Genomic DNA, 55886 nt, shown 5'->3' with positions numbered 1-55886 from the left:
GCACCCGCAGCAGCGGTGCCGTGGGATCGACGGGAGTCCCGTCGGTGCGGACGAGCGTGTCAGTTGCTGCCATTGCGACTCCTCGTCAGGGCGCGGCGCACACCGTCGCCGAGATAGGTGAACGCCAACACGGTCAGGAAGATCATCACGCCGGGCGGCCACACCAGGTACGGAGCGAGCTGCATGTTCGACGCGGCGGTGCTGAGCATCGATCCCCAGCTCGCGGCCGGCGGCTTGGCGCCGAGCCCGAGGAAGCTCAGGCTCGCCTCCGCGGCGACCGCGGTGCCCAGTGAAACGGAGATCACCAGGACGATCGGCGGCATCACGTTCGGCAGGATGTGCCGCACGATCGTCCGGGACATCGTGCACCCCAACGCCACCGACGCCTCGATGTAGGTGTCCCCACGCACGTCCATCGTCGACGCCCGCGCGACGCGGTAGAAGCGAGGTGCCATCACCAGACCGACCGCGAGCATCGCGTTCGTGATCCCCGAACCGAGAACCGCAACGATCGTGATCGCGAGTACCAGGGACGGTGCGCTCATGAGCGCGTCCATGATCCGGGTCAGCACCGTGTCGACCCAGCCACCGAGGTAACCGGCGATCACACCGAAGGGCAACCCCAGCACCAGTGCCAGCGCAACCGCCTGCAACGACGCCTGGAGCGAGATCCGCGCACCGTAGATCAACCGGCTGAGCACATCCCGGCCGTAGTCGTCGGTGCCCAGCCAGTGCACCGACGACGGCGGCTGCAGTCGGTTCACCACCTCCTGCGCGTACGGATCGTACGGTGCCAGCAGCGGCGCGAAGACCGCCATCACCACCAACAGCAGCACGAACGTACCGGCGATCACCGCAGCCGGACGCCGTCGCGCGAAGCCCCACACCCGCCCAGCGGTGCCGGGAATGCGCTCCGGCGCGGTGTCGGAAGGCAAAGTCGTTGTCATGCGCGCACCTTCGGATTGAAGTAGCCGTACGAGATGTCGACCAGCAGATTGACGATCACGACCACACAGGTGGTGAACAGCACGAACCCGAGCAGCACCGGAACGTCATGGTTCTGAACGCTGTTGACGGCAAGCGAACCCATCCCCGGCATGCTGTAGATGATCTCGATCGTCACCGCACCGCCGAGGACCTCGGCGACCCGGAAGCCGAGGACCGTCACCACCGGGATGCAGGCGTTCTTCAGGCCGTGCTTGAGGATCACGCTCGCCTGCCCCAGCCCGCGGGCCTTGGCGTTGAGGATGTAGTCGCTGCCCATCACCTGTCCGAGGGCCGAACGCAACTGCAGCGTCACCTCCGCCGCCGGCAGCAACGCCAGCGCGACACCCGGCAGCACCAGGTGCTGGAACCACGGCACCACACCGTCCGAGAGCGGGACGTACCCGAACGCCGGGAAGATCTGATTCGACACCGCGAACAGCGACACCAGCACCAGGCCGAACCAGAAGGCCGGGATCGCGATCGCGATCGACGCGATCACGTTGATCCCGCGATCGACCACCCCGCCCGGACGCAGGGATCCCAGCACACCGAGCACGACACCGATCACCACTGCGAGCACCATCGCGAACCCGACCAGCGACAGCGTCGTCGCCATGCGCCGGAACAGCAACTCGGCCACCGACTGATCCGACAGCAGCGAGACCCCGAGGTCACCCCGGAGCACCCCGCCCACCCAGTCCAGATACCGCACGAACACGTTCTGATCCAGATGCAGTGTGGCGCGCAACTGCTCGAGTCGCTCGGGCGACGGGTCCTCCCCCGCGAGGATCACCGCGGGATCCCCGGGCGCGAAATCGATCAACAGGAATATCAACAACGGCACGATCAACAGCAGCGGAATCGCCGCCAGCAACCGTCGGCCGGCATAACGCAGCATCGTCAGCCCCTAGAGTCTCGGCAGGTGTCGGTCTCCGGACGGAACTACTTGGTCATCCCCACGTGCCGGACGTCGAAGATCCCCAGATTGACCCACGGCATGTCCTCGGTGCCCACGACCTTCGCGGTGGAGACGGTGGCGTTGGTCTGGTTGCAGATCGGCACGAACATCGCCTCCTTCAGCGTCAGGTCCCAGATCTGGTTGTAGAGCGGCGCCCGATCCTCCTCCGGCAGAGTCGGATCGGCGGCCTTCGCGGCGAGTTCCTTGATCTGCGGGTTGCCGTTGGCCAGGTCGTAGGAGCCGGTCAGGAAGTAGTTGACCGTCTCGGCCGGGTCGACCTTGGGGCTGAAGCTGTTCGCGACCATCGACTGGAAGTCACCGGCGATGTAGCGGGGCTCGTTCTGCGTGTTGGGGACCGGGTTGAGTTCCGCGTCGATCCCAGCCTGCGACAACGTGGACTGGATGACGTTCGCCGGCTTCTCCGTGTTGGTACCCGCCGCGAAGGTCAGCGTGACCTTCGCACCGCCCGCGGCCTGCACGAGGCTCTTCGCCTTCTCGAGGTCGAACTGGTAGGGGTACTGGTACGACTCGTCCGCCGACCAACTTCCGGCCGGGTACAGCTGACGGTTCGGCGTGCAGGTGTCGGAGAACAGCGCGCCGATCGCGGCCGGGTCGATGGCCGACGCCACCGCCTGCCGCACCTCGGGCTTGGCGAGATCGCCCTGAGGACGCATGTAGAGGCCGAGTACGTTCCGGAAGGGGACCTCGGTGACGTCGAGCGTGCCACTCTTGGAGAGCGATCCCGCCTCGACGACCTCGTTGGCCGAGCTCACCCAGCTCAGATCGGTGGCTCCGGTCTTGATCCCGTTCAGGCGAGTGCTCGCGTCCGCGACCCACTTGAACTCGATACCCGCGACCTTACCGGCCTCCGGATCCCAGTTCGTGCCCTCGGCGCGCGCGAGCGTGACCGACTCCTCCGGGACGTAGGCGGTGACCACATACGCGCCCGAACCGGCCTGTCCCGGATTGTTGCGCAGGTCTGCACCTGCGGCAATAGCTGTGGGGCTGACCATCATTCCGACGTTGGAGCTGAAGACACCGGGCAGTTCCACACCGGTACCGGGTGCCAGCCGCAGGCGCACGGTGTGGTCGTCCACGACCTCGACGTTCGTGATGTTCTTCAGCGCGGCCACGACCGTGCTGCCCTCCATCGTCTTGCCTCGCTGGATGTTCGCGGCCACCGCAGCGGCATCGAACGGCGCACCGTCGTGGAACACGACGCCGCGACGCAGCTTCAGCTCGAGATACGAACCGTCCGGTGCGAACTCCCACGACTCGGCGAGTCCGGGCTGGAGGTTCCCCTCCCCGTCCACGACGGTCAACCGATCGAACACCGGTGTGAGATAACCCCATCCGCCGTAGCTGGTCTGCAGGTACGGATCCAGGTTGCGAGTCGGCGCGCTCGCGGTGACACGCAGGACGGCCGTCGGGTCGAGCTCACCGGAGGCGCCCGACGGCGTCGACGAAGACGCACCACCACCGCACGCCGCCAGTACTGCCGCGGCCGCCGCCAACGCCGCGAGATTCCTCGACCCGCGGATCCACTTCTCCCTCATTGATGTCCTCCTGCATGTCCACGACGAACCGAGCTGTGCCGATCGGGGGTAGACGGTGTGTGCTTGTCGGGGGTCACGCTGTCCGCAGCGAACGGGACAGCTCTCCACTGCGGTACAGACGTCGGGCACGGCCGCCCGACACGCTGTGGCTGCTTGATGGCACGAGGGACGTCGACGATGCGATCTCCCGCCGTGGCGGATCAGACCATATCAGCTCGTCGCCGAAGATGTGTGGCGTATTTCACTGCCGTATAGGCGTTTTCGGTAAACTGCCCTGCTAGCGGACGGTGGTTCGCAGGCACGCCGCGGAGGGCGCTGCACCGGCAGCACCCTCTGCGGGACGGAACGAATCCTGCGACTACTCGGCCGAGAGCACCACCTCTTGCCGCTTGACCTTTCCGGTCGCGTTTCTCGGGAGTTCGGTCGTCGTGAGCGTCCATCGCGTCGGAACCTTGTACCGCGCAATACGTTCGACCATGAATGCCTCCAGGTCCGGGGCGGTGACCGCGTCGCCCTCCGCGACCACGGCGACCGCGCACACCTCCTCGCCGAGGTCCGGATGCTCGACGCCCAGCACGATGCACTCGCGCACCGCGGGATGCTCGGCGAGGACGTTCTCGACCTCGACGGGGTAGACGTTCTCGCCACCACGAAGTATGAGATCGGAACGACGACTGCTGATCCGGAGGTGTCCGTCCTCCAGTATCCCCAGATCGCCCGTCTGCATCCAGCCCGCGTCGTCGATCGCCGCCGCGGTCGCCTCGGGGTTGTTCCAATACCCGAGCATCACCAGGGGGCCTCGGACACAGATCTCGCCCTCCACACCGTCCGGCACCCGCGCGCCGTGCTCGTCCCGGATCTCGACACTCATGGTCGGCACGGCGGTCCCGACCGTATCTGGACGCTCGGCCAGGTCGGCTGCGGTGGCAATGGTTGCCGCCGAAGATGATTCCGTCAATCCGTAGGTGGTACCGAGGGAGCGGCCCGCCACCGGCAGCGTCTGGCGCAGCCGCTCCTTGAGAGCGGCCGACGACGGCGCCGAACTGACCGAGATCGTCTGCAACGACGACAGGTCGTAACCCGAGAGGTCACCGTGTTCGACGATCCGGCTCACCATGGTGGGGACGGCGCCCCAGTTCGTCACGCGCTCGCGTTCGATCAGCCGCAACACCCGGTCGATGTCGAATCGGCCGGTGGTGATCACCGCGGTGTCACCGAACGCGAGGCGCGGTACGGCGAGATTGTGCAGCGCCGCGATGTGGAAGAGCGGTGTCGCCAACAGGAATCGTCGACCACCCGGTGCCCTGCCGAGTTCGGTTGCCAATGCGTCGTTGAACCGGTGGAAGTCCACCGCGGCCACCATGTTCCGCTGCGAGTGGGTCGCTCCCTTGGGCCGGCCGGTGGTCCCACTGGTGAAGAGGATGACCGCCGGGTCCTCCTCGTCCACATCGGGTACCGGCAGCTCCGCGCCCGGGTGGGCCGTCGACATCGCCGGGATGTCGTGCTCGACGGTCAGGACAGGCATGTCCACCGTGCCGAGCAGTTCCCGGCGCGGGGCGTCGGCCACGATCAGGCTGGGCTCGGAAAGCTCCACGCCGTACTCGATCTCGCGGGCCGACCACAGCGAGTTCATGCCGACCGTGACGGCGCCGAGCGCGGTGGCCGCCCAGAACGTCATGATCCACTCGGCGTTGTTGGCGGACAGGATCGCAACCCGGTCACCCTTGCCGATGCCGTATCGGGACCGCAGTTCCTGCGCGAGCGAGGCAACCCGATCGAGGTGCTCGGTGAAGGTGAGCCGTAGGTCATCGCACACGAGATACTCGGCATCACCGTAGCGAGCCGACTCGACCAGCAACCGGTGCAGGGATCTGTACCGGTTGCGGAACACCGGCATCGCCGCGCCCCGCACCGGCTCCTCCACGATCTCGAAGGCCGCACCCGGCGCCGTCAGCCGCGCAACGGCTTCCGCGCGCGCATCCGGTACTCGACGAAGCTCGGACATCACAACACCTCTCCGGGGAAGGATCGTTCGGGGCCGGGTGACCGGCCCGGATCAGCGGATCGTCAACTGGCCACCGTCGACGTTCCAGGATTGGCCGCTCACCCAGGCAGCCTGGTCGCTGCCCAGAAAGACTGCGGCCCAGGCCACCTCACGCGGATTGCCGGCCCGCTGCAGCGGGATGTTGGCCTCCACGTATTTCTGCCAGACATCCGCGGGCCAGTCGTCGAGTCGGCTCGTGGAGGTGACCCCCGGGCACAGGGCGTTCACCCGGATCCCCGACGGCCCCAGTTCCTTGGCCATCGACGACGTCAACGACTGGACTGCGGCCTTCGATGCGGCGTACGCGGCAGTGTTGGCGCCGCCCGTCTTCCCGCCGATCGAGGAGATGTTGACGATGCACCCGCCCGCGCCCCGCTCGACCATCGCCCGTGCGAAGGCCCGGCTCATCAGGAAGGTGCCCCGCAGGTTGACTCGGAGAACCCGGTCCCAGACGTCGACGTCGAGTTCGGTCACCGGCACGCGATCGCCGCCGCGGGACGCGGCGGCGTTGTTGACGAGGACGTCCACCCCGCCGAACTCCTCCTGCACCCGGGCGCACAGTGCGTTCACCGAGTCCTCGTCGGCGACGTCGGCGACCACGGCGGTCGCCTTCCGACCCAGCGCGCGAATCTCGTCGGCAACGGATTCGATGTCGCGCCAGCCGGCGGCCTTCTCCTCATCGGTGTAGCGGTCCGGCGTGCGTCCCGTGCCGGTGACGACGACATCGCAACCGGCACGGGCGAGTTCGACCGCGGTCTCCCGGCCGATCGAACGCATCCGCCCGGCGCCGGTGACGACCGCGACCTTCCCGTCGAGTCCCGTGAGCTGGGCGGGCATCAGATGCGCTCGATGATCGCCCCGGTCGCCATCGCGCCGCCGGCGCACACCGCGACGAGTGCGCGTTCGCCGTCGCGGCGCTCGAGTTCGTCGATCACCGCACCGATCAACCGGACACCGGACGAGCCCACCGGGTGGCCCAGCGCGATCGCCCCGCCGCCCACGTTGAGCCGGTCCTCGTCGATGCCGTGCACGCGGGCCATCGACATCGGGACCGCCGCGAACGCCTCGTTGACCTCGAAGAGGTCGATGTCCCCGACGGTCAGGCCGGTGCGCCCGAGCAGGTACTCGGTGGCCTGCACCGGGCCGTCGAGCAGGAAGTGCGTCTCCGCACCGATCAGGCACTGGGCGACGATCCGGGCCCGCGGGCGCAGGCCCAGTCCCCGCGCCACCGCCTCGTCCATCAGCACCGCCGCGGCCGCCCCGTCCGAGATCTGTGACGACGTGCCCGCGGTGTGCAGGCCCCCGTCGAGGACGGGCTTCAGGCGGGCGAGGGCCTCCATCGACGTCTCCCGCAGCCCCTGGTCGCGGGACACCTCGGCGGGTGCGCCGCCGTCCGCGCCGGGCGCCTTGACCGGGATGATCGCCCGATCGAAGCGGCCGTCCGCCCACGCCTGCGCCGCCCGCTGCTGCGACCGCAGCCCGAACGCGTCGAGGTCCTCGCGGGTGAATCCGCGGCGCCGGGCGATGCGGTCGGCGCCCTCGAACTGGGCCGGGATGTCCACGGTCCAGTCCGCCGGCTTGGGGCTGCCGACATCGCCCTTGATGTTCGACAGCAGCGGCACCCGGGACATCGCCTCGACGCCGCACGCCAGGCCGGCGTCGATGACGCCGGCGGCGATCTGCGCCGCGATCAACTGCACCGACTGCTGCCCGGACCCGCACTGCGCGTCGATGGTCGTCACACCCGTGCGCTCCGGCAGGCCCGCGTGCAGCCACGCGTTGCGGCTCACGTTCGACGCCTGCTCGCCCGCCTGCGTGACGCAGCCACCGATCACCTGCTCGATGAGCGCCGGATCGAGGTCGAGACGCTCGAGGATCCCGGACTGCACGGCACCGAGCAGTTCCGCGGCGTGCAGTCCGGACAGCCAGCCACCACGCCGACCGATCGGAGACCTCGCCACATCCACGATCACCGGGTTACCCATTGCAGTCCTCCTCGAGCAGGCATCTGTGTGGAACGGGATTCTTGATACCGATGAATTCGTCTCCGTTGTGGCGCGAGTCTCACTGGGTGGTAATCGCCTGCACAGAAACCGCGTTCTGATCGCCGGGCACAGCCGGGCGCACGTGCGAGCGGTTCAGATCCCGGACGTCCCGGACCCCCAGCAGCGTCAGGCCTCGCTCGATCTCCCCGCGCAGGAGCGTGAGCACGTGCTCGACACCGCGGTCACCGGCCACCGCCATCCCGTAGAGCGCCGGCCGGCCGATCAGCACCGCGTCCGCGCCGAGAGCGAGCGCCTTGATCACGTCCGTCCCCCGCCGGATCCCGCCGTCGAGCAGCACCTCGGCCCGCCCGGCGACGGCGTCGGCCACCGCCGGCAAGGCCGTCACCGACGGCATGCAGCCGTCCAGCTGGCGGCCACCGTGATTCGACACGACGACACCGTCGAGGCCGAGATCGACCGCCCGCGCCGCGTCCTCGGGCCGCAGCACCCCCTTGAGGTGGAGGGTGCCCTGCCAGTTGTCCCGCATCCAGGCCAGGTCGTCCCAGTTCAACCGGGACTGCACGAGGTGGCGCTCCTGGACCTCGATCGATGCGAGGGCGGCGGTCACGCCGTCCCCGGACGCGAGGTTGCGGCCGCCGATCCGTCGATGACGGACGACGTCGTACGCCCATCTCGGGTGCCGCGAGACGTCGAGCAGTCGACGCGGCGTCAGGACGGGAGGCACCCCCATCCCCGCCCGCTTCTCACCCTCCCGGTTCCCGACGGTCGGGACGTCGACCGTCACGAACAGCGATCGGAATCCGGCAGCCCAGGCGCGGCGCATGAGCGCCGCGGCCACCCCACCCGCGCCCGGGTACAGCTGGAAGGCGTGCTGCGCGGCGGCCGCGTCCGCGATCTCCTCGACCGACCACGTCGACGCCGTGCTCACGACGCAGCGGGTTCCCACGCGTTCCGCCGCCCGGATCGCGTCGAGGTCGCCGCTCCACCGGGTGAGCCCGTTGAAGCCCGTGGGCGCGGTGAGGACCGGCATCGAGATCGGCAGCCCTGCAACCTCGGTGGCGAGGCCGTGGGTGTCGTGGCCGGCGAGCGCACTCGGCACCAGCCACCAGTCGTCGAAGGCCGACCGCTTGCCCGCGACGGTCCGCAGATCGTCGGCACCGCCTTCGATGTACGACCACACCATCCGCGGCACCTTTCGGCCCGCGGCACGGCGGTAGTCCTCGATGCTGAGCGGCTCGCCGGACGCCCGCCACTGCCAGTCGAACCCGAATGCCCTCACAGCGACACCTCCGCACCGGCCCCGACGTACGCCGCGACCTTGCGCGCGACCGCAGCCCAACACCGGTCGAGCACGTCGTCGGTGATCCCCGCGGCGTGCGGCGTCACGACCACCCCCGGCGCGGTCCACAGCGGATGGTCGGCGGGAAGCGGTTCGGGATCGGTGACGTCGAGGATCGCGTGGATACGGCCTGTGCGAGCGGCGTCGAGGAGTGCCCGCGTGTCGACGAGACCACCCCGGCCGGCGTTCACCAGGACCGCGTCGTCCCGCATCGCCGCCAGAAAGCCGGCGTCCACGAGGTGCGCCGTCGAATCGCTCAGCGGCACAGCGAGAACCACGACATCCTGCTCGCCGAGTCGGTCCATCGCGGCCCCGACGTCCACCACCCCGTCGCGGGTCGTCCGGCCGACCAGGGTGACTACGCATCCGAACGGCTCGAGCATCCGGCGAACGTTCTCGCCGATGTCGCCGGCACCGAACACCAGCACCCGCTTCCGCGCGAGCGTGCCGGTACGGTGCGTGTCCCACCGCTTTTCCGACTGCTTCACCCGATACGCGGCGAGATCCCGGAAATGGCACAGCAATTGCGCGACAACCCATTCCGCGACGGTGCGGCCGTGGGCATGGTCCGCGTTCGACACCCGGACCCCGTCGGGCACGGCGTTCTCCCAACGTTCGACCCCGGAACTGAACAGCTGAACCATCCGCAGCCCCGGCAACTGCGCCAACAGCGGGCCCGAGCCGGCGGGATCGAGGCGCTGCACCACCAGCACCTCCGCGGCACCGGCGTCGTCCGGCAACCGCGGCACGTCCGGGTCGTACACGACGGCCCGGACGTTCGGAATCCCGGCGAGCGCCGGCACACCGCGCTCGTCCGGGACGAGGACCACCGTCGCACTCATCGGGCTACCTGCTCGCCGGCCACACGGCGGGCCGCCACCCAGGTCAGGATGTCCGCCGGCCAGATCGGGCGGGAGTGCCGACGATAGTGGTCCCACGTCGCCTCGAGCACCTCGCCCTCCGTGCAGCCGCCCAGCAGTTCCGCCCAGTAGTACTCGTCGAGCCGTTCGCCCGGCGGGCGCCGCTCGATCCCGGAGATGATCCGGATGACCTCACGGCACGTGAAGATGTCCGCGGCGCGTTCCGCGGAAGCGGGACGGGCCTCGGCCGGTCCCGCCTCCACGGGTGTCGATGTCACGGTCATCGCGGCCGGGACAGAATCTTTTGCGCGAGCGCCGGTTCGGCGCGCAACGCCGCGCGCACCGCCGCCTCCCAGAAGCCGTGGTAGCCGTTGCCGTCGTTCTTCAGCTGCCGGTCGAGCCACCAGTCCGGGAGCGACGTCTTGTCCGGTCCGCCCGCGACACGCACCATCCACGCGTTCTTGCATCGCTGTTCGAGCGCCACCGCGCGGAGGTAGACCGCCCGCGCGGTGTCCGCGATGACGAAGACGCCGTGTCCGCCCAGCAGCGCCCGATCCGCGTCACCGATCGCCCGGACCGCCTTCTCCGCGGCCTCCATGCTGTTGACGGCACCGTCGTACTCGTCGACCAGGACCAGCTCGCCGCCGCCGAGGCTCGAGCTCTGGTCGTACGCGGGCGGTACCTCCTTGATGTCGCCCCACACCGTGCCGTACTCGGAATGGTTGTGCAGCGCCCACACCACGTCGGGGCGTGCGTTGTGCAGCGCCAGGTGCAACGGGATCCCGAGCGGCACCGGCCAGTCGCCGTCGATCAGGTTGCCCTGCAAATCGATTCGCAGCACGTCCTCCGGACACATCTCCTCCCACGTGAGCAACCACGGGTTGCACAGCAGCGTGCCGTCGCCCAGGTTGTAGGTGATGTGGCCGGCCAGGTGGTCGCGGTAGCCCTCGTTCCACAGCGTGCGGCCGAGCAGGACGATCTCTTCGCGCGGATCGAGTTCCGGAATCAACCGGTCCGCGGTGGGGGTGAAACTCATCGACGGATTCCTCTCAGCCTCGGGGCAGGACGATCTCGGGCAGCGGGTGGCGGTAGAGCTTGGCGGCGTTCTCGCTGCACATCTTCCGCATCTCGTCGGCGGGGATGTCGCCCCAGTAGTTCTCGAGGACGCTCTGGGTGTGCGGCCACGTGCCGTCGCCGTGCGGGTAATCCGTCTCCAGCATGATGTTCTCGACACCGATGACGTGACGCAGCGCGATGGTGGACGGGTCGTCGAGCGTGCAGAACCAGAAGTTGCGGCGCAGAACGTCGGACGGGCGCTCCGCCCAGCCCAGGCCGTACCCGGACCGGTCGATGATGTTGTCGAGGCGGTCGATCAGCATCGGCACCCAGCCGATGCCGCCCTCGCTCATCGCGATCTTCAGCGTCGGGTGCTCCTTGGGGTAGCCCGACCACAGCCACTCGCTGCACGCGGCCAGGGACAGCTGGCCGAACATGGTGGCGCCCAGCTGAAGTCCCGGTGCGCCCTGCGGGTACTGGTACATGCCCGAGCTGCCGACGTGCAGCGAGATCACCGTGTCGGTGTCGACGCAGGCCTGGATGATCGGATCCCAGTGATCGCGATCCCACAGCGAGGGAAGGCCGATCGCGTGCGGACGCTCCGGGAAGGTGACCGACGTGAAGCCGCGCGCGGCGTTGCGCTCGATCTCCTTGACCGCCTCGACCGGATCGGTGAGATAGGTGATGCCACCGGGGATCACGCGCGTCGGGTACTCGAGGTACCACTCGTTGTAGAGCCAGTCGTTCCACGCCCGCACCGCGGCGATGCCGACCTCCTTGTCGGACGCATGCGCGAAGACACGACCGCAGAAGCCGGTGATCTGGGACGGGAAGTTGAGCATCGCCCAGATGCCGCCGAGGTCCATGTCCTTGACGCGGGCGTGAATGTCGTAGCAGCCGGGACGCATCTGGTCGAAACGGAAGGGCTCGTACTTCACCGACTCCTTGCGGCGGCCCGCGACGGCGTTCATGCCGACCTGGGAGTAGATGTTGCCGTCGAACTCCCAGACCTGCGAGCCGTCCTCGCCCTCGAGGATCCGCGGTGCGCGGTCCCTGAGGGCTGCGGGCATCCATGTCTCGAACAGGTGCGCCGGCTCGACCACATGGTCGTCCACGGAGATGACCGTGTACTTGACCTCGGCCGGTTCGGGCTCGGGGTTGAAGAGTTCGGGGTCGAGTTCCTGATTGACAGCCGTCACGACACGCTCCTTCGGGAGATCACGTGGGGCCCACTTCGTGGGGGCCTTGCCATGTGATGTATCACTATGTGATAGTAAGTATCATTTGCAGATACACATTAGGAGTGATCCAGATCGCAGTCAAGACTTTGGGCACCCTCGCGCGCGGCCTCCGTGTCATCGAGGCGATCGCCGCCCACCAACCGATCGGGCTGACCGAGCTCTCACGCGTGCTCGACGAGGACAAGAGCGCACTCCAGCGCACGCTCGCCACCCTGCACGACGCGGGATGGCTTCACCCCCTGCCGGATTCACCGCCACGATGGGAGGTTTCCATGAGACCACTCACCGTGGCGGGCAAGGCCCTCGCGTCGTCGACACTCCCCACCCGCGCTCGGCCACTTCTCGGATCCCTTCGCGACGCGACGGGCGAGACCGCACATCTAGCGCTCGTCGACGAATCGGTGATCGTGGTCGTGGACGTCGCCGAGGGAAAGCAGATCGTGCGCACCGCACTCCAGGTCGGTCAGATCCACCCGCCGGAGACCAGTGCGGCAGGGCGCGCGATCTGCTCACGACTCTCCCCGGAGGCGCGGGAAGGACTCACCACACACCCCGAATCACTGCTCGACGACGCCGCGTACGCCGAGATCGTCACCCGCGGCTGGTCACTGTGCGAGGGCGCCGTCCAACCGGGTTCGACGAGCATCGCCGCCGCCATCCTGGACGCGACCGGAACGCCGATCGGCGCCGTCGTCGTCAGCGGTCCGGACAGCCGCCTGACGCCCGATCGCTACGCCGAGGTCGGGGCGTTGGTCCGCGACGTGGCCGCCGAACTGGGAGGAAGTCGGCAGCACTGACCGGCCGCGCAGACCCCGTCTCCCCATTGCCATTGTGACAATGGTCATTGTATGGTTCAGCTAACAGTTACCTGCAGTCACACACAGATGGCTCGCCGCGACAGCGGCCGTGACCGAACGAGGGGAAGTCATGACCACTGCGACTCCGTCGACTCGCACAGCTCCGCCGGTGTCGGACCGGGAGGAGACCGCGCGGCGATTGCTGGCCTCCTCGGCGCGCAAGTCGTACGACCCGATGGTCGAGGTCGACTGGGAGGCACCGCTGCCCACCGACAAGTTCGGCCTCACGCCCGAGTGGAGCACGCTGTACGGCACGCCGCTGTGGGACGAGATGACGGACGAGCAGAAGATCGAGCTCACCAAGCACGAGGCCGCGAGCGTCTCGAGCGTGGGCCTGTGGTTCGAGATCCTGCTCATGCAGATGCTGCTGCGCGACGTCTACGGTCGCGACAAGCATTCGCGCCACGTGCAGTTCGCGCTCACCGAGGTCGCCGACGAGTGCCGTCACTCGGTGATGTTCGCGCGGGCCGGCGAGAAGTTCGGGATGCCCGACTACGGCCCGATCACGTTCATCCACAGGGCCGGCCGCCTGTGGGGTGGTCTCTTCCGTGGCGCCAACGCGTATGCGAGCGTCATGGCGGCCGAGGAGATCCTCGACATGATGCAGCGCGACTTCATGAAGGACGAGCGGGTCCAGCCGATCACCCGCACCGTCAGCAAGATCCACGTCCTCGAGGAGGCGCGGCACATCCGCTTCGCCCGCGAAGAGGTCACGCGCCGGTTGCAGGGCGCTTCCCGTGCCCGGAGGGCATTCGAGCGGGTCAGCACCGCTGCCACCGTCTACTTCGTCATGAAGAGCATGATCCACCCCGACGTGTACGCGAACGCCGGTCTCGACAAGGAACGCGCGCTCGAGGTCGCGCGCACCAACAAGCATCATCACGACAGGATCCGCACGTCGGGTTCGAAGCTCATGAGCTTCCTCGACAGTGTCGGCCTGGTCGGCGGCCCGTCGAAGGTGCTCTACAAGAGGGTCCACCTGCTCTGACGGCAGGATCACGGCGCGAGTGCGCGGTGTGCGAGCAGGTCTCGCGCACCGCGCATTTCGCGCTTCCCGGGATCCGGCAGCCGTGCATCGTCGCGTGGCACCCCGACAAATGGCTGTGCTCCGGACTCTTTCGTCCGGAGCACAACGACGCCTGTGGAGCGTCGAACGCTATGCCGGCGGATTCACCGGGCTGCCGCCCGACCCGCTGATGCCGAAGCCGGACGAGCCCGCAGAGAATGCCAGGTTGAGAATGATGGTGAAAAGATCGTTCGTGCTGATCACTGCGACACCCCTTGCCGGTCGGTAGAACAGGAACCGATTGGTACGGTTCGAACGCTATCAGCCGGCAGCAGAGACCGCTCGGCGCCGACCGGGACCGAGCCTCGACGGCCGCACCGCCACGGCCGGCAACCGTTCGTGAACAAGGACATTCCGGTTCATCCACCGGACCGATGGTGGTGCTCACTCGTGCCATTCCCATCGATACTCGGCTCCTCTCAACGGGTTCGCCGGACCCGTGTCACCGAGACCTGGAGCCGCCATGACGACCGACAGCCCACCCCTCACGCAGTGCGTGGACGTGACCGTCTCGAACGGCGTCGCCACCGTCAGGATCGATCGGCCGCCGGCCAACGCGTTCGATCCGGCCCTGATCGCCGAACTGCTCACCGCGCTGCCCCCGCTGGCCGCGGACCCCGACGTCCGGTGCATCGTCGTGCGCGGGACCGGAAGGTTCTTCGTCGCCGGCGCCGACATCCGGGTCATGCGTGAGCTCACCGAGGAGACGCAGCGCGCGATGCGGCCGTGGGTCGACGTGCAGAAACTGCTGGAGGCCGCGCCGAAACCCGTTGTCGCAGCCCTGAACGGCCACGCCCTCGGCGGCGGCGCGGAACTCTCCCTCGCCTGCGACGTCCGGGTGATGACGGAGTCCGCGACGATCGGGTTCCCCGAGATGGGGCTCGGACTCTTCCCCGGAGCGGGGGGCAGTCAGCGACTCCCGCGACTCCTCGGGGCCCATCGCGCGAAGCTGCTGATGATCCACGGGGCCCGGCTGTCGGCCGCGGAAGCCCTGCGCATCGGCCTGGTCGACGAGGTCGTACCCGACGACCGATTCGATTCCCGTACAGACGAACTCGCGGCCGACCTGGCAGCGAAGCCGACGCGCACCATCGGCCTGCTCAAGCGGATCGTCGAGGACGGGCGCGCGCTGCCGCTCGACGAGGCACTCGATCTCGAGTTCGCCGCCGTCCTCGAACTGATCCGCACCCGCGACACCGCCGAGGGGCTGCAGGCCTTCCTCGACAAGCGGGCACCGCACTTCACCGGCCGCTGAGTCCGCGCGCCGCCCACCCCACTCCGCACGAAGGACACCCCATGACCTCCAGATTCCGGCGCCGCGCACTGGCCGCCGTCGCGGCACTGGCCGCGGTCACCGTCGCCACCACCGCGTGTTCGCGTCCCGCGTCCGAGTCGGCCGCCTCGTCACCCGACGGACTCGTCCGCATCTCGGTCGGCGTCGACCCTTCCTACGCACCGTTCTTCGTCGCCGAGAAGGAGGGCCTGTTCGAGGCGGCGGGCCTGAACGTACAGATCATCCAGACCGAGGGCGGCGCCGCCAGCGCACAGAACGTCGTGGCCGGCACCTCCGAGATGTCCGGCAACGCCGACTCGACTGCCCTCACGGTGATGGCCGCCAATCCGAGCCTGCGCGCGCTCGGCGTCTACGAGGAGTCCGACCGCTACTTCCAGGTGGTGCTCCGGCCGGGCGTCACCCCGCAGTCGATCAAGACGATGGGGGTGTTCCCCGGGATCGGCCTGTACTTCACGGACGCGTACCTGCGCAGCCTCGGTCTCGACCCGGCCGCGGTGAAACTGGTGAGCACCAGCCCACCCGAGCAGCCCGCGCTGCTCGCCCGCGGCGACATCGACGGCTTCATCTCGTTCGACCCGTGGGTCGCGCAGGCCGTCGCCACCGGCGGACGCGTCGTCGGCACCAGCGGCGACTTCGGTGCCCGCTACTCGCAGTGGCTGCTCACCTCGGAGTCGTGGCTGGCCGCGAACGAGGACCTGGCGGCCCGGGTCTTCGCCGTCGTCGCCGACGCGGCCGCGATCGTGAACGCCGATCCCGACCGCGCGGCCACCGCGATCGCGTCGGCGATCCAGATGGATCCCGCGGAGGCGAGGCGCACGGTGACCCAGATCGACTTCGTCGGACGCGACTTCACCGCCGACGACACGGCCCGCGCCGACGACCTGGTCACGTTCTTCCGGGACCAGGGCAAGATCACCGGATCCGTCGACACCGACACGGTGATGCTGCACGGCTGGGTGACCGAGCACGCGAACGGCGATTGATCGCCCCGTTCTGCCGGCCGGATCGCGCCCGGTTCGGTCAGCAGAACGGAATCGTTTCCCGGGACGCGCTGCCGCCATAGTGTCGGCGCACTCACCGAACAACCCGCGTCACCGATCGGAGCAGCCGTGGTCGAATCCGCAATCCGGGTGGTCGAACTGTCGAGCCCCTTCACCCGCTTCGCCGGACGGGTCCTCGTCGGCCTCGGCTACGACGTCGTCCTCGTCGAACCGGTCGGCGGCGATCCCAGCCGGCACGAGTTCGGCGGGCACGCCTACGCCCACTGGCATGCCGGGAAGAAGTCCGTCGTAGTCGATCTCGACGCGGAAGCCGGCCGCGACGACCTCGCGCGGCTGGTCGCCGCGTCCGACATCTTCCTCGACGGCAGCGCCCCGGGCGCCGAACCGGTTGCGGTGCAGTGCGGTTCGACCGTCCACGTCCGGGTGTCCCCGTTCGGCGTCGACGGTCCGCGCAGCGGGTGGGCCGCAACGGATCTCACCGTCGCCGCCCTCGGCGGCATGCTGGCACAGGTCGGCGACCCGGACGGTCCGCCCCTGCTGCTCCCCCAGGGTCAGGCCGAACAGTTGGCCGGAGTCAACGCCGCGATCGCGGCGCTCCTGGGTCTGCGGGCCCGCCGGCGGGGACCGGTGCCGCCCGTCGACGTGTCCGCGCAGGAGTGCGTCGCGGCGAGCCTCGAGGCGGGCACGCTCGCCTACCTGCACGAGGACCGGGTGCCACCCCGGCCGGGCCGGGTGCATCCGCTGGTGCCGCACGGGTTGTTCCGCGCCGCCGACGGTTTCCTGGGCGGCGGTCTGGGCGGCAGCCCTCGCATGTGGGACGCGCTGCTGGCGTGGCTCGTCGAGGAGGGCGCGGCCGACGACCTCACCGATCCCCGCTGGAGCGATCCGATCGAACGAAAGCGGCACCAGGAACACATCTTCGAGGTGGTGCAGCGCTTCCTCGACAAGTGGACCAAGGAGGAGTTCGCGGTCGCGGCGCAGACCCGCAAGCTGCCCTGGTCGGCCGTCGACCGCCCGGACGAACTGCTCGTCAACCCGCAACTGAACGACCGCGACTTCTTCGTCGATGTGGTGTCACGGGACGGCGTGACTCGCGACTTGGGCTTCGGCTTCGCGTTCCCCGAGGGCGCCCGCGCCCGGGATCTCGCGGTGGCCGATCTCGGCGAGCACCAGGTCCTGCTCGACCGATCGGCCGTCGAGGAGCACTCTGTGTCCGAGGAGGATTCGACGAGACTCCCGCTCGACGGCATCCGTGTCCTGGACCTCACCTGGGTGCTGGCCGGACCGTACTGCACCCGCATCCTGGCGGACCACGGCGCCGACGTCGTCAAGGTCGAGTCGCTGGGCCGGCCGGACCCGACGCGGTTCGCGCCGTTCATGCACCTGTCCCGGGGACCCCACGACGACCCCGACACCAGCGGATACTTCAACGACGTCAACCGGAACAAGCGCAGCATCACCCTCGACACCCGCTCCCCCGCCGGCCTCGAGGTCCTGGCGGACCTGATCGCGCAGAGCGACGTCGTCGTCGAGAACTTCAGTTCCACCGTCATGGAGAAGATGGGCTTCGGGTACGAGCGGCTGCGCGAACTGCGCCCCGACATCGTGTACGTCTCGATGTCGGGGATGGGCCACACCGGCCCGCGCAGCGGCTGGGTGTCGTACGCCGACATCGTGTCCGCGGCAACAGGATTGACGGCGCTGACGGGGTGGAGCGCCGACGAGGTGGTGGGCGTGATCTACGGCCACGGCGACATCGTGGCGGGACTGCAGGCCGCGACCGCCGTCCTCGCCGCACTCGAACATCGCGACCGCACCGGCCGCGGTCAGCACGTGGACCTGTCCCAGCTCGAGGCGATGGCCTCGCACATGGGCACCAGCGTCGTGCAGGCCACCGGCACCGGACGGTTCCCGGCCCCGATCGGCAATGCTCACCCGACCATGTCGCCGCACGGGGTCTTCCGGTGCCTCGGCACCGACCGCTGGTGCGCGATCGCGGTCCGCGACGACACCGACTGGCGACACCTGTGCGAGACGCTCGGTCGGGCGGAATGGGCCGACGACAACAGGTTCCGCACCGCGCCGGGACGCCGCGAGCACGAAGCCGAGATCGCCGGCGCGATCGCCTCGTGGACGGCGTCCCTGCCCGCCGAGACGGTCGCCGAACGCCTCCAGGCCGTCGGCGTCCCGGCCGGTGCCGTCCAGAACGGCCGCGACCTGGTCGAGAGCGACCCGCACCTGCGGGCGCGCGGCTACTACGTTCCCGGTGACCATCCGAAGGCCGGTCGGTTCCTGCACGAGGGCGCCCCGGTCCGCGTAGGTGCACCGGTGACGATCCGCCGCGCGGCGCCGCTGCTCGGCGCCGACACCGACGACGTGCTGCGCGACGTCGCCGGGTACCCGCCCGAGACCGTCGCCCGCCTGCGCGCCGACGGCGTCCTGACCTGACCGGTGACCTGATTCCACGGCCCACCCGCCGCCCCACCGCTCGAAAGATCCAGAAGGAGAACACATGCGCGCCGCCCGGCTCCACAGCTTCGGACAGGCTCCCGTGATCGACGAGGTCGACGTCCCCGCGCGGGCCGCCGGACAGACACTGGTCCGTATCGACGCCGCCGCTCTCGGTCATCTCGACATGACGGTCGCGAGCGGCAACTTCGACGTCCGCCCGCAACTGCCGCACATCGGCGGCACAGACGGCGCCGGGACCGTCGTCGAGTCCGACGCCTTCGAGCCCGGAACCCGGGTCCTGGTGCGCGGCGGCGGTATCGGGCTGTTCAAGAACGGCTGCTGGGCCGAGTACGTCGTGGCCTCGGACAAGGCGTTCACCCCGTTCGATTCGGGTCTCGATCCGGCGATCGCGGCAACCTTCCTGCTGCCCAGCACCACCGGATACGTGGCCGTCCACGACGTCGCCGATGTCCGGGTGGGCGAGCGGGTCATCGTGTCGGGAGCCTCCGGCGCGGTGGGGTCGATGGCCGCGCAGTTCGCGCTGCTCGCCGGGGCCTCCGAGGTGATCGGCGTGGTGCCCCGCGCGGACCAGGTCGCGCTGCTGCCGGAGGGTGTCCGCCCGATCGTCGGGCGCGGCGAGCAGGTGGCCGAGGCCCTCGGCCCCGACCCGGTCGCGGAGGTCCTGATCGACACCCTGGGCGGGGACGCGCTGCCACACCTGCTCGTGCGTGTCGTGCCGGGCGGTCGCGCCGCCCTGATCGGCTACACCCTCGGCACTCAGCTCACGATCGACCTGCCGAACTGGTTGCTGAGCGACGTTGCGATCCTGCCGGTCAACATGATTCGCAAGACCGCACGCCAGGCCGAACTCGCCCCGGACATGATCGCCCGCCTCGTCGCCGGCGACATCCGTCTCGCAGTCCAGCAGTTCCCGCTCGCCGACATCGCCGACGCGCTGCAGCTGATGCGCGAGGGCAAGGTCGCCGGCCGTGCCGTCGTCGTGCCGTGACGCCGTGACCGGAGCACTGCCGCTACCGGAATCGATGACGATTCCGGCGCTGCTGCTCGACCGCGCCGTCCGGCGCGGCGATCACACCGCGCTGCGCGTCGGTGCCGTGCGGGTGCACTACCGCGAACTGGCGGACCGCGCGGCCGCGATGGCCGGGTCCCTCGCCCGCCGCGGGGTCCGGCGCGGCGACCGGGTCGCCGCGATGACGGCGAACCGCATCGAGGCGCTCGACCTGATCCTCGGCTGCGCCTGGCTGGGCGCCGTCGCGGTGCCGCTCAACACCGCCTTCCGCGGCGACGCCCTGCGCCACGTCCTCGCGGCGTCGGGTGCACGGTGCCTGCTCGTCGAACCGGAGTACGCCGAGCGCGTGGAGGCCGCCGGCTTCCGCGGCGAGCTGTGGATCGTCGGCACTGCCTCGGCGCCGCAACCGGATTCGCCGCCGCTGCCACCCGTGGAGAAGATATCGGCGCTCGACCCGGCGGCCGTGCTGTTCACCTCCGGCACCACCGGGCTGCCGAAGGGAGTGCTGTGCCCGCACGCCCAGTTCCTGTGGTGGGGGCTGGGCGTGGGGGCATCGCTGGATCTGGACGCCGAAGACGTCCTCTACAACGGGCTGCCGCTGTTCCATACCAACGCCATCAACGCCTTCTTCCAGGCCGTGGTGGCGGGCGGCACCTTCGTGCTGGGACAGCACTTCTCGGTGCGCGAGTACTGGCGGCGGGTCGCCGACGCCGACGCGACCGTCGTGTACCTGCTCGGCGCGATGGTCGCCATGCTGGCCGGCCGGCCGCCGTCCCCGGACGACCGGGCGCATCGGGCGACCCGCGCGCTGTCCCCTGCGACACCGGAGCGGCTGTGGCGGCCGTTCCGGGACCGGTTCGGCGTCGAGCTGATCGACGGATTCGGCACCACCGAGACCAATCTCGTGCTCGGGACCGCGCCCGGCGACCGGCGTGCGGGCCACCTCGGCACGATCATGCCGGGGTACGACGCGCTCGTCGTCGACCCGGCCGGCACCCCGGTCCCGGACGGCACCCCGGGCGAACTGCTGGTGCGCACCGACCTCGACGGTGCGTTCGCGCTCGGCTACCTCGGCGACACACCCCCGACGCCCGGCGCGTGGCTCGCCACCGGCGATCGGGTGGTGCGGGACGCCGACGGCTGGTTCCGCTTCGTCGACCGGATCAAGGACGTGATCCGGCGGCGCGGCGAGAACATCTCGTCGGCCGAAGTCGAGGACGTCCTGGCGCAGCACCCCGCCGTCGCGCAGGCCGCGGTCTTCCCGGTCCCGTCGCAGTTGGCGGAGGACGAGGTGATGGCCGCCGTCGTCGCGCGACCCGGGTGCCGCGTCGATCCCGCCGAGCTGCGCCGGTTCGCCGAACCGCACCTCGCCTACTTTGCGCTACCCCGCTACGTCGACGTCGTCGGCGCCCTGCCGCTCACCGAGACGGGCAAGGTCCGCAAGGCGGCGCTGCGGGAGCGCGGCGTCGGGCCGCACACGTGGGACGCCGAAGCGGCCGGGATCGCTCCCGGCCGCTGACCGCCGCTCACTTGCCGCAGCCGTTGAACGAACACATCGTGGGGCTGCAGGCCATCGCCCGCGCGGCGTCGGCGGGCGAGTGCGTGCACTTCATCGCGTGCAGGGCGCGGCTGATCCCCATCCCCGCGGTGCGCAGCGCACCGGTGACCCGGCTGACGTTGAGTCGGACCGTCGGACCGGTCACCGACAGCGCGCCGGCGATCGTGGTGGGCCCGCTGAAGACCGGCACCGCGACACTCATGTAGCCGAGTCGCGTCTCCTCGACCTCGACCGCCAACTGTTCCTTGCGCATCCGCTCGAGTTGCTGACGCAGGACCGAGACCGACATCGTCGTGCGTGAGGTGAGCGCGGTGAAGCCCTGCTCGACCACCTCGTCGAACACCGACTGCGGCGAGAACGCCAGGATCATCTTCCCGGTGGCCGTGCAGTACAGCGGGAGGCGGCCCGCGACGCGGGACTGCTGGTTGAGCCCGCGGTGCCCGATGATCTTCTCGATGTAGAGGACGTCGATGCCATCCCGCACCGCGAAGTGCACGGTCTCCTGCGTCGCGAGCAGCAGGTCCTCCATGTACGGCAGCGCGGCGTCGCGCAGGATCCGCTGCCGGGGCACCAGCTGTCCCAACTCGAACAGGCGCAGCCCCAGGCGGTACTTCGTGCCGGCCCGCTCGAGCAGGCCCCACTCGACCAGTTCGCCCGCGAGACGGTGCACCGTGGCCTTCGCGACCCGGCTGCGGCGCGTCAACTCGGTGAGCGAAAGGTCGCTGTGGTCGTTGTCGAAGGCGTCGAGGATCGAGCGGGCCTTCCCCAGCACCGACGACATCTCGCCGCCCTGTCCCTGAGCCGACTGGATCGGCACCACCGAACCGAGATCGACCGATCGCTGCATCGCTGTCGTCACTGCGGCCTCCTGACACTCTGCGGGGCTCCGACTCGGAGGTCCGAGCGGTGTAACCCTTTCGGTGCCAGTGACGCTAGGGACCAAAGTCCCGAGACGCACGTCACACGTTCCGTCCAGCGGACCGGTTTCACAGCGTTTACAAATGCCGCGCAACGGGGGTGTCCGCGGTCACCGCGGAGGCGGCGGTGTTCACATTCGCCAGGAACTCGCACACCGCCGCCGCGACGCGGTCCGCGTGCCGCTCGACGAGCGCCACCGTGCCGTCCTCGACGACGACCTCGGCCACCGTCGGTGCGCCCGTCAGGTGCGCGCGCAGCTTCGGCAGGTTGGGTATCGAGAACGGGTCGGCACCCGCACCGATCAGCAGCACGGGCACCGTGACGGCACCGACCCGGTCCTCCATCCGGTAGCGACCGCACGCGCGATGTCCCTCGGCCGGGTCGACACCGAAGGCGAGGGCGTCGTGGAGGAACCGGTCCAGCAGGTCGGTGACCGGTTCCGGGTAGTAGGGGCGGCGCAGATCCCACAGCACCCGCAGGTGGGCGCCGTCCGGGACATGCTCGGCGCAGTCCACCCCGCCGGCACCCGTGTGGCCGGCGCGGTAGTCCGCGTCCGCCCACGGGCACGACGACAGCACGACGGCGTCGAGTCGTCCCCCGTCGCCGGCCGCCATCTCGAGGGCCACCGCCGCGCCGGTGTGGTGCCCCAGCACGGTGGCCCGGTCGACCCCCAGGGCGTCGAGCAACTCCCACGCGCCCTGCGCGAACGCCTCGATGGTCTGCGGTGCGGGCAGCGCGGCGCTCGCCCCGAACCCGATCATGTCCATCGCGATCACCCGGAAGTCGCTCGCCAGCAGGGGAATCAGCTCTCGGAACTCGTCCCACGAGCGCGGGGTCTGATGCAGCAGCAGGATCACCGGCCCCTGTCCCTGCTCGGCGTAGTGCAACTGTCCGAACGACGTGTCCGCGTAGCCGAACCGCACGCCCATCAGTACGCCGCCACCATCGGGGTGTCGACGCCGATCACGTCGATCTTCGCCGCGCCGCCCGGGTTGCCGACGGGCTCGGCCCGGGTCGGAAGGATCTCCAGGAAGAAGCGCTTGGCGTCCTCCTTGTACTCGGGATCCGCCTTGCGGTCCACGGTGATCGCCTCCACCGGACACGCGAGTTCGCATGCGCCGCAGTCGATGCACTCGTTCGGGTTGATGTAGAGCTTGCGCTCCCCCTCGTAGATGCAGTCGACCGGGCATTCCTCCATGCAGGATCGGTCCATGTAGTCGATGCATGCCTCGCCGATGACGAATGCCATTGTTCAGCGCTCCTGTTCGGTGGAATGTCCGGGGAAGATCTCGGCGTCCGGGTCGATCGTGGCGGCGGCGTTGTTGACCGCGGTCGCGGCCTCGCCGAAGCCGACCGCGATGAGCCGGACCTTGCCGGGGTAGTCGGTGATGTCGCCGGCCGCGTACACGCGGGGAACCGCGGTCTCCATGCGGGTGTTCACGACGATGTGGCGGGAGTCGATCTCGAGCCCCCACTCGGTCATCGGCCCCAGATCGGCGGTGAACCCGAGGGCGGCGATGACGGACTGCGCGGGCAGCGTGCTGGTGCTCTTCTCGAGCTTGTGCGCGACGTCCACCTCCGAGATCCAGCCGTTGCCGCGGACCGCGGACACGTCCGCGTTGACGATCATCCGCACGCTGCTCTCCCGCACCTTCGTCACGGTCGCCGCGTGCGCGCGGAACTTGTCGCGGCGGTGCACCAGGGTGACCGACGACGCGATCGGCTCGAGGTGAACCGCCCAGTCGAAGGCGCTGTCGCCGCCGCCGACGATCACGACGTCCTTGCCGGCGTGCGCCGACAGATCGGGGACGAAGTAGCTCAGCCCGCGATCGAGGAAATCGAGGCCCTTGGCGAGCGGGCGGGGCGTGAAGGTGCCGATGCCGCCGGTGACGATCACCGCACCGGCGGTCACGTTGCGCCCCTTGCTCGTTCCGACGACGACGCGACCGTCCGCGAGGTGTGTGAGCGTCTGCGCCTGCTCCCCGAGCAGGTACTGCGGGTCGTACGGCGCTGCCTGCTGGAGCAGTCCGTCGATCAGATCACGCCCCTTCACGGAGGGGAATCCGGCGATGTCGAGGATCGCCTTCTCCGGATACATCGCACTCACCTGGCCGCCGGGCTCGGACAGTGCGTCCAGCACGGCCACCCGCAGGCCCCGGAAGCCGGCGTAGTACGCGCCGTAGAGGCCCGCCGGGCCGGCGCCGATGATCAGGATGTCGACCTCGAGTGCGGTCGAGACATTGGACGATGCGTTCATGCCGACAACGCTAATAATGCTGTCGCCCTTGACATATGAAACCGGTCCAGTCAGCAGACTACGTTCGGACTCGGGCGCCCGGGTCCAGGCACGCCGAAAGGCGGGCCCACCGGCGGAGCAGAGGTCTGCCGGTGGGCCCGCCGTGACGGAGGTGCCGCGGGTCAGCCGAAGATGTCGGGCTCCTCCGCGGCGATCTTCTGGATGATGGTCGAGTAGGCGAACCACCCCACCTTCTCGGTGCCGACGGCCTCGTACGTCTGCGCGGCGATCTCGTGCTGCAGCGCGACGGGATCACCGGCCGCCCGCGCGGCCAGTTCGGCCTGCATAGACCGCTCCATCGACACGTACCACCACACGGCACTCTCGACCGACGTGCCGACCGTCAGGTGCCCGTGGTTCGTGAGGACCACCGCCTTGTTGGGCCCCAGCGCGGCCGCGATGCGCCGTCCCTCCTCCTCGTCGAGTGCGACGCCGTGGTACTGGTCGTAGATCGAGTGGTCCTCGTAGAAGGCACACGCGTCCTGCGTGATCGGGCTCAGCAACCGGTGCAGCGACGAGAACGCCTTGCCCTGCAGTCCGTGTGCGTGCACGGCACCCACGACGTCCGGGCGCGCCTCGTGCACCTTGGAGTGGATGACGAACGCGGCGCGGTTGAGCGGCCCGTCGCCCGACAGGATGGTGCCGTCGGAGTCGACGTGCAGCAGTTCGTCGGGTGTCACGCGGGAGAAGTGCCGGCCGAACGGCGCCGTCCAGAACGTGTCGGGACGCTCCGGGTCGCGCGCGGTGATGTGCCCCGAGATGCCCTCGTCGAGGCCGAAGCGCGACAGGATCCGGTAGCCGCCGATCACCGCGACCTTGCGACGACGGCGCTGGGTCTCGACGTCGCCGGACTCGGGTCGTCCGGGGATGCCGGCCAGCTCGGCGATGGTGGGTGCGTGAGTCATTGCGTCCCTTCAGATTCGACGGATGAATGAACGGGTCTACTTGACGCCGTACCGGGCGAGGTACCGCGTCGAGAGCAGGCGCAGGATCCGGTCGAACAGGAAACCCATGATGCCCAGCACGATGATGCCGACGAACGTCCAGTCGATGCGGCCGTAGTTGCGCGCCTGCCAGATCATGGAGCCGATGCCGTGGTCGGCGGCGACGATCTCGGCGGAGACGATCGTCAGGAAGCTGTTGCCCATCGCGAGGCGGGCACCGGTGATGATGCCGGGCACCGACGACGGCAGCACGACGGTCTTCATGATCTGGAGCTTGCCCGCGCCCAGATTCGTCGCGGCCTGCAGCTTGTTCTCGCTGATCGCGACGGTGGCGGCGATCGTGCTGACGGTGACGATGAAGACCGAGGTGTAGAAGATCAGCACGACCTTGGAGGTCTCGCCGATGCCGAACCACACCACCGCGAGCGTCACGAACGCGATCGGCGGGATGAAGCGGAAGAACTCGATGTACGGGTCGAGCAACTGGCGCACGATGTTCACCCGGCCCATGAGGATGCCGATCGGCGCGCCGATCACGACGCCGAGGCTCCAGCCGATGAGGATCCGCTGCGCCGACGCCCAGATCGACGTCCACAGCACCCCACTCTCGGCCAGTTCGGTTGCGGCCTTCCATACTTCGGCCGGCGAGGCGATCGTCGTCGGCCCATACCACCAGGCCAGGAACGACCACACCGCCAGGCCGATCACGGCGGACGCGATCCACAACAGTGCGGTGCGAACGGCGGCGCCGGACGCACCGGCGCTGCGGCGGCGGGTGCGTGGCGTGCGGGCGGCGCGCACGGTGGCAGGTGTCTCGGCCACGGCGGTCATAGCTCCTCCTCGATGCCCTGGTTGCGCAGCGACGCCACGACCTCGGCGCGGATGTCGTCCCGCAGTTGCTCGTACAGATCGATCACCTCGGGATGGGCACGGTCGCGTGGCCGCGGCGCATCCACCTCGTAAATGCTCTTGATGCGCGCCTTCGGGCCCGCGGACATGACCACGATGCGGTCCGCCAGCGTCAGCGCCTCGTCGATGTCGTGGGTGACGAACACGACGGTGCAACCGGTGTGCCGCCAGATCTTGTCGAGTTCGGTCTGCAGCACCTGACGGGTCTGGGCGTCGAGCGCACCGAACGGCTCGTCCATCAGGACCAGCGATGGCTGGTTGGCGAGCACGCGGGCGATCTGCACGCGCTGGCGCATGCCGCCGGAGAGCTGGGCCGGGAACTTGGCACCGGCGTGCGGCAGGCCGACCATCGCCAGGTACTCGGCGGCGATCCGCGCCTGAGCAGCCTTGTCCGCGCCGTGCATGCGGGGTCCGTACGCCACGTTCTGACTGACGGTCATCCACTCGAAGAGTGCCTCCGAGCTCTGGAAGACCATGCCCGCGTGCGGGTTGCTCCCGTAGACCTCGTCGCCGTCGCACACGATCTCGCCCGCGGAGGGCTTCACGAAGCCCGCCATCGCCGAGAGCAGGGTCGACTTGCCGCAGCCGCTCGGTCCCAGCAGGCAGACGAACTCGCCCGGCCGGACGTCGAGGTCGATACCCGAGACGATCTCGGCGGCACCGAAACTGATGCCGAGATCGCGGACGTCGATGGGGACGCCCTTGATGGTGGTTGTCGCTGTCACTGCTTGTCCTCCTGGTACCAATCGAGCAGCATCGCCGAGGTGAGGTCGGGCTGCTCGGAGAGAACGCCGATCTTCTTGTAGAAGTCGACGATCGACTGTGCGGACTCCACGTCCTTCTCGGTGAGATTCTCGACACCGAAATCGATTTCGCTCACTGCCGTGACGGTCTGGTCCTCGGCCACGTTGACGGCCTTCTTGGTCGCGACGGCCGCCGCCTGCGGATCGGCCTCGACCCGTTCGCTCGCCTCGGCGAGCACCTTCGCGATCTTGCGGGCGGTGTCCTCGTTCTGGTCCAGCCACGGCGCCGTCGTGATGGCCCAGTGGTGGTAGAACCAGTCGTAGTCGCCGGTGGCCGCGACGACGTGCCCACTGCCCTGCGACAGCGCGGTGGCCGGCCACGGCTCCCACAGCACGTATCCGTCGATGTCGCCGCGGCTGAGCAGCGCCGGCATGTCGGTCGGCGTCGCCGACACCATCGCGACTGCGCCCGGGGCTATTCCGTTGGCCTCGAGGTACTTGTCCGTCGAGATCTGGCTCAGTCCCGGAACGATGCCCATCTTCTTGATGCCGGTCGCGGAGTCGACCCCGTTGCGCAACACGACCTTGATGTAGTCGCCGGACACCTCGTACGAGTACATGGCCCGCAGCGAGGGATTCTGGCGCAACTGCGCGATCGTCGTGGTATCCGAGCTTCCTGCCACCTGGACCTGTCCGGTGGCCAGCGCGTCCACGGCCTCGCCGCCGCGGCCGAACTGGACCAGCTGGACGTCGAGGCCCTCGTCCGCGAACATCCCCTCCTGGTCGGCGACGAAGAACGGGGCGTAGGACGCGTCGATGCCGACCGCGATCCGCAGGGGGCCGCCACCGGTGTCGGCCGTGCTCTGGGTGGCGGGGCGGCTGCACGCCCCCGCGGCCACCGTCAGAACAAGTGCTGCTGATGCAAGGGTCACCTTGCCGAATGTCGATCGCCAGGCCATGTGTGCACACCTTCGTTCTGTGATCTGCGCCGCATTTGCGGGGTCGTGGTGAAGAAACCTAACGGCGGCGAATCGCGACGAGAACGAACGCGGTCCACCGTGCGGACCGGGCCGGAGAACTTACGTGGCCGCAACATCCGAGCGCGACGCGGCGCACGTTCGGAAACGCGCGGGAAACATGCTGACCTGTACCGATCCGACCGGACGACGGACTTCGGGGGCTCCGTCAGAGGGTCCAGCGGGGCGCGCGCCCCGTGCACACCCGACTCACGTTGCGGGCTGTCATCGCGTAGATCCGCGTGCGGGCGGTGGCGCTGCCGCCGGCGACGTGCGGACTGAGCAGGACCCGGTCGATCCGGCACAGGTCGCTGTCCGGTGCGAGCGGTTCGTCGTCGAAGACGTCCAGCGCGGCACCGCCCAGCCGCCCGGACCGCAGCGCGACGGTCAGCGCCGACTCGTCGACTACCGACCCGCGAGCGACGTTCACGACGATCGCGTCCTCCGGCAACCGCGCGAGTTCGCGGGCACCGATCAACCCGCGGGTCACCGGCGTCAGGGGAACCGCGAGCACCAGCACGTCCGACACGGCGAGCAGGTCGTCGAGTTCGAGATACCGGGCCGCCGCGTCGGCTCTCGGTCGTTGCGCCGTGTACGAGACCTCGCAGCCGAACGCCTCGAACAGTCCGGCACAGCGCCTGCCGATGTCACCGAACCCGACTATCCCGACCCGACGATCGCCGAGGTCGCGGCAGCCGCGCTCGAGGATCCGCTCCTGCGGCCACTGCCCGCGGCGCATCTCGTCGTGCCCCCAGCCCATCGATCTGCTCAGGCTCGCGGCCGCGACGACGGCCCACTCCGCCACCGAGGCCGCGTTCGCCCCGGGGGTGTTGGCCACCGGCACCCCGGCGCGGTGCCACGCGTCGACGTCGATCCAGTTGACGCCGACCCCCGGTTGCTGGACGAGCCGCAGATGACCGCCGACCGCGGCTTCCGCTGCGCCCAAGGGTAGTTCACCGCTCCAGTCGCCGACGACGATGTCGGCGCCGGGGAGCAGGGCACGCAGCTCGGCCCGGGTACGGGTGACCGGTCGGACCACCTCGGCCTCCGGGACCGCACCGCGCAGGTGTCGTCCCAGGTCGTCGTGGTCGTCCGGCGCCAACAGCAGTATCCGCATCACGGACGGTCCTCTCGATGCGTGAAGCCGGCCACGCGGGACGCGCGGCCGGCTTCACCGACGGGGTGGCGGGAAGGCGACTCAGGCGACGCTGCTCGCCTGCGCGGACGCCTTCGCCAGGAACTCGAGGCTCAGCGGGTTGTACAGCGCCGCCTGCTCGTGCTGCGGCCAGTGCCCGCACTCGGGGTAGAGCTGCAACTGCGCGCCCGGGATGTCCTCCGCCATCTTCTTCGCCTCCGGCACGTCACCGAACGGGTTCTCGTGACCCCATACCACCAGGGTGGGTGCCTGGATCCGGGCGAGCCGATCCGGCCGCAGCAGGTTGCGCTGACGGGTCTCCATGTCCTGCAGGGACAGCAGGTTGTGGATGTTCGCGACGAAGTCCGGCTGGTGGTAGATCCGGTGCCGCGCCTCGACGAGTTCCTCGGTGGCGTCGACCGGGTCGTGCATGAGCAGTCGCAGCCGCGCCCGGGTCAGCTCGACGTCGTCGCTCTGCACCGCCCTGGCCGTCGAGGTGCGGATGCGCTCCATGATCTCCGGATTGGCCACGGTGCCGCCGGCCGCGAGCAGTTGCACCGACAGCACCCGCTCGGGCTGCTCGCTGGCCAGGTGCGCGGCGACCCAGCCACCGAGCGACTCGCCCACCAGATGGACCTTCTCCAGGCCGACGGCGTCGAGGTAGTTCACGAGATGCTCGACGTAGCGCGGAATCTCGTACGGGTAGTCCGGCTTTCCGGTGTAGCCGTGCCCGAGCATGTCGATCGCGTGGCACTCGTAGTGCTCGGCGTGCACCGCGATGTTCCGGGCGAAGGCCTCGAGGTGACCGCTGGTGCCGTGCAGGAAGACCACCGCCTCGTCGCCGGATCCGGCCTGCAGCGATCGGGTGGGGATGCCCGCGGCGTCGACGGTCTTGACCGCGAAGTCGATGCCGGCCAGTTCGTTCCAGATTGTCATGAGTGTGTCCTTTGCAGAAGAGATGAAGGTGAATGTCCGTGCGCCGCCGGTGCCGCCGCGGGATCCAGGACCACGACGCCCATTCCGGTGAGCCATTCCGGAATAGCCTCGTAGGCAAGCCGTTCGGCGGGGATGTAGTCCATCATCGCGGCCATCATCAGCCACGTGCGGAGTTCCTGGGCACCGTTGCCCGCCTCGGTCTCGATGTCCGCGCTCGTGTAGCCCGCGAGTTCGCCGGCCTTGCCGACCGCGAACAGGTCGAGGATCCGGTCGTCGAACTCCGGTGAGATCGCGGCCTCGGCGGCCCGGATGATCTGCCGCCGGCGCGCGTCGTAGTCGGACCAGTTCTCGCGGCCGTCGAGCCAGGCCTGCACCATGAAGTCCTCGTCCTCGCCGTGCGGGTCACGCCAGTCCGGCCACGGCAGCCGATGCGACAGCCCGCCCGAGGCGATGACGGCGACCCGCTTGTCGCCGGGGTACGACGCGATCGCGTCGCGGAGCGCGAGCGCGAGGCCCTCGCACCGATCGAACGTCGGCAGCGGGGGCGCGAACACGTTGACCACGAGCGGGACGATCGGGACGTCGAGACCCGCCAGCAGGTACTGGATCGCGTGCGACTGGCCGTGATCGATCTGCAGACGCGCCGAGAACGCCAGATCGAACCGACCGCCCTCGACCACCTCATCGGCGAGGTGGCGCGCGAACTCGACGTCGACGTTCTGCGGGCCCTTCGGCGTCCCGGATTCCCCACTCGCGTTGCACTCGCCCACCCCGAGCGTGAACGGCGGGATGAGGTCGAGCCAGAATCCACGGAAGTGGTTGGAGCCGAGAAGGATCACCACGTCCGGCCGGGCGGCCACGATACGGTCACGGGCCGCACCCAACGCGTCACGGAACCGCTCGGCCTCCGCCTTGTGGGTCGTCTCCTCCCAGTGCGTGTTCATGAGGGTGCTGTGCGACGCACCGACCCCCAGCACCAGCTTCGCCATCAGTCGATCCCCACTTCCTCGAGCGAGCGGGTCGCGGTGTCGACCGCGACCCGGATCAGGTAGCGCGTGAGGCGCTCCGCCACGCGCAGGTCCACGGTGTTCATCCCCATCGCGAAGTCGACCTCGAACGGAGCGTCGACCACCTTCGGCATTCCGACGCGTACCGTCGGGATGCCCCGTCCGCGCAGGATGTTGGCGTCGGTCGCGCCGCTGGCGTCGTGGAACTCGTGGTGCGGCCCGCCCTCGAACGCCTCCCACGCCTCGATCGCACTGCGGCACAGCCACATCTGTTCGTCCGAGGCCTCCCCCGGTATCGCCAGGATCTGCTCGACGTCGATCCGCGCGTCCAGGTCCGCCGCGATCTCGCGGACCACGGCGACCAGTTCGCGCTTGGCCGCGGTGGGCGTGGTCCGCGGACTCAGCCGCAGGTCGACCATCATCCGCACCTGCCCCGGCGTGAAGGACGCGGTGCGCTCCCAACCGCCCCGGATGTTCGCGACCATGCCCTGCGGGAGCACCAGGCCGTCACGGTGGCGGGTCGAGTACTCCGGAAACCAGTCCTCGAGTCGCCCCGCGACCTCCCCGGCCAGCGCGACCGGGTTCCGGTAGGGCAGACGGTGCCGGGAACCGACGTAGGTGTGGCTGCCGTGCACCGTGATCTCGAACCACGCGAGCCCGACCTCCTCCCACGACACGGTCCATCCCGGCTTGGCGATCACCGCGAAGTCCGCCCACACCCCCTGCTCCAGCAGGAACGAGCAGCCGACGCCCTGCCCCGTGTTGAGCCGCGGATTACCCACGCCAGGACGAGCATTGGTGGGCATCCCGCCGGCCCCGAATCCGGCCAGGAGGTCACCGGTCAGCGGGATCTCCGCGGCACGGATCGCCTCCACGGCCGCCATGACGCACGCCGCGTGCCCCTTCGGATTCGACGCCCCGAGGCCGACCACGTAGTCGCCGTCGACGGCGGCGTGGGCGCGCATGTCCGGGCGCAGCGTCTCCGCGGCCCACGGCACGTCCTCCGCGGCGTTGCCGCTCGTGACGGTGTCGATCGGCGCGTACAGCAGCAGGTCGGGGCCGGTGCCGGCGCCGCGCACCCGCGCCCACGAGTTCGCCTGCCGATCGTCGAGGTACATCGTGTGCGCCTCGACGCCGGAACCGGCGAGGGTGTCCGTGATGTGCCGGGCGAGCGGCGCCTCGTCACCGGTGGGACTGACGATGTCGACCAACCCCACCGTGAGGTCCCGCAACCGCTCACGGTTCACCCGCGCCCACGCCCGCTCGGTCCAGCGCCGCCGCTCCTCGTCGAGACCCGCGAGCGGGTCGACGTGGCTGCCGGGCCGCACGGGCGGGGTGGCGTCTACGGTCACGAGTTGACCTGGTGCACCTGGGTGTTGCTGCGCGCGGCGATCGCGCGCCAGGCCACCGGTGCCCCGACGGCCAGGAGCACGCCGAACGTCACACTGACGAGAGTCTTGAGCATCGTCTTCTCCTCTAGTCGGAAGCGGCCGGGGTTCGCGGAGCCGCTGCGGCACCGTTCGATTCGGCGGTGGGGGTGGCTCGGCGTCGTTCGCGCACGGGCCGGGCCGGCGGCTGCGGGGTGTGCGCCACCGCCGCGGCGATCTTCTCCGCGTACTCCTCCTCCGCGAGGTTGCGCCACGCGGTGAGCGAGATGTCGGGTCGGTAGAGCTTCTCCGGCGGCGCGTCCGTGACCCGGACCATCCATTCGTCCTGACCGGAGAACTGGCCGTGGAACAGCCAGCGGATCGCGCCGAGGTACTTGGCGTAGAAGCCGAGCTTGGCCGCGCCGGTGACGAAGTTGACCATGAGGCCCACGTACTGGTGGTTGTCCTCGTCGACCGGAACGTAGAACTCGTAGTGGATGAAGTTCGGGTAGGCGATGCGCAGCACACCCGGCATCGACAGCGACGCGAAGCCGGGGAACTTCTGGGCCTCGATCACGGGGTTCACCTTCAGGCCCGCGCCGACGTTGCCGATCTGCGAGATCTGCGTCTCGTCGGGCTTCTTCTTCCACCAGCGCTTGTTGGTCCACTTGCCGACGCCGGGGAAGTCCGCCTCCCAGTACACCTCCTCCTGCACGCGGTAGAGCCACCGCCCCTCGGGCACGATGCTCGTGATGTTCCACGTGGGCATCGGCTTGAACAGCCGCCACAGCGCGGTGCGGTGCAGGTACTTGGCGTGCCCCTCGTCGAATCCGTTCTCGCACGCGAATCGCCAGTTGCCGCCGCGCGGCTGGATGCGGCCGCCGACGATGCCCTCGTTCTCGACGAGTTCGCGGGGCAGCTGCTCGTCGATCGGGGGCGCGGGCTCCTCCGCGATCGGGATGTACACCCACACCAGGCCGAGCCGCTCCTCCACGGAGTACGTCCGGACGGAGAGCTTGCCGCAGATCTTCGAGTCGGGTCCGTCGGTGATGACCGCGGCCAGCTTGCCGTCGTTCAGTCGGAACGTCCAGCCGTGGTACGGGCAGCTGACGGTGCCCGGGAACTGCTGGTCGCCCTCCGACAGCGGCACGCCGCGGTGCGGGCAACGGTCGTGCAGCGCATAGACTTTGCCGCTGTCGCGGATGATCGCGAGCTTCTCGCCGCAGATCGTGTAGCTCTTGGGATCCTTGGTGATGTGGCTGGACCACGTCACCGGGTACCAGTACCCGCGGTAGCCGCTGCCGGCCTCGTTGTATCGGGGCCACGCCGTCCAGTCCTGCCGACCGGCCGCACGCGGCCTCTCCGGGAGCGCCTGCGTGGCGTCCGGCGCCTCGACACCAGTCATGTGAAGTCCTCTCGACACGAGATCTTTTGGTACGCAGATCTTCCGACGAACGCGTCACGCTTCCAACGGATCCGGTTCGCTCAGCAGACCGGGTTCACCGACGGATCACGGCGGCCTCGCCGATCGCGCACAACGTCCCGTCGGAATCCCGCTCCTCGAGGTCCAGGACGATCCGGTCGTCGTGGACGTCGCGCACCGACCCGGTCACCGTCAGCGTGGTGCCGACGTACGCGGGCGCGCGGTTCCGCCATCCGACGGACAGCACCGCGTCCGGGTCGCCCGCGTACCGGGTGGCGGCCCGGAAGAACAGGGTCCCGTGCAACTGCGCCATCACGACCCGATCGTCGAGACCCTCGGACTGCGCGTACGCGGTGTCGTAGTGGATGCGGTGCGCGTTGTGCGTGGCCGCGCCGAATCGCAGCACGCGAACCGGATCGGTCTGCAGCACAATCGGTTCGATCGCGTCCCCGGTGTTCGGGATCGGTCGGTCACTCATCGGACGATGAACCTCTCCGTGACGGTCGCCAGCGCACCGGCCGCGGACGCGCGGTAGGTCTTGACGACGGTGATCAGCAGGAAGCGGGCGTCGCCGCTCCCCTTCCACTCGACCCGGGCGACCGTTCGGTCGACCTCGATGCGTTCGCCGAGCGGCGGACGCCGGTGGAACTCGATGTCCTGACCGCCGGCCATCAACCGGACGTCCAGGCCCGACGTCCCGGGTACCTCGTCCGCGAACATCCCGTCGGTGCGGTACGCGTCGTCGTCGGCGCCGCTGGGCCCGCGCAGCAGGCTGGGCACGTACAGGGGGTGCACCGCGAAGTCCGGGCGGTCCGGGTCCAGGTAGCGGGGGTCGGCCTCCGCGCACGCGCGCGCGAAGGCGACCGCCTCGTCGGGGCGGATCGATCCGAGATCCCGGTGCTCGCGGGTGCCGACCGTCGACGACACCCGCTCGTGGACGGCGTCCAGTGGAGTTGTCATGCGGCGACGCTAGGAGCGAGACCACCGGCACGGCCACAGACCGGGACCGCCTGGCGGACCGCGATCCTTTGCCCGCGCGCGGCGATCGGGTCAGGTATGCGCATGACGAATCGACCGAACAGCTTGTACGCCACCGCAGCCGGCGTGAAGTTCCACTACCACGACCTCGGTGAGGGCGCGCCCACGATCTTCCTGCACGGCGGCGGGCCGGGCTGCACCGCGTGGTCCGACTTCGGGCCGGTGGCGCCCCTCTTCGCGCAGGACCGCCGCGCGATCCTCGTCGACATCCTGCAGTACGGCCTGTCCGACAAGTGCACCATCACCGGGCCGATGTGGGACTTCCACGCCGCCAAGATCGTGGCGCTGCTCGATGAACTCGGCATCGACCGCGCCGACTTCGTGTGCAACTCGTGGGGTGGCACCATCGCACTCAATCTGGCGGCCAAGTACCCCGACCGGGTGCGCTCGCTGGTGATCACCGGCAGCATGCCGGTGTTCTACGGACCGCTCGCGCCGCTACCCGAGGACGGCCGCCGGGGACGCAACGCCCGCGACGTCTACTACGGCGGCGAGGGCCCGACGCGGGAGAAGATGCGCCAGCTCATCACCAAGCTCGAGTGGTTCGACGGCGAACGCCTGCCCGAGGAGACCCTCGACATGCGCTACGAGCAGAGCCTCGACCCCGACGAGATGGCCCTCGCCGCGGCGTCGGACAACCCGCGCGGCGATTGGCAGGATCTGACCGCGGAGCTCGGAATGATCCAGGCACCGGTGCTTTTCGCGTGGGGCATGCACGACGCCTTCCTCACCCCGGACTACCCGCTGATGCTCGCTCGGATGATCGAGCACGGCCACCTGTACGTGATGGACAAGGCGTCGCACCACCTCCAGGAGGAGCGGCCGCACGACTACTACACCGTGGTGACCGGATTCCTGAATCAGCAGCATCCGTGACGACCGACGCGCCCGCCGGCGCGGCCCGGGAGGACGTCCGCGTCGCCGCGCCCGAGGGCGGGAGCCGGATCCGGCTGGTAGTGATCCTCGGCCTGCTCACCGCCCTCGGGCCGTTCACGGTGGACATGTATCTGCCGGCGCTGCCGGCGATCACCGACGACTTCCTGACGTCGGACGCCGCCGTTCAGCTCACGCTCACCGGGACGCTGCTCGGCCTGGCCCTCGGTCAGCTGGTGATCGGACCGCTCTCCGACGTCTTCGGGCGCCGCCGGCCCCTCGTCCTCGGCACGTCGCTGCACGTCGCCGCGTCGGTGGCATGCTGGTTCGCACCCTCGATCGAGGTCCTTGGCGCGTTGCGCGCACTCCAGGGTCTGGGCGCGGCCGCGACCGGGGTGATCGCGATGGCCGTGGTCCGCGACCTGTTCGACGGCCGAGACGCAGCCATCGTGATGTCGCGGCTGATGCTCGTCATGGGAGTCGCGCCGATCCTGGCACCGTCGATCGGGGGCGTGCTGCTGACGGCGGTGTCGTGGCACGGGGTGTTCCTCGTGCTCGCCGGGCTGGGGCTGGTCATGATCGTCCTCGGCGGCGTCGCCATGCCCGAGACGCTGCCCCCGTCGGCCCGTGTGGGTCGTGGGATCGCGCCCGTCCTGCGCACGTACGCGGCGCTGGCCCGCGACGGGCACTTCATGGTGCTCGTGCTGGTGTGCGGGCTGGTCCGGGCGGTGTTGTGGGCCTACATCGCCGGTTCGTCGTTCGTGATGCAGGAACAGTTCGAACTGGCACCCGGCGTCTACGGATTCGCGTTCGCCTGCGGCGCGATCGTGCTGATCGGTGCGTCCCAGCTCAACGTCGCGCTGCTCGGCCGGTGGACACCTCTGGGCATCTGCCTGTCCTCGCTCGCGGCGAGCACGGTGATCGGCGGCGTCGCGATCGGCCTGGCCGCGACCGACACCGGCGGGTTCCTCGGCTTCGCGCTGCCGATCCTGGCGCTGCTGTGCGCCACGGGATTCGTGATGCCGAACGCGCCGGCGCTCGCGCTGTCCCGGCATGGGGAGGCGGCCGGCACGGCCGCGGCGATGGTCGGGTTCGCACAGTTCGGGGCCGCGGCCGTGATCGCCCCGATCGTGGGACTGCTCGGCAACACGTCGCTGGCCATCGCCGTCGCGATGACCGGATCGGCCGTGTTCGCCCTGATCGCGCTCGGCGCGATCGTCAGGCCGTCCGCGCGATCTCGTACAGCGCACGGCTGACGCCCTGACCCGCGGTCTGCAACGGTCCCGAGATCCGGGCGACGTTCATCCGGGCCGTGCTCGTGGAGACGCTGATGGCCCCCACGACGGTCGATCGTCCGGAGAAGATCGGGACCGCCGCGCTGGCCGTCCCGAGGCGGACCTCCTCGGCCTCGACCGTCAGCGCCTCGCTGCGGGCACGATCGAGTTGCCGCCGGAGCATCGTCGCCGACCCCACCGTGCGATGGGTGAACTTGGCGAGGCCGCGGGCGACGACCTGGTCGAACACCGCCGTCGGCGAGAAGGCGAGCAGCACCTTGCCGGTGGCGGTGACCTCGAGTGGCAGGCGTCCGGCGACACGGGACGGCAGATCCACCGACCCGTGCCCGGAGATCTTGTCGATGTAGAGCACCTCGAGGCCGTCCCGGATCGCGAGGTGGACGGTCTCACGGGTGATCGCGTGCAGTTCCTGCAGAAACGGGAGCGCGGCGTCGCGCAGGATCCGCTGCGTCGGCACCAATTGGCCCAGTTCGAACAGCCGCAGTCCCAACCGGTAGTCGGTACCGACCCGCTCGAACAGCCCCAGTTCGACCATCTCGGCCGCGAGCCGGTGCACGGTGGCCTTGGCCACCCCGCTGCGCCGCGACAGCTCGGTGAGCGACAGCGAACCCGACTCGGCATCGAAGGACTCGAGCAGCAGGCGCACCTTACCCAGCAGCGATGTCACCATCAGGTGCCTCCTACGATCGCCGTCCCATTCAGCGGGACCGGTGCGCAGAGCCTACCGAGAATCGATCGAATGTTCGTTTCGATACCGGTGGCCACCGAAGCGGGCGGGGAGGTGTCAGCCGACCGTCCACAGCGGCGTCTCGCCGCGGCACACCCGCGCGACGTTGTCGCCGGTCATGCGGAACATCCGCTGCCGCGCGGTGGAACTGCCACCGGCGATGTGGGGGCTGAGCACCACGTTGTCGAGGTCGAACAGTTCGCTGGCGGGATCGAGCGGTTCGGCGGCAAAGACGTCCAGCGCGGCGCCGGCCACCGAGCGGGACCGGATCGCCGCGGCCAGTGCGGCCTCGTCGACGACCGGGCCCCGGGCCACGTTGACCACCAGCGCCTCGGGCGGCAACAGTGCCAGTTCGCGCGCACCGATCAGGCCCCTGGTCCGGTCCGTGAGCGGGACCGCGACCACCACGACGTCGGACTCCGACAGAAGATCTTCGAGCGCGCGATGGCGCAGCGCGGAGCCCGCGTCCGGGCGACGCGACGTGTACGCCACCTCGCACCCGAACGCCTGGAACAGCGCCGCGCACCGACGGTTGATGTCGCCGAACCCGACGAGCCCCACCCGCCGCTCACCCAGATCGCGGGCGTCGCGCCGCAGGATCGACGCCTGCGGCCAACGGCCGGAGCGCATCTCGGCGTCCGCCCACCCGATCGAGCGGCACAGGTTCGCGGTGGCCGCCACCGCCCACTCGGCGACCGACGCGGCGTTGCCGCCGGGTGTGTTCGCCACCGGGACACCGGCCCGCGCCCACACGTCGACGTCGATGAAGGAGATTCCGACGCCGGGCTGCTGGATCAGCCGCAGATGTCCGCCGAGCGCGGCCTCTTCCACGCCGAGGCGAAGCCGCCCGGACCAGTCCGCCACGACGATGTCGACGTCGGGCAGCTGTTCCCGCACCGCCCCGGCGGTGCGGGAACTCGGCCGGACGATGGACCCGGAGCCGCCGACGGCATCGCGCACCGCCGCCTCGATCGCGGGATCCTCGGCGAGCACCAGGATCCGGTTCCGACCGATCTCCGCGTCCATCTGCGTCAGCCCCAGCGGGACTGGCCGCCGTCGAGCGGGATGGTCGCGCCGCTGAGATAGCCGGCATCGCTGCTCACCAGGAAGACGACGGCCCGTCCGATGTCGCTCTCCGGATCACCGATGCGGCGCAACGGAATACCGGCCTTGAACTCCTCGGCCTCCTCGGGGTACTCGTTGATCCACCACTCGAGCGCCGGCGACAGGGCGTGCGGCGCAATTGCATTGACGCGGATGCCGTCGATGCCCCATTCGCAGGCCGCGGCACGGGTCAGCGCCCGCATCCCCTCCTTGGTCGCGGCGTATGCGCCGTAGTTGCTCGCGTCCCATCGCACCGCCGCCGACGTCACGAGGTTGATGATGGAACCGCCGCCGCGCTCCTTCATCGACGGGTAGCACGCCCGCATCAGACGCAACGTCGCGAGCGGACCCGTCTCGAACGAGCGCTCGAAGTCCTCGTCGGTGACGGACAGCAGCGGTCCGGGCTTGCAGTCGTTGGCGTTGTTCACCAGGACGTCGACGCCGCCGAAGAACTCGACGGTGCGCGCGACCGCCGCATCGATGTCCTCGGCCTTGCTGACGTCGCACGGCACGGCCAGCGCCTTGCCGCCGTAGGACTCGATCTGTTCGACCGTCTTGACGAGTTTCGACTCGGTCCGGCCCGAAACGGCGATCGAGACGCCCTCCTTGGCCAGAGCGTGCGCGATGCCCTGACCGATGCCCTGACCGGCGCCCGTGATCAGTGCGACCTTGCCGTCGAGCTTGCCCATGTATCCCCGCTCTCGAAGTCTCGTGAACTGCGCAGACCTGGTGTTACAGGCCTCCAGTCGACTATTCTCAACCAAGCATTTGCTTGAGCGCAGCGTTTTCGCGAAATCGATGGCGAAAACTTCTGGGCACCAATGATCCTCACGGTGTGCGGGCGCTGCGACACGACAGAAAGGCAGTTCGCATGAACTACCCCAACCCGATCGACTACTCCGGTCGCACAGTGGTCGTCACGGGCGGCACCAAGGGCATCGGCTTCGCCATCGCCGAGCACTTCCTGCAGGCCGGCGCCGACGTCCTGGTGTGCGCACGCAACGAACCGGAGACGCTCCCGACGGTCGACGGCCGCAGTGCCGCCTTCCGGGCGGTGGACGTCCGCGACCCCGCCGACGCGACCGCCCTGATGGAGGACGCGGTCTCCCGCTTCGGCCGTCTCGACGTACTGGTCAACAACGCCGGCGGCTCCCCGGACGCCGACGCGGCCACCGTGTCGCCGCGCTTCGTGGAGAAGATCGTCGCACTCAACCTGCTCGCGCCGTACTACATGGCGCAGGCCGCGAATATCGTTATGCGCGAACAGGAGACCGGCGGCGCGATCGTCAACATCGGCAGCGTCTCGGCGCACCAGCCGCAGCCTGGCACCGCCGCCTACACCGCGGCCAAGGCCGGACTGCTCGGCCTGACCAAGGCCCTGGCCCTCGAGTGGGCCCCGAAGGTCCGCGTCAACCACATCACGACCGGTCTGATCCGTACCGAGGCGGCAGCGTCGGTGTACGGCGAGGACGGCGGCGCCGCCGTCACCCGCACCCTGCCGATGGAGCGCATGGCCGTGCCCGCCGACATCGCCAAGGCGTGCCTGTTCCTGGGCAGCGACCTGTCGTCGTACGTCAACGGCGCCGACCTGGCCGTCCACGGCGGCGGCGAGTACCCGGCCCGCTACATGGCGACGCAGGGCAGCTGAGCCGAAATGAGAACAGCTGCGGGAGCGCGATTTCGTCGAGCGCTCCCGCAGCTGAAGTCCTGGCCGAATGTCACATGCGTCGAGTTGGACTGAACGCATGTGACATTCGGTCGTCGCACACCTACTTGGTGAACACCGCGTAACCGCCGGAGATCGCCGGCTTGCCCTCGCGGACCAGCTCGAACGACAGGCCGGAGGCGTCGCCCCAGGCCTTCAGCTCCGCCGTGTCACCGGGGAACACCGGCGCGGCGAAGCGGCCCTGCAGCTCGGTCAGGTCCGCCGGGTGCACGCCGAGTTCCTTGGCGAGCGGCAGCGTCGACGCGGCGAGCGTGCACAGGCCGTGCATGATCGGACGCGGCTGACCGATGCCCGCGGCGGCGGCCGGATCGATGTGGATGTGGTGGCGGTCGCCCGTGAGACGGTACAGCGCGGCCACGTTGAACGCCGTCTCGAGCTGAGCCGTCACGTTGGCCTCGCCCTCCGGTGCCGGCGGCTTGGACGGGCCACGCTCGCCACCGAATCCGCCTGCGCCCGGGGCGAACAGGGACCAGGTCGCGACGAAGTACTCGCACTCGACCTTGACCTCGAACACCGCCGCAGCGCCCTTGTCCCAGACCTCGCCGACGCTGGCCTTCAGCGTGACCTCACCGCTGCGGGGCAGCGGCGCGAGCACCTTCAGCTCCTGCGAGCCGTGCAGCGCGGTCTTCATGTCGAAGGCACCGCGCTGCCCCAGCTCGTCGGGAGCCCACTGGGCCAGCGTCAGCGCGAACGTCGGCAGCACCCGAAGCCGGTCCTCCATGACGAGGTCCAGGTCGGTGGCCTTCGCACCCACGGCCAGCGCGTACAGGATCGCGTCGCGCTCGTCGTAGCTCACCGTGCGGGTGCCGAGGTCGACCCCACGCCACGCGCCGGCCGGCTTCTGCTCCACTGCCGTCATCTCTCGGTCCTTCCAACTAATTCGGGTCAGGCGGCGCCGAGAATCAGGCCACTCGTGGGAACCGCGGTTCCCGCCGTGACGAGCACGTTCTCGACACCCTCGGGCTGGTTGGTGGACGTGCCCCGCACCAACCGGACCGCCTCCGCGATCCCGTTGACGCCGTGCAGGTACGCCTCACCGACCTGACCGCCGTGCGTGTTGCTCGGCAGCCGTCCACCGATCTCCAGATTGCCCTCGCGGATGAAGTCCTTGGCCTCGCCGGGACGGCAGAAACCGAGTTCCTCGAGCTGCGGGAGCACCAGAGGAGTGAAGTGGTCGTAGAGGATCGCGGCGTTGATGTCGTCCGGCGTCAGGCCCGCCTGCGAGTACAGCTGACGACCGACCAGACCCATCTCGGGGATACCCGTGATGTCGGGACGGTAGTAGCTGGTCATCATGTGCTGGTCCTTGCCCGACCCCTGAGCGGCGCCCTTGATGATCGCGGGCTTGTTGCGCAGGCTCTTGGCGCGCTCGGCCGAGACGATGACGAGGGCCTGGCCGCCGTCGGTCTCCTGGCAGCAGTCGAGCAGGTGCAGCGGCTCGGCGATCCACCGGGAGTTCTGGTGGTCCTCGAGCGTGATGGGCTTGCCGTAGAACCACGCGGCGGGGTTGTTCGCGGCGTGCTTGCGCGCCACGACAGCGACCCGACCGAAATCCTCACTCGTGGCACCGTACTGGTGCATGTACCGCCGAGCGAACATCGCGACCCACTGGGCGGGAGTCGCCAGTCCCTGCGGGGTCAGCCACGCGTAGGCTGCGCGGTCAGCGGTCGAGTCCATCGGGCGGTCGTGCTGGCCCAGGCCGAAACGCATACCGGAGCGTTCGTTGAACGCACGGTAGACCACCACGACGTCGGCGACGCCGGTCGCGACGGCCATCGCCGCCTGCTGCACCGACGCGCATGCCGCGCCGCCGCCGTAGCCGATCCGGGAGAAGAACTTGAGCTCCCCCAGCCCGCAGTTGCGGGCGACGAGGATCTCGCCGTTCGTCTCCATCGTGAAGGTGCTCAGACCGTCGACCTCGGACGGTGCGATACCGGCGTCGGCGAGCGCGGCGGTGACCGCCTCGCACGCGAGCTGCAGCTCGGAGCGACCGGACTTCTTCGAGAACTCGGTGGCGCCGATGCCGACGATCGCGGCGGCACCCGAGAGCGGGCTGACTGCCATCAGGCGTCCTTCCCTTCGCTAGCGGCCGGGTAGGCGACCGTAACGGTGCCCGACAGGTGGTTGCCCAGGCTGTTCGCGCCCACGACCTTCACCTCGACGAGGCCGTTCTCCTTCGAGACCACCTCACCCGTCATCGTCATGGTGTCGCCCGGGTAGTTCGGGGCACCGAGGCGGATCTTCACGCGGCGCACCGTCGCGACCGGTCCGGCCCAGTCCGTGACGAACCGCCCCGCCAGCCCGTTGCTGGTGAGGATGTTCATGAACACGTCCTTGCTGCCGCGCTGCTGCGCCAGCTCGGGGTCGTGGTGCACGTCCTGGAAGTCGCGGGTGGCGATGGCCGTCGAGACGATCAGCGTGCGGGTCAGCGGGATGGCCAGCTCGGGCAGCACCTCGCCGACCGTGATGTCGTCGTAGCTGCGGCCCGTCAGCGCGGGTGCGGTGGCGGTCATCCGACCACCTCGACACCCGCGGCGAGCTGTGCGCCCAGCCGCGCGAGGTCGGACGCCGAACCACCGAGGGTGGCGCCGATCTGCTTGCCCCACAGCAGGTGCCGGTGCACCGGGTAGTCGGTGTCGACACCCATGCCGCCGTGGAGGTGCGTGGTGCGGTGCACGATGCGCTGGCCGCCGTCGGTGGCCCACCACTTCGCGACCAGGACCGAGGTGCCGGCATCCGTGCCGTCGACGAGGTTCTGGGCGGCCTGCCAGAGGGTCACGCTCATCGCCTGCAGGTCGATATAGCAGTCGGCGAGCTGGTGGTTGACGGCCTGGAACGTCGCGAGCGGGCGCCCGAACTGCTGGCGGCCGTTGAGGTACGTGACGGCCTGCGCGACCGCGCCGGAGCCGACACCGAGCTGGATCGCGGCCAGGGCGAGCTCGACGCGGTCCTGCAGCCACCGCGCGGTGGTGCCGTCGGCGGGGCCGAGCAGCTCCGCGGGCGCGGACTCGAAGGTGACGTTGCCGCAGATCTCCCAGTTGGTGGACTGCGTCTGCTCCACCGAGACACCGGCGGCGGCGAGGTCGACGACGAACAGCGCGGAACCGGTCGGCGTGGTCGCCGAGACGATCGCGCGGTCCGCGACGTGGGTGATCGGGACGACGGCCTTGGCGCCGGTCAGGGTCCACTGGCCGGCGGCCTCGGTGGCGGCGGTCTGCGGGTCACCGTCGACGTACGGGCCGAACTCCTCGAGACCGATCGTGAGGAAGCTGGTGCCCTCGGCGACACCCGGGACCAGCGCGGTGCGCTGCGCGTCGGTGCCGAACTCGGCGACCGCGAGGGCCGCGAGGGCCGACTGCCAGATCGGCACGGGCGCGACGTGGCGGCCCTGCTGCTCGAGCAGCACGTACAGCTCGGACAGGCCCAGGCCGCCGCCGCCGAGATCCTCGGGCAGCGCGATGCCGAGCAGACCGGTGTTCGCGAGTTCGCGCCACAGATCGCGATCGATGCGCTCGTCGCTCAGCTCGACCTGCTTGACGCGGTCGATGTCGGCCTTGCTGGTGAAGACCTCGTCGGCGAGGTTGCGAATTGCCTCTTGCTCTTCGCTGAAGTTGAAGTCCATCAGGAGTCCTCCCGTGCGGCCGGCCGGAACGCGGGCAGCGTCAGATCCGGGTCGGCGTCGATCCAGTCCAGTTCCACCGGCATGTCGATCTCGACGTCCTCCGGCGCGATGCCGGTCATGTTCGCGATCAGGCGGGTGCCCTCTTCGAGCTCGATCGTCGCCACGATGAGCGGGTACTCGAATCCGGGGATCTGCGGGTGGTGGTTGACGACGAAGCTGTAGACGGTGCCACGGCCCGAGGCGTCGACGGTGTCCCAGTCGAGCGACTGGCACGCACCGCACATCGGTCCGGTGGGGTGGCGCAGCACGCCGCAGTTGGTGCAGCGCTGGATCACCAGGCGGTGCTGCTTGGCGGCCTCGAACCAGAAGGCGTTGTCGGCGTTGAGCGCCGGACGCGGGCGCAGACCCGGGATCGGCCCCGAAGACTTCTCTGCCTTCTCCGCCGGCTTCTCTGCGGCCTTCTCGCTGCCCTTCGGCTTGAAGCGCAGCGTGCGCCAGCGCTGCGTCGCGACGACCTCGTCGTCCCCACTGTGCGCATTCGCGGCACCGCCGCGGCGGTAGGTCTTGAGCGTCGTGACGAAGTGACCGACGCCGAGGCCCGTCTTCTTCTCCTCGGAGATGTCCTCGATCACCTCGGTGAGCGAAACCCGATCGCCGGGGCGTAGTTCCACGAAGAACTCGAAATCCGAGTCGGTCGCGACGACGGACGTGAAGCCCTCGTCGTCGAGCGTGGCGATCAGATCGGTCCACACCTGCGACGGATCGTTGTTCGCCATCTTGTCGTTGAACGTGCGCATGGTCCACACCTGCGCCATGAGCGCGGGTGCGACGGCGCCGTCACGGCCGGTCGCCCGGGCCGCGTCGTCGTCGAGGTAGATCGGGCTGGTGTCGCCCATCGTCTCGACCCAGTGGCGGATCATCGGGGTGTTGACCTCGTCCGGACCCCACGTCGTGGAGGTCAGGACCTGACCCTCGAATGCCTTGAGCTTGGTGAGGAATTCGCTCACTTGACCCTCTTCTCACGCGCGAGGCCCAGGCCCATCGTGCCGACCATGTCGCGCAGGACCTCGTTGACGCCGCCGCCGAACGTGTTGACCATGCCCTGGCGGGAGATCTGCTCGATCTGACCGGCCAGCAGCGCACCCGGCGACTCGGGGCGGATGCGGCCCGCGGCGCCGAGAATGCCGAGCAGCGTGCGGTACACGTCGATGTGGGTCTCGGTGCCGTACGCCTTGGTGGCGCCGGCGTCCGCACCCGAGAGCGTGTCTGCCGCGACGGCGGCCGTCATCTTCCAGTTCAGCAGGCGCATCGCCTCGAGCTTCGCGTGCGTGCGCGCGAATTCCTGCTGCACCCACGGAATCTCGATGGCACCGTTCTCCTTGGCCCACTCCAGGACCTGGTGCCACAGGCCGTAGGTGCGGCCACCGATCGCGGCGAGGCCGATGCGCTCATGGTTGAGCTGCGCGGCGATCAGCTGCCAGCCGCCGTTGACCTGCCCGATGATGTCCTTCTGCGGGACACGGATGCTGCTGTAGTACGTCGAGGTGACCATGAGGCCGCCGACGGTCGGGATCGGCGACCACGAGAAGCCCGGGTCGTCGGTGGGGACCACCAGGATCGAGATGCCCTTGTGCTTGGGGGCCTCCGGATCGGTGCGGCACGCGAGCCACACGTAGTCGGCGGTGTTGGCGCCCGACGTGAAGATCTTGTTGCCGTCGACCACCCACTCCTCGCCGTCGAGGACCGCGCGGGTCTTGAGCGAGGCGAGGTCGGTGCCGGCCTCGGGCTCGGTGTAGCCGATCGCGAAGACGATGTCGCCCGCGAGGATGCCCGGCAGGAAACGTTCCTTCTGCTCCTCGGTGCCGTACTTCATCAGCGTCGGGCCGACGGTGTTGACCGTGACGAACGGGAACGGCAGACCGGCGCGCTGCACCTCGTCGAAGAAGACGAACTGCTCCTCGATGGAGCGGCCCTGTCCGCCGTACTCCTTGGGCCAACCGATACCCAGCCAGCCGTCCTTGCCGAGCAGCTTGACGACCTCACGGAAGTACTGGCCGCCCACGCCCTCCTCGCCGGCCTTGCGACGCTTCTCCTCGGGCAGAAGGGCCGCGAAGTACGCGCGCAGCTCCTTGCGGAGCGCGAGCTGTTCGGGGGATTCCCTCAAATCCATCGTTACTCTCCCTAACAACAAACGACTGACAAACGACGTCATTGCCAAAGCAGACAGCCGCCACGGGTGACGGCTGTCTGCCTGCGTTGGTCCGGACGCTAACCAGCGCACCGGGTCGCCGGGGCGCGCATCTCGCCCAGCGGGAATCACTAGTGCACAAATCCGATCAGACCAGTCCACGTCGCCGGGGGCAACCCCCTCCGTCCGGCCGCGTCAGGACGCGGACGGACCGGGCAGGTCGGCGACCAGCTTCGGCGCCCAGACCACCCGGCCGAGGAAACGCTCGGCCTCCGGGGCGGTCGCGAGCCACACCGCGGCGGCGGCCGGCACCGTCGCGGGAACCGAGTCGAACCCGGCGTCCTCGATCTTGTCGGTGCCACCGCGCGCCCTGCCGGACTCCGTCACGACGAACCCGGGGCTGAGATTGAACGCGCGGACGCCGCGGCCCCGGTACTCGGCGTTGACCGCCCCGGCGAGCCGGCCGAAGGCCGCCTTCGACGCCGCGTACGCGACACCCCAGCCGCCCTCGCCGGGCGCGGCCGGCGGATCGGTCGTCGCCGACCCGGACACCAGGTTGACCACGACACCGTCGCCGTTCTCGACCATCGACGGCAGCACCCGCTGGATCAGCGCCAGCTGGTGCAGGTAGTTGCCGCGCACCATGACCTCGGCGTCGTCGAGACGCAGGTCGAGGATGCGTTCCATGTGACCGGCCGTCTGCGCGTACGCGTTGTTGACGAGGACGTCGATTCGACCGCACTCGCGCAGGACCTCGTCGGCCGCACCGACCACCGAGTCCTGGTCGAGCAGATCCATGCGGATCGGCAGCGCCCGGACACCACACGCCTCGATCTCCGCAGCCGTCGTCTCCAGGCTGCCGGGCACGGCGATGAGCGTCTCACCCTCCGCGCGGGTGCGCGGCGTGACGGCGCCCTCCCCTTCGCGGACCGTGCGTGCGGTGATCGCGACGTCGAACCCCTTGCGCGCGAACGCGAGCGCGATCTCACGCCCGATGCCGCGGCTCGCGCCCGTGACGAGGGCGACCTTGCGGGTCATCTCAGGCGCCCAGGAAGCGCTGGCGACCGGACGCGACGAACTCGGCCTCGAGCGCCGCCTTGTCGTCGGCCGTCATCGGCTTGTAGACCGGCTCGCCGCGACCCTCCCAGCGGTACACCGGCTCGTCGGTGCGCCACAGTTCGGCCTGCAGTTCCCGCTTGAGGACCTTGTTGGATCCGGTGATCGGCAGGTTGGTGGACACCCGCACGAAACGCGGCGTCGCCTTGCTGCCGAGATCGTCCTGGCCCGCGAGGTACTCGGCGAACTTGACGGCGTCGAACGACTCGAGCGAGTCGACCTCGATCGCGGCCATCACCTGGTCGCCCGACCGCGGGTCCGGGATGGCGTACACGCCCGTGGCGATGACCTCGGGGTGGCGGCGCAGCACACGCTCGATCATCAGCGCCGAGGTGTTCTCGCCGTCGACCCGGATCCAGTCGCCCTTGCGGCCGGCGAAGTAGATGAAGCCCGCCTCGTCGACGTAGCCGAGGTCGCCCGTCCAGTACCAGCCGTGCTTGATGCGGTCGGAGTCGGCGGCGTCGTTCTTGTAGTAGCCCTCGAACGCGCGGACACCCTCCTTGTTGATCATCTCGCCGATGGCCTCGTCCGGGTTCAGCACCCGGCCGTGCTCGTCGAGGATCGCGCGAGCGCACTCCTCCCGGGTCTCCGGGTTCACGACGGCGATCCCGTCGTGGGCGGGACGACCGAGGGCGCCCGCCGGCGCCTCGGGGTCGAGCTTGACCGAACCGGCGCCCTCCGACGAGCCGTAGCCCTCGAACAGTTCGGCGCCGAACCGGCGGACGAACTCGGCCTTGTCCTCGGGCGAGGCCTCGGTGCCGAAGCCGCGCTCGAGCTCGTTGTCCTTGTCGTCCGGCTGCTCGGGCGTCGCCATGAGGTAGGACAGCGCCTTGCCGACGTAGGTGAAGAACGTGGCGCCGAAGAATTTCACGTCGGGCAGGAAGCCGGACGCGGAGAACTTGCGGGCCTCCGGCAGGCAGACCGTCGCGCCGTTCGCGAGCGCCGGCGCCCACAGCGCCATGAGGGCGTTGCCGTGGAACAGCGGCATGGGGCAGTAGTCGACGTCGTCGCGCTTGTGGCCGTACTTCTTGGTGTTGGCGTACGCCAGTCGCGACAGGCGACCCTGGCTGCACTTGACGCCCTTGGACATTCCGGTGGTGCCCGACGTGAACAGCAGCAGGTACAGGCTGAACTCGTCGATGCCGTCGGCGATCGCCGGCTCCGCCCGGTGCGCGTCGATCCGGGCGCGGTAGTCGGGGGCGTCGACCAGGACGAACCGGTCCTCGGCCAGACCCAGATCGAGGCCCTTCAGCTTCTCCATGCCGGCGGCGTCGGTGACGATGAGCTGGCAGTCGACGTACTTGATCTCGGCCTCGAGCTCGGTGGCACCACGCGTCGGGTTGATGCCGACGATCGTCGCGCCGGTGAGCGCCGCCCCTCCGAGCCAGAACAGGAATTCGGGCACGTTCTCGAGCAGGACGCCGATGTGGAACGGACCGTCCACCCGGAGGGACTGCGCCAACGAACCGCACGCGGCGCTCTCGCGAACCACCTCGTCCCACGTCCAGTCCTGCTCGCGAGTCCGGAGACCGAGGTGCTCGTCGCCGACGCGATCGAGCAGCATCTCGGCAATCGTGGTGCGTTCCAACTCATTCTCTCCTGTCGAGGCGCCGGTGGGCGCGATCCAAATGGCCACCCGAAGTGCCGGCATGGTGACCGGTACCGAGGTCGATTCTCCGAAACCGACCACGCTGTTGTACAGCGCATTCGGTCCCGGTCCTCGGGCAGCGTTCTTTCGCGAAAAGTAGCCCTGGGCTGTCGGGCAGATCACCGTTAGTCTCGCTGAGTGGTAACTCCCACCGCAGAACCTTCCGGACGTGAGAAATTGCCGTGAGAAGCCCGTCACATTCCACACCCCGGGTCCGGGACCTGGGCGTTCGATCGCAAATGGTGACGAGAACGACACTGTGACGCCGAAGAAAGGTCACTCATGACTGCCCCCGCAGATCCGCAACTGCACCTGGATCAGGTCATGTCCCGCCTCACGGGCCCCGGCGGGCCGTTCGAGATCGTCGAGGAAACGGTCCTCGGTACCCGGATGCCGGTCATGAAGAATCGGAACAAGGCCGTGGGCGAGCTGCTGGCCGAGTCCGTCAAGTGGGGCGATCGCGACTACCTGGTCACCCAGGACCGCCGGGTGTCCTACACCCAGCACGCCGCCGACGCCTACGCGCTGGCAGCCGCCCTGCAGGAGCGGTACGGCGTGGCGAAGGGCGACCGTGTCGCGATCCTCGCCGCCAACACCCCCGAATGGGTCACCTCGTTCTGGGCGACGCAGGCGCTCGGCGCCATCACCGTCGGGCTCAACGGCTGGTGGGTCCCCCGCGAGATCGAGTACGGCCTGCAGCACAGCACGCCCAAGGTGCTGATCGCCGACGCCAAGCGCGCGGCCGCCCTCGCCGACGTCGACACCACCGGCATCACGGTGCTGACCATGGAGGAGGACCTGCCCCGACTGTTCGCCGAGTTCGCCGGCGCGGACCGCCCCGTCGTCGAGGTGGACGAGGACGATCCGTCCGTCATCCTCTTCACGTCCGGAACCAGCGGTCGCCCCAAGGGTGCGCTGCACTCGCACCGCAACCTGCTCGCCGTCGTCGACTACCACCGCTACAACGGCGCGATCATGGCGGCATTCACGGGCAAGCAGTTCGATCCGAACGTGCCGACGCACATGCGCGACCTGCTCACCTCCCCGCTGTTCCACATCGCGAGCCTGCACAACCTGGCGGTGCCGCGCCTCGCGATGGGCGGCGCACTGGTCATGAACCAGGGCTCGTTCGACGTCGACCGGATCCTCTCCCTCATCGAGCGCGAACGGGTCACCAACTGGGGTGCGGTCCCGACGATGGCCTCGCGCCTGCTCGAGCACGGCAACCTCGACAAGTACGACCTGTCGTCGTTGACGGCGTTCTCGCTCGCGTCGGCGCCGTCGTCGATCGCGTTCAAGGACCGTCTGCGCGAACAGGTTCCGTTCGCCCGCAATGCGCTCGTCGACAGCTACGGGCTCACCGAGTGCAGCACCGCGATCGCCGTGGCCAGCTCCGCGGAACTCGAGGAGTACCCGGGCACGCTGGGCCGGCCGATCCTCACGGTGAGCATGGAGATCCGCGACCCGTTCGGCGAGTGGCTGCCGGACGGCATGGAGGGCGAGGTGTGCGTGCGCAGCCCGTTCGTCATGCTCGGCTACTGGAACGACCCCGACGCGACCGCGAACTCGATCACCCCGGACCGCTGGCTGCGCACCGGTGACTACGGCGTCGTCGAGAACGGGCGCCTGCGCCTCACCGGACGTCGCTCCGACCTGATCCTGCGGGGCGGCGAGAACGTGTACCCGACCGAGATCGAGCAGACCCTCGACGAGCACCCGGCGGTGCAGGAGTGCGCGGTCATCGGCACCCCGCACCCCGACCTGGGCCAGGAGGTCTCGGCCGTGGTCGTGGTGGTCCCCGGCGAGACCGTCACCGAGGAGGAACTGCGGGAGTTCGCGTCCGAGCGCCTGTCGTACTTCAAGGTGCCGACGAAGTGGCGCCTCACGACGGACCTGTTGCCGCGCAACGCGACCGGCAAGATGATCCGCCGCGAGATCCAGGTCTGATGACCGCCTGGACGGTCGAGCGCCTGGGCGCCGTCGAGGCGATCCGCGACCTCGCCCACCTGTACACGCACCTGATCGACGAGGCGCGGCTGGAGGAGGTCGCGGATCTGTTCGCGCACGCGGTGTACGGGCAGTGCGACGGGAACGGGACGCCGCTCGGGCCGGTGCGAGACTCCGACCCGTGCGGCGTCCTGGACGCGTGCCGCAGCTTCATCCGGATGCACGGCACACCCCCGCGACCCCGTACCAAGCACGTGGTCACCAACCTGCGTGTCGAGGTGGCGGACGACTGCCGCGGTGCGACGTCGCTGTCGTACTTCACGGTGCTGCAGGCCACCGAAAACCTTCCCCTGCAGCCGATTCTGGCCGGCCGCTACTTCGACGCCTTCGCCGTGGTCGACGGCGAGTGGGTGTTCACGCAGCGACTGACCTGCATCGACCTGGTCGGGAACCTCGGCGAGCACGCGCAGCGCACTCTGTGAGAATCTTCCCTCCCAAATGATCTTGATGAGGAAGGATCCATGTTCAAAGCTGTAGCGCTGCTCGCCCGTAAGTCCGAACTGACCCGAGGACAGTTCATCGAGCACTACGAGACCATCCATGTCCCGCTGATCCTGCGGTCGTTCCCGCAGATCAAGGAGTACCGCCGCAACTTCGTCGACCTCACCGACAGCGTGCGGGCGCCCGGGGTGGCCGATCCGATCTTCGACGTCATCACCGAGATGTGGTTCGAGGACCGGGCCGGCTACGAGGCCATGCTCGCCGCGCACGCCGATCCCGCGATCGGCGGCCCCGTGGCGGCGGACGCGAACCTCTTCCTGGACATGTCCAAGACCCTGCAGTTCGTGGTCGACGAGTTCACAACGACGAGCGAGCTGCCGAACGCGTAGCCGCGGAACAGGAGCACCATGCAGGTCGGTCTGAACATTCTCGGAGCCGAGAACCTCTTCGCCGGACGGATCCGCCCGGTGCTCGACGTAGCCGCGGCCGCGGACCGCGCGGGAATCGACATGATCTCCACCGGGGATCATCTCGGCTTCAACGCGGCCGCGCACGCGGACCGGGTGCGCACCAACGGCTTCCCGTTCCCGATCGAACACGACTGGTACGAGCCGCTGTCGCTGCTGTCGTCGGTCGCGGCCGTCACCGAGCGCGCGCTGCTCAATGTGTCGGTCCTGATCGCCACGGTGCGACCGCCGGTCCTGCTGGCCAAGCAGATCGCCACCCTCGACCGGCTGTCCGAGGGCCGCGCCGCGATCGGGATGGGCGGCGGCTGGCAGGAGGCCGAGTACACGGCCACCAACATGCCGTTCGACGCGCGCTTCGGCCGCATGGAGGACACCGTCCGCGCGTGCCGCGAACTGTGGACCAACGCGCCGGCCACCTTCCGGGGCCGCGAGTTCTCGTTCGAGGACTTCCATGCCCGACCGCTGCCGGTACAGGACCGGGTGCCGGTGATCTTCGGGTTCGGTCCGAGTCAGCGCAACTTCGACCGCATCGCCCGTGTCGCCGACGGCTGGACCGTCAATCCCGCTGACATGCAGACCTTCTCGGACAGCGTCGCGCTCCTGCGCGGCACCTTCGAGGCGCACGGTCGCGACCCCCGCTCCCCCGTCGTGCAGGTGTCGGTGTCTCCCGAGCGCCGCGACAACGGCACCGTCGACCTGGATGCCACCGCCGAGAAGGCCCTGTCCTGGCATGCCGCCGGCGCGACGGTCGCAGTCTTCCGACCTGCCACTTTCTGCACAGTGGGAGAAGAGGTTCCGGAGCTGATCGACTGGGCGGTAGGACTGAAGTCCAGGATCGAGGACACTGCGGAGGCGACGCGATGACGACGTTGGACAGGGACACGGCGATTGCCGAACTGCTCGACAAGCAGGCCATCTACGAGGTGGTCATGCGCTACTGCCGCGGCATCGACCGCCTCGACTTCGATCTGGTGCGCGACGCCTACCACCCCGACGCGATCGACCATCACACCGGATTCGACGGCAGCGTGGACGATTTCGTCACGTGGGTGGAGCCCAAGCTGCGGGCGATCGGCGGCACCATGCACCACATCGGCAATCACCTGGTCGAACTCCACGGCGACTTCGCCGTCAGCGAGGCGTACTCCACCGCAGCACACTGGGGCGGCGGCGAGGGCATCGGCATGGTCAACTTCACGAGCGGCTGCCGATACGTGGACCTCATGGAGCGCCGCGACGGCAAGTGGGCCATCGCCGAACGCTGGGCGGTCCGGGAGTGGACCCGCTCCGACGCCGGTCGGCTCACGATGCCGGAGGGCGACGGACCGCGCGGTCGTCGCGACGGCTCCGATCCGCTCGACGCCCTGCGCCTGCGGCTGGGCTGAGACTGTCGGCCCCGCGTGCTGTACTGGGGCCGTGTACAGCGAGCACCCGTCGCGCGTGGTTCCGGGAGCGGTGGTGTGGCACAGCGTCCGCTCCACCGACGGCTCGGTGCTGCCCGACGGCTGCATGGACCTGGTGTGGCGGTCCGGCGACGTCGTCGTCGCCGGACCCGACACGCAGCCGTTCGCGGTGGCCGGCTCATCGGTGCCCGGCGTCGGACTGCGGCTCCCGCCCGGGGTGCTTCCCCACCTGCTCGGTGTCCCCGCCGCACACCTGCGTGATCGGCGGGTTCCGCTGGCCGACGTGATCGGTCGGCGGGCCGCTGCGGGGTTCGTCGGCTTGGACCCGCACGATGCGGCGGATGTGTTCGAGGCGTTCACCCGGGCGCGACTCGCGGAGGTCGGATCCCCCGGACCGGTCGTGACCGAGACCGCCCGCCTGCTCGCCGCCGGCCGGTCCGTCGCCGAGGTGGCGGACACCGTCGGGCTGTCCGCCCGCGCACTGCACCGACTGGGGACGCGGAGCTTCGGCTACGGGCCCAAGACCCTGTCCGGCATCCTCCGGTTGCAGCGGGCCCGGGACCTCGCTCGGCTCGGAACTCCGTCGGCCGTCGTGGCCGCCGAGTGCGGCTACGTGGACCAGGCCCACCTCATCCGCGAGTCCCGTCGCATCACCGGCCGCCCCTTCGGGAATCTGCGTCAGCCCGGCAACGGCGCGAACAGGTCCACTCCGTTGCCGTCGGGGTCCTTCACGGTCGCGTAGCGCTGACCCCACGGGGCGTCGAACGGTTCGACCTCCCCGTGCCCGGCCTCCGCGAGCCGCGCCCACACCTCGTCCACCTCCGCGGGGCCGTCGCACGCGAACGCGAGCGAGACGCGGGAATCGCCGGTGGGCGGGGTGTACGGGCCGCCGAACGACTCGACCACCTCGACGGTGTCCCACATCAGGCGGACCCCGCCGGCGACCGCCTCGACGTGTGGCTGCGACTCGGCGTCGGCGGGGATGTCGAGACCGAGAAGGCGGTAGAACCGCAGGGATGCAGCGAGATCCGTAGTGACGAGCCCGATCGCATTCAACTGAGGAGTCATGGCACCAGGCTAGGGGCAGCCTCGGTCGCGCGATTGGATCTTTCGGACAGGCGGCGATCGAGGAAGCTGAGGTCTCCGAAGGATTCCCGCGGAACAAACAATCGGAGCGAATCCGCCCGTTCTCACCACCGGCGGCCCTCTTGTCGTGTTCTATACGTCAAAACATCGACAGAAGGAGCTCAATCATGGTGGTGAACGACCCGACGGCACGGCGGTCGACGACGAAACGATCGCGCGTGCGAGCGGCTCTCGGGACGGTCGTGCTGGCCGCGGGCGCCGCGGCGGCGCTGACGGCCTTTGCGCCGAGCACGGCGGGCGCGCTCGTCATTCCCGAGCCGAGCCCGTTCGGCTCGCTCGGCTCGTTCGATCCGTCCGGCGGGATGCAGACGCTGCTCGGGCCTTTCGGCGGCGTCAATACCGGAAACCTGGGCAGCGCGACCATTATCATCGGCGGCCAGCCCGCCACCGGCAGCCTGGGTCTCGGCAGCCTGGGTCTCGGCAGCCTGGGCCTGGGCAGCTCCAGCGGCAGCCTCGGCAGCACGTCCACGGGCAGCTTCGGCAGCTCGTACGGCAGCGTCGTCGACACCCCCTTCAACTGACGGGTCGGGCGCCCCAGCGTCAGTCCACCTGGGGCGCCCACTGCACGCCGTTGATGTGACCGCCGCCGTCGACGAAGAGCGTGTTGCCGGTGACGTACCGGGAGTCGTCGCTCGCGAGGAACACCGCGACCGGACCGATGTCGTCGAGCGGATCACCGATCCGTCCCATCGGGTTCGCCTCCGCCATGGACGCCGCCATCTGCGGATTCGCCTCCTTGACCCGGCGGTACGCCTCGCTCTGCGCGCCGGGACAGATCACGTTGCAGCACACCTGCTTCGGCGCCCACTCGCGGGCAGCCGTGCGGGTGAGCGTCCGCAGCGCCTCCTTGGCGGCGTTGTAGTGCACCGAGTACATGTGCGCGTTCACACCGTTGAGACTGGCCAGGTTGATGACGCGGCCGGTGCCACGCTTCGCCAGTTCCGGCAGGGCCCGCTGCATACCCCAGAACGCGGCCATGACGGCCATGTCGAAGCCGCCCCGCAGCTGCTCGTCCGTCATGTTCTCGAAGCGAGCGAATCCCGAACTGCGCCACGCGTTGTTCACGAGGATGTCGAGCCGACCGAAC

57 protein-coding genes (2 of these 57 cut by a window edge) are annotated in these 55886 nt (G+C 69.4%); 17 read left to right on the top strand and 40 right to left on the bottom strand.

The features are described from left to right. The 12 genes from EGT67_RS24125 to EGT67_RS24070 all read right to left on the bottom strand — a co-directional run. On the bottom strand, positions 1-73 hold the 5' end (the start) of the coding sequence (locus EGT67_RS24125) for an ABC transporter ATP-binding protein (protein WP_127918639.1). Its footprint begins 983 nt before the window's first position; 73 of the gene's 1056 nt are visible here — the first part of the coding sequence; the start codon lies at positions 71-73; its stop codon lies off the left edge, out of view. After that, positions 60-947, bottom strand: a complete 888-nt coding sequence (locus EGT67_RS24120) for an ABC transporter permease (RefSeq protein ID WP_241566220.1) — start codon at positions 945-947, stop codon at positions 60-62. The genes EGT67_RS24125 and EGT67_RS24120 overlap by 14 nt, the downstream gene beginning before the upstream one ends. After that, a complete protein-coding gene (locus EGT67_RS24115; protein WP_127918638.1) occupies positions 944-1885 on the bottom strand; it encodes an ABC transporter permease in 942 nt (313 codons plus the stop codon). Before EGT67_RS24115 ends, EGT67_RS24120 begins: the two co-directional genes overlap by 4 nt. Positions 1886-1929: 44 nt before the next feature. After that, entirely contained in the window at positions 1930-3501 is a 1572-nt protein-coding gene (locus EGT67_RS24110) for an ABC transporter substrate-binding protein (RefSeq protein WP_127918637.1), read from the bottom strand. A gap of 358 nt (positions 3502-3859) precedes the next feature. Then, a complete protein-coding gene (gene casG, locus EGT67_RS24105; protein WP_127918636.1) occupies positions 3860-5506 on the bottom strand; it encodes a steroid-24-oyl-CoA synthetase in 1647 nt (548 codons plus the stop codon). Positions 5507-5557: 51 nt separating this feature from the next. Next, positions 5558-6382: an SDR family NAD(P)-dependent oxidoreductase gene (locus EGT67_RS24100; protein ID WP_127918635.1), complete on the bottom strand. Its 825-nt coding sequence runs from the start codon at positions 6380-6382 to the stop codon at positions 5558-5560. Beyond that, on the bottom strand, positions 6382-7530 hold the full coding sequence (locus EGT67_RS24095) for a steroid 3-ketoacyl-CoA thiolase (RefSeq protein ID WP_127918634.1): 1149 nt from the start codon (positions 7528-7530) through the stop codon (positions 6382-6384). The genes EGT67_RS24100 and EGT67_RS24095 overlap by 1 nt, the downstream gene beginning before the upstream one ends. A gap of 79 nt (positions 7531-7609) precedes the next feature. After that, positions 7610-8830 carry an alpha-hydroxy acid oxidase gene (locus EGT67_RS24090; RefSeq protein ID WP_127918633.1) on the bottom strand — a complete coding sequence of 407 codons (1221 nt, stop codon included), beginning with the start codon at positions 8828-8830 and terminating at the stop codon, positions 7610-7612. After that, positions 8827-9732: an NAD(P)-dependent oxidoreductase gene (locus EGT67_RS24085; RefSeq protein ID WP_127918632.1), complete on the bottom strand. Its 906-nt coding sequence runs from the start codon at positions 9730-9732 to the stop codon at positions 8827-8829. The genes EGT67_RS24090 and EGT67_RS24085 overlap by 4 nt, the downstream gene beginning before the upstream one ends. Continuing rightward, positions 9729-10034: a galactose-1-phosphate uridylyltransferase gene (locus EGT67_RS24080; protein WP_127918631.1), complete on the bottom strand. Its 306-nt coding sequence runs from the start codon at positions 10032-10034 to the stop codon at positions 9729-9731. The genes EGT67_RS24085 and EGT67_RS24080 overlap by 4 nt, the downstream gene beginning before the upstream one ends. Next, positions 10031-10786, bottom strand: a complete 756-nt coding sequence (locus tag EGT67_RS24075) for a class II aldolase/adducin family protein (protein WP_127918630.1) — start codon at positions 10784-10786, stop codon at positions 10031-10033. Before EGT67_RS24075 ends, EGT67_RS24080 begins: the two co-directional genes overlap by 4 nt. Before the next feature lie 13 nt (positions 10787-10799). Further along, positions 10800-12005, bottom strand: a complete 1206-nt coding sequence (locus EGT67_RS24070) for an amidohydrolase family protein (RefSeq protein WP_127918629.1) — start codon at positions 12003-12005, stop codon at positions 10800-10802. Positions 12006-12109: 104 nt separating this feature from the next. Between EGT67_RS24070 and EGT67_RS24065 the strand changes: the two genes are divergently transcribed. The 7 genes from EGT67_RS24065 to EGT67_RS24035 all read left to right on the top strand — a co-directional run bounded on the left by EGT67_RS24065 (position 12110) and on the right by EGT67_RS24035 (position 21265). Further along, the gene (locus EGT67_RS24065) at positions 12110-12844 is read left to right on the top strand and encodes an IclR family transcriptional regulator (protein ID WP_127918628.1); all 735 of its coding nucleotides are present in this window, start codon (positions 12110-12112) and stop codon (positions 12842-12844) included. Between the two features lie 130 nt (positions 12845-12974). Beyond that, on the top strand, positions 12975-13892 hold the full coding sequence (locus EGT67_RS24060) for an AurF N-oxygenase family protein (protein ID WP_127918627.1): 918 nt from the start codon (positions 12975-12977) through the stop codon (positions 13890-13892). Positions 13893-14433: 541 nt separating this feature from the next. After that, complete coding sequence (locus EGT67_RS24055; RefSeq protein WP_127918626.1) at positions 14434-15225, top strand: enoyl-CoA hydratase/isomerase family protein; 792 nt, start codon at positions 14434-14436, stop codon at positions 15223-15225. 41 nt (positions 15226-15266) lie between these two features. Further along, positions 15267-16247 carry an ABC transporter substrate-binding protein gene (locus tag EGT67_RS24050; RefSeq protein ID WP_127918625.1) on the top strand — a complete coding sequence of 327 codons (981 nt, stop codon included), beginning with the start codon at positions 15267-15269 and terminating at the stop codon, positions 16245-16247. A 126-nt stretch (positions 16248-16373) separates the two neighbouring features. Then, on the top strand, positions 16374-18713 hold the full coding sequence (locus EGT67_RS24045; RefSeq protein ID WP_127918624.1) for a CaiB/BaiF CoA-transferase family protein: 2340 nt from the start codon (positions 16374-16376) through the stop codon (positions 18711-18713). A 64-nt stretch (positions 18714-18777) separates the two neighbouring features. Further along, positions 18778-19725 (top strand): quinone oxidoreductase family protein, encoded by a 948-nt coding sequence (locus EGT67_RS24040; RefSeq protein ID WP_127918623.1) that lies wholly within the window; start codon positions 18778-18780, stop codon positions 19723-19725. A 34-nt stretch (positions 19726-19759) separates the two neighbouring features. Further along, positions 19760-21265 carry an AMP-binding protein gene (locus EGT67_RS24035; RefSeq protein ID WP_127918670.1) on the top strand — a complete coding sequence of 502 codons (1506 nt, stop codon included), beginning with the start codon at positions 19760-19762 and terminating at the stop codon, positions 21263-21265. Positions 21266-21272: 7 nt separating this feature from the next. Here EGT67_RS24035 and EGT67_RS24030 read toward each other — a convergent pair whose 3' ends face one another. The 15 genes from EGT67_RS24030 to EGT67_RS23960 form a co-directional block, all read right to left on the bottom strand. Further along, positions 21273-22163 (bottom strand): IclR family transcriptional regulator, encoded by an 891-nt coding sequence (locus tag EGT67_RS24030; RefSeq protein ID WP_241566219.1) that lies wholly within the window; start codon positions 22161-22163, stop codon positions 21273-21275. Between the two features lie 136 nt (positions 22164-22299). Beyond that, positions 22300-23151, bottom strand: a complete 852-nt coding sequence (locus EGT67_RS24025) for an alpha/beta fold hydrolase (protein ID WP_127918622.1) — start codon at positions 23149-23151, stop codon at positions 22300-22302. Beyond that, complete coding sequence (locus EGT67_RS24020) at positions 23151-23471, bottom strand: 4Fe-4S dicluster domain-containing protein (protein ID WP_127918621.1); 321 nt, start codon at positions 23469-23471, stop codon at positions 23151-23153. Before EGT67_RS24020 ends, EGT67_RS24025 begins: the two co-directional genes overlap by 1 nt. Positions 23472-23474: 3 nt before the next feature. After that, complete coding sequence (locus EGT67_RS24015) at positions 23475-24479, bottom strand: NAD(P)/FAD-dependent oxidoreductase (RefSeq protein WP_127918620.1); 1005 nt, start codon at positions 24477-24479, stop codon at positions 23475-23477. Positions 24480-24640: 161 nt separating this feature from the next. Continuing rightward, the gene (locus EGT67_RS24010; RefSeq protein WP_127918619.1) at positions 24641-25423 is read right to left on the bottom strand and encodes a class II aldolase/adducin family protein; all 783 of its coding nucleotides are present in this window, start codon (positions 25421-25423) and stop codon (positions 24641-24643) included. A 36-nt stretch (positions 25424-25459) separates the two neighbouring features. Continuing rightward, positions 25460-26293 carry an ABC transporter permease gene (locus EGT67_RS24005; RefSeq protein ID WP_127918618.1) on the bottom strand — a complete coding sequence of 278 codons (834 nt, stop codon included), beginning with the start codon at positions 26291-26293 and terminating at the stop codon, positions 25460-25462. Next, on the bottom strand, positions 26290-27096 hold the full coding sequence (locus tag EGT67_RS24000; protein ID WP_127918617.1) for an ABC transporter ATP-binding protein: 807 nt from the start codon (positions 27094-27096) through the stop codon (positions 26290-26292). Before EGT67_RS24000 ends, EGT67_RS24005 begins: the two co-directional genes overlap by 4 nt. Next, a complete protein-coding gene (locus tag EGT67_RS23995) occupies positions 27093-28073 on the bottom strand; it encodes an ABC transporter substrate-binding protein (protein ID WP_127918616.1) in 981 nt (326 codons plus the stop codon). Before EGT67_RS23995 ends, EGT67_RS24000 begins: the two co-directional genes overlap by 4 nt. Positions 28074-28299: 226 nt before the next feature. Continuing rightward, the gene (locus EGT67_RS23990) at positions 28300-29247 is read right to left on the bottom strand and encodes a 2-hydroxyacid dehydrogenase (protein WP_127918668.1); all 948 of its coding nucleotides are present in this window, start codon (positions 29245-29247) and stop codon (positions 28300-28302) included. Positions 29248-29328: 81 nt separating this feature from the next. After that, on the bottom strand, positions 29329-30201 hold the full coding sequence (locus tag EGT67_RS23985) for an alpha/beta fold hydrolase (protein WP_127918615.1): 873 nt from the start codon (positions 30199-30201) through the stop codon (positions 29329-29331). Next, the gene (locus EGT67_RS23980) at positions 30198-31190 is read right to left on the bottom strand and encodes a DODA-type extradiol aromatic ring-opening family dioxygenase (RefSeq protein WP_127918614.1); all 993 of its coding nucleotides are present in this window, start codon (positions 31188-31190) and stop codon (positions 30198-30200) included. Before EGT67_RS23980 ends, EGT67_RS23985 begins: the two co-directional genes overlap by 4 nt. Next, on the bottom strand, positions 31190-32560 hold the full coding sequence (locus EGT67_RS23975) for a M20 family metallopeptidase (protein ID WP_241566218.1): 1371 nt from the start codon (positions 32558-32560) through the stop codon (positions 31190-31192). Before EGT67_RS23975 ends, EGT67_RS23980 begins: the two co-directional genes overlap by 1 nt. A 124-nt stretch (positions 32561-32684) precedes the next feature. Continuing rightward, positions 32685-33980 carry an aromatic ring-hydroxylating oxygenase subunit alpha gene (locus tag EGT67_RS23970; protein WP_127918613.1) on the bottom strand — a complete coding sequence of 432 codons (1296 nt, stop codon included), beginning with the start codon at positions 33978-33980 and terminating at the stop codon, positions 32685-32687. A 94-nt stretch (positions 33981-34074) separates the two neighbouring features. Next, complete coding sequence (locus tag EGT67_RS23965; RefSeq protein WP_127918612.1) at positions 34075-34476, bottom strand: hotdog family protein; 402 nt, start codon at positions 34474-34476, stop codon at positions 34075-34077. Beyond that, positions 34473-34958 (bottom strand): FAS1-like dehydratase domain-containing protein, encoded by a 486-nt coding sequence (locus EGT67_RS23960; protein ID WP_127918611.1) that lies wholly within the window; start codon positions 34956-34958, stop codon positions 34473-34475. The genes EGT67_RS23965 and EGT67_RS23960 overlap by 4 nt, the downstream gene beginning before the upstream one ends. Positions 34959-35060: 102 nt before the next feature. Between EGT67_RS23960 and EGT67_RS23955 the strand changes: the two genes are divergently transcribed. Continuing rightward, positions 35061-35912, top strand: coding sequence for an alpha/beta fold hydrolase (locus EGT67_RS23955; protein ID WP_206612481.1), 852 nt, complete (start codon positions 35061-35063; stop codon positions 35910-35912). Further along, positions 35909-37165 carry a multidrug effflux MFS transporter gene (locus EGT67_RS23950; RefSeq protein ID WP_127918609.1) on the top strand — a complete coding sequence of 419 codons (1257 nt, stop codon included), beginning with the start codon at positions 35909-35911 and terminating at the stop codon, positions 37163-37165. Before EGT67_RS23955 ends, EGT67_RS23950 begins: the two co-directional genes overlap by 4 nt. On the opposite strand, the gene EGT67_RS23945 is transcribed toward EGT67_RS23950, so the two are convergent. From EGT67_RS23945 to EGT67_RS23935, 3 genes are all read right to left on the bottom strand, one after another. Beyond that, positions 37128-37874 (bottom strand): IclR family transcriptional regulator, encoded by a 747-nt coding sequence (locus EGT67_RS23945; RefSeq protein ID WP_127918608.1) that lies wholly within the window; start codon positions 37872-37874, stop codon positions 37128-37130. The genes EGT67_RS23950 and EGT67_RS23945 overlap by 38 nt on opposite strands. Before the next feature lie 114 nt (positions 37875-37988). Continuing rightward, entirely contained in the window at positions 37989-38957 is a 969-nt protein-coding gene (locus EGT67_RS23940) for a 2-hydroxyacid dehydrogenase (protein WP_127918607.1), read from the bottom strand. Positions 38958-38962: 5 nt separating this feature from the next. After that, positions 38963-39724: an SDR family NAD(P)-dependent oxidoreductase gene (locus EGT67_RS23935; protein WP_127918606.1), complete on the bottom strand. Its 762-nt coding sequence runs from the start codon at positions 39722-39724 to the stop codon at positions 38963-38965. A 182-nt stretch (positions 39725-39906) separates the two neighbouring features. Here EGT67_RS23935 and EGT67_RS23930 point away from each other — a divergent pair, with 182 nt between their 5' ends. Then, positions 39907-40683: an SDR family oxidoreductase gene (locus EGT67_RS23930; RefSeq protein WP_127918605.1), complete on the top strand. Its 777-nt coding sequence runs from the start codon at positions 39907-39909 to the stop codon at positions 40681-40683. A 121-nt stretch (positions 40684-40804) separates the two neighbouring features. Here the strand turns inward: EGT67_RS23930 and EGT67_RS23925 are convergent, their stop codons facing one another. The 8 genes from EGT67_RS23925 to casI all read right to left on the bottom strand — a co-directional run bounded on the left by EGT67_RS23925 (position 40805) and on the right by casI (position 49251). Beyond that, positions 40805-41620, bottom strand: a complete 816-nt coding sequence (locus EGT67_RS23925; protein ID WP_127918604.1) for a MaoC/PaaZ C-terminal domain-containing protein — start codon at positions 41618-41620, stop codon at positions 40805-40807. A 26-nt stretch (positions 41621-41646) separates the two neighbouring features. Next, a complete protein-coding gene (locus tag EGT67_RS23920) occupies positions 41647-42825 on the bottom strand; it encodes a lipid-transfer protein (protein ID WP_127918603.1) in 1179 nt (392 codons plus the stop codon). Next, positions 42825-43274 carry a MaoC family dehydratase gene (locus EGT67_RS23915; protein ID WP_127918602.1) on the bottom strand — a complete coding sequence of 150 codons (450 nt, stop codon included), beginning with the start codon at positions 43272-43274 and terminating at the stop codon, positions 42825-42827. Before EGT67_RS23915 ends, EGT67_RS23920 begins: the two co-directional genes overlap by 1 nt. Then, positions 43271-44383, bottom strand: coding sequence for an acyl-CoA dehydrogenase family protein (locus tag EGT67_RS23910; RefSeq protein ID WP_127918601.1), 1113 nt, complete (start codon positions 44381-44383; stop codon positions 43271-43273). The genes EGT67_RS23915 and EGT67_RS23910 overlap by 4 nt, the downstream gene beginning before the upstream one ends. Further along, positions 44383-45390, bottom strand: a complete 1008-nt coding sequence (locus EGT67_RS23905) for a bifunctional MaoC family dehydratase N-terminal/OB-fold nucleic acid binding domain-containing protein (protein ID WP_127918600.1) — start codon at positions 45388-45390, stop codon at positions 44383-44385. Before EGT67_RS23905 ends, EGT67_RS23910 begins: the two co-directional genes overlap by 1 nt. After that, complete coding sequence (locus EGT67_RS23900) at positions 45387-46553, bottom strand: acyl-CoA dehydrogenase family protein (protein ID WP_127918599.1); 1167 nt, start codon at positions 46551-46553, stop codon at positions 45387-45389. The genes EGT67_RS23905 and EGT67_RS23900 overlap by 4 nt, the downstream gene beginning before the upstream one ends. Positions 46554-46766: 213 nt before the next feature. Beyond that, positions 46767-47609, bottom strand: a complete 843-nt coding sequence (locus EGT67_RS23895; RefSeq protein ID WP_127918598.1) for an SDR family NAD(P)-dependent oxidoreductase — start codon at positions 47607-47609, stop codon at positions 46767-46769. Between the two features lies 1 nt (position 47610). Next, positions 47611-49251: a steroid-22-oyl-CoA synthetase gene (gene casI, locus EGT67_RS23890; RefSeq protein WP_241566225.1), complete on the bottom strand. Its 1641-nt coding sequence runs from the start codon at positions 49249-49251 to the stop codon at positions 47611-47613. Between the two features lie 366 nt (positions 49252-49617). On the opposite strand from casI, the gene casG (EGT67_RS23885) reads away from it, so the two are divergent. From casG (EGT67_RS23885) to EGT67_RS23860, 6 genes are read left to right on the top strand one after another with little or no spacing between them, the layout of a single operon-like run. Further along, a complete protein-coding gene (casG, locus tag EGT67_RS23885; RefSeq protein ID WP_127918596.1) occupies positions 49618-51282 on the top strand; it encodes a steroid-24-oyl-CoA synthetase in 1665 nt (554 codons plus the stop codon). Next, on the top strand, positions 51282-51764 hold the full coding sequence (locus tag EGT67_RS23880) for a nuclear transport factor 2 family protein (RefSeq protein ID WP_127918595.1): 483 nt from the start codon (positions 51282-51284) through the stop codon (positions 51762-51764). Before casG (EGT67_RS23885) ends, EGT67_RS23880 begins: the two co-directional genes overlap by 1 nt. 39 nt (positions 51765-51803) lie before the next feature. Continuing rightward, the gene (locus tag EGT67_RS23875) at positions 51804-52172 is read left to right on the top strand and encodes an EthD domain-containing protein (RefSeq protein WP_127918594.1); all 369 of its coding nucleotides are present in this window, start codon (positions 51804-51806) and stop codon (positions 52170-52172) included. Positions 52173-52190: 18 nt separating this feature from the next. Continuing rightward, positions 52191-53114 carry a TIGR03619 family F420-dependent LLM class oxidoreductase gene (locus EGT67_RS23870; protein WP_127918593.1) on the top strand — a complete coding sequence of 308 codons (924 nt, stop codon included), beginning with the start codon at positions 52191-52193 and terminating at the stop codon, positions 53112-53114. Further along, positions 53111-53635, top strand: coding sequence for a nuclear transport factor 2 family protein (locus EGT67_RS23865; protein ID WP_127918592.1), 525 nt, complete (start codon positions 53111-53113; stop codon positions 53633-53635). Before EGT67_RS23870 ends, EGT67_RS23865 begins: the two co-directional genes overlap by 4 nt. A gap of 31 nt (positions 53636-53666) precedes the next feature. Further along, entirely contained in the window at positions 53667-54395 is a 729-nt protein-coding gene (locus EGT67_RS23860) for a helix-turn-helix domain-containing protein (RefSeq protein WP_127918591.1), read from the top strand. On the opposite strand, the gene EGT67_RS23855 is transcribed toward EGT67_RS23860, so the two are convergent. Beyond that, positions 54332-54721: a VOC family protein gene (locus EGT67_RS23855; protein WP_127918590.1), complete on the bottom strand. Its 390-nt coding sequence runs from the start codon at positions 54719-54721 to the stop codon at positions 54332-54334. The genes EGT67_RS23860 and EGT67_RS23855 overlap by 64 nt on opposite strands. A gap of 185 nt (positions 54722-54906) precedes the next feature. Here EGT67_RS23855 and EGT67_RS23850 point away from each other — a divergent pair, with 185 nt between their 5' ends. Then, entirely contained in the window at positions 54907-55320 is a 414-nt protein-coding gene (locus EGT67_RS23850) for a hypothetical protein (RefSeq protein ID WP_127918589.1), read from the top strand. Between the two features lie 19 nt (positions 55321-55339). Here the strand turns inward: EGT67_RS23850 and EGT67_RS23845 are convergent, their stop codons facing one another. Beyond that, on the bottom strand, positions 55340-55886 hold the 3' portion of the coding sequence (locus EGT67_RS23845; protein ID WP_127918588.1) for an SDR family NAD(P)-dependent oxidoreductase. It continues 242 nt past the right edge of the window; 547 of the gene's 789 nt are visible here — the last part of the coding sequence; the start codon falls outside the window, past its right edge — the gene reads right to left on this strand; it ends in the stop codon at positions 55340-55342.

This window comes from Prescottella agglutinans, assembly GCF_004011865.1.
Taxonomy (GTDB): domain Bacteria; phylum Actinomycetota; class Actinomycetes; order Mycobacteriales; family Mycobacteriaceae; genus Prescottella; species Prescottella agglutinans.
Note: the sequence above shows the minus strand (reverse complement) of the source record. Positions and strands in the feature narration are given on the sequence as shown.

What these genes read in the sequence shown, in the direction of transcription:
- EGT67_RS23880 (WP_127918595.1), top strand. Translation starts at nt 51,282, where the DNA reads ATGACCGCCTGGACGGTCGAGCGCCTGGGCGCCGTCGAGGCGATCCGC.
- EGT67_RS24015 (WP_127918620.1), bottom strand. Translation starts at nt 24,479, where the DNA reads ATGAACGCATCGTCCAATGTCTCGACCGCACTCGAGGTCGACATCCTG.
- EGT67_RS23900 (WP_127918599.1), bottom strand. Translation starts at nt 46,553, where the DNA reads ATGGATTTGAGGGAATCCCCCGAACAGCTCGCGCTCCGCAAGGAGCTG.
- EGT67_RS24095 (WP_127918634.1), bottom strand. Translation starts at nt 7,530, where the DNA reads ATGGGTAACCCGGTGATCGTGGATGTGGCGAGGTCTCCGATCGGTCGG.
- EGT67_RS23935 (WP_127918606.1), bottom strand. Translation starts at nt 39,724, where the DNA reads ATGGGCAAGCTCGACGGCAAGGTCGCACTGATCACGGGCGCCGGTCAG.
- casG (WP_127918636.1), bottom strand. Translation starts at nt 5,506, where the DNA reads ATGTCCGAGCTTCGTCGAGTACCGGATGCGCGCGCGGAAGCCGTTGCG.
- EGT67_RS23940 (WP_127918607.1), bottom strand. Translation starts at nt 38,957, where the DNA reads ATGGACGCGGAGATCGGTCGGAACCGGATCCTGGTGCTCGCCGAGGAT.
- EGT67_RS24025 (WP_127918622.1), bottom strand. Translation starts at nt 23,151, where the DNA reads ATGGGCGTGCGGTTCGGCTACGCGGACACGTCGTTCGGACAGTTGCAC.
- EGT67_RS23965 (WP_127918612.1), bottom strand. Translation starts at nt 34,476, where the DNA reads ATGAGTGACCGACCGATCCCGAACACCGGGGACGCGATCGAACCGATT.
- EGT67_RS23955 (WP_206612481.1), top strand. Translation starts at nt 35,061, where the DNA reads ATGACGAATCGACCGAACAGCTTGTACGCCACCGCAGCCGGCGTGAAG.
- EGT67_RS24085 (WP_127918632.1), bottom strand. Translation starts at nt 9,732, where the DNA reads ATGAGTGCGACGGTGGTCCTCGTCCCGGACGAGCGCGGTGTGCCGGCG.
- EGT67_RS24035 (WP_127918670.1), top strand. Translation starts at nt 19,760, where the DNA reads ATGACGATTCCGGCGCTGCTGCTCGACCGCGCCGTCCGGCGCGGCGAT.
- casI (WP_241566225.1), bottom strand. Translation starts at nt 49,251, where the DNA reads ATGCTGCTCGATCGCGTCGGCGACGAGCACCTCGGTCTCCGGACTCGC.
- EGT67_RS24110 (WP_127918637.1), bottom strand. Translation starts at nt 3,501, where the DNA reads ATGAGGGAGAAGTGGATCCGCGGGTCGAGGAATCTCGCGGCGTTGGCG.
- EGT67_RS24080 (WP_127918631.1), bottom strand. Translation starts at nt 10,034, where the DNA reads ATGACCGTGACATCGACACCCGTGGAGGCGGGACCGGCCGAGGCCCGT.
- EGT67_RS23895 (WP_127918598.1), bottom strand. Translation starts at nt 47,609, where the DNA reads ATGACCCGCAAGGTCGCCCTCGTCACGGGCGCGAGCCGCGGCATCGGG.
- EGT67_RS23915 (WP_127918602.1), bottom strand. Translation starts at nt 43,274, where the DNA reads ATGACCGCCACCGCACCCGCGCTGACGGGCCGCAGCTACGACGACATC.
- EGT67_RS24005 (WP_127918618.1), bottom strand. Translation starts at nt 26,293, where the DNA reads ATGACCGCCGTGGCCGAGACACCTGCCACCGTGCGCGCCGCCCGCACG.
- EGT67_RS23960 (WP_127918611.1), bottom strand. Translation starts at nt 34,958, where the DNA reads ATGACAACTCCACTGGACGCCGTCCACGAGCGGGTGTCGTCGACGGTC.
- EGT67_RS24120 (WP_241566220.1), bottom strand. Translation starts at nt 947, where the DNA reads ATGACAACGACTTTGCCTTCCGACACCGCGCCGGAGCGCATTCCCGGC.
- EGT67_RS23930 (WP_127918605.1), top strand. Translation starts at nt 39,907, where the DNA reads ATGAACTACCCCAACCCGATCGACTACTCCGGTCGCACAGTGGTCGTC.
- EGT67_RS23875 (WP_127918594.1), top strand. Translation starts at nt 51,804, where the DNA reads ATGTTCAAAGCTGTAGCGCTGCTCGCCCGTAAGTCCGAACTGACCCGA.
- EGT67_RS23970 (WP_127918613.1), bottom strand. Translation starts at nt 33,980, where the DNA reads ATGACTGGTGTCGAGGCGCCGGACGCCACGCAGGCGCTCCCGGAGAGG.
- EGT67_RS23980 (WP_127918614.1), bottom strand. Translation starts at nt 31,190, where the DNA reads ATGGCGAAGCTGGTGCTGGGGGTCGGTGCGTCGCACAGCACCCTCATG.
- EGT67_RS23865 (WP_127918592.1), top strand. Translation starts at nt 53,111, where the DNA reads ATGACGACGTTGGACAGGGACACGGCGATTGCCGAACTGCTCGACAAG.
- EGT67_RS24115 (WP_127918638.1), bottom strand. Translation starts at nt 1,885, where the DNA reads ATGCTGCGTTATGCCGGCCGACGGTTGCTGGCGGCGATTCCGCTGCTG.
- EGT67_RS23925 (WP_127918604.1), bottom strand. Translation starts at nt 41,620, where the DNA reads ATGACGGCAGTGGAGCAGAAGCCGGCCGGCGCGTGGCGTGGGGTCGAC.
- EGT67_RS23855 (WP_127918590.1), bottom strand. Translation starts at nt 54,721, where the DNA reads ATGACTCCTCAGTTGAATGCGATCGGGCTCGTCACTACGGATCTCGCT.
- EGT67_RS23995 (WP_127918616.1), bottom strand. Translation starts at nt 28,073, where the DNA reads ATGGCCTGGCGATCGACATTCGGCAAGGTGACCCTTGCATCAGCAGCA.
- EGT67_RS24055 (WP_127918626.1), top strand. Translation starts at nt 14,434, where the DNA reads ATGACGACCGACAGCCCACCCCTCACGCAGTGCGTGGACGTGACCGTC.
- EGT67_RS23985 (WP_127918615.1), bottom strand. Translation starts at nt 30,201, where the DNA reads ATGACAATCTGGAACGAACTGGCCGGCATCGACTTCGCGGTCAAGACC.
- EGT67_RS23850 (WP_127918589.1), top strand. Translation starts at nt 54,907, where the DNA reads ATGGTGGTGAACGACCCGACGGCACGGCGGTCGACGACGAAACGATCG.
- EGT67_RS24100 (WP_127918635.1), bottom strand. Translation starts at nt 6,382, where the DNA reads ATGCCCGCCCAGCTCACGGGACTCGACGGGAAGGTCGCGGTCGTCACC.
- EGT67_RS23945 (WP_127918608.1), bottom strand. Translation starts at nt 37,874, where the DNA reads ATGGTGACATCGCTGCTGGGTAAGGTGCGCCTGCTGCTCGAGTCCTTC.
- EGT67_RS23990 (WP_127918668.1), bottom strand. Translation starts at nt 29,247, where the DNA reads ATGCGGATACTGCTGTTGGCGCCGGACGACCACGACGACCTGGGACGA.
- EGT67_RS23870 (WP_127918593.1), top strand. Translation starts at nt 52,191, where the DNA reads ATGCAGGTCGGTCTGAACATTCTCGGAGCCGAGAACCTCTTCGCCGGA.
- casG (WP_127918596.1), top strand. Translation starts at nt 49,618, where the DNA reads ATGACTGCCCCCGCAGATCCGCAACTGCACCTGGATCAGGTCATGTCC.
- EGT67_RS24040 (WP_127918623.1), top strand. Translation starts at nt 18,778, where the DNA reads ATGCGCGCCGCCCGGCTCCACAGCTTCGGACAGGCTCCCGTGATCGAC.
- EGT67_RS24010 (WP_127918619.1), bottom strand. Translation starts at nt 25,423, where the DNA reads ATGACTCACGCACCCACCATCGCCGAGCTGGCCGGCATCCCCGGACGA.
- EGT67_RS24075 (WP_127918630.1), bottom strand. Translation starts at nt 10,786, where the DNA reads ATGAGTTTCACCCCCACCGCGGACCGGTTGATTCCGGAACTCGATCCG.
- EGT67_RS23920 (WP_127918603.1), bottom strand. Translation starts at nt 42,825, where the DNA reads ATGGCAGTCAGCCCGCTCTCGGGTGCCGCCGCGATCGTCGGCATCGGC.
- EGT67_RS24060 (WP_127918627.1), top strand. Translation starts at nt 12,975, where the DNA reads ATGACCACTGCGACTCCGTCGACTCGCACAGCTCCGCCGGTGTCGGAC.
- EGT67_RS24020 (WP_127918621.1), bottom strand. Translation starts at nt 23,471, where the DNA reads ATGGCATTCGTCATCGGCGAGGCATGCATCGACTACATGGACCGATCC.
- EGT67_RS24050 (WP_127918625.1), top strand. Translation starts at nt 15,267, where the DNA reads ATGACCTCCAGATTCCGGCGCCGCGCACTGGCCGCCGTCGCGGCACTG.
- EGT67_RS23910 (WP_127918601.1), bottom strand. Translation starts at nt 44,383, where the DNA reads ATGGACTTCAACTTCAGCGAAGAGCAAGAGGCAATTCGCAACCTCGCC.